At 45.0% G+C, this 57,671-nt stretch carries 59 protein-coding genes (2 of these 59 only partly in view); 48 read left to right on the top strand and 11 right to left on the bottom strand.

What is annotated here, in order from left to right; genetic code table 11:
* The 19 genes from spoIIIAD to spo0A all read left to right on the top strand — a co-directional run.
* A protein-coding gene (spoIIIAD, locus tag MKY50_RS12475; protein WP_003230228.1) for a stage III sporulation protein AD crosses the window boundary here: on the top strand, positions 1-214 show its 3' portion. 188 nt of this gene lie to the left of the window's left edge; the window shows 214 of its 402 coding nt (coding positions 189-402); its start codon lies off the left edge, out of view; its stop codon occupies positions 212-214.
* An 18-nt stretch (positions 215-232) separates the two neighbouring features.
* The gene (gene spoIIIAE / locus MKY50_RS12470) at positions 233-1,432 is read left to right on the top strand and encodes a stage III sporulation protein AE (protein ID WP_017696428.1); all 1,200 of its coding nucleotides are present in this window, start codon (positions 233-235) and stop codon (positions 1,430-1,432) included.
* A gap of 13 nt (positions 1,433-1,445) precedes the next feature.
* Positions 1,446-2,066 carry a stage III sporulation protein AF gene (gene spoIIIAF, locus MKY50_RS12465; protein ID WP_015251730.1) on the top strand — a complete coding sequence of 207 codons (621 nt, stop codon included), beginning with the start codon at positions 1,446-1,448 and terminating at the stop codon, positions 2,064-2,066.
* Positions 2,059-2,748, top strand: a complete 690-nt coding sequence (gene spoIIIAG / locus MKY50_RS12460; RefSeq protein ID WP_033885014.1) for a stage III sporulation protein AG — start codon at positions 2,059-2,061, stop codon at positions 2,746-2,748. The genes spoIIIAF and spoIIIAG overlap by 8 nt, the downstream gene beginning before the upstream one ends.
* Positions 2,749-3,405 (top strand): stage III sporulation ratchet engulfment protein SpoIIIAH, encoded by a 657-nt coding sequence (gene spoIIIAH, locus MKY50_RS12455; RefSeq protein ID WP_003230250.1) that lies wholly within the window; start codon positions 2,749-2,751, stop codon positions 3,403-3,405. It abuts the gene before it with no gap.
* A 156-nt stretch (positions 3,406-3,561) separates the two neighbouring features.
* Positions 3,562-4,041 carry an acetyl-CoA carboxylase biotin carboxyl carrier protein gene (gene accB, locus MKY50_RS12450; protein WP_003230252.1) on the top strand — a complete coding sequence of 160 codons (480 nt, stop codon included), beginning with the start codon at positions 3,562-3,564 and terminating at the stop codon, positions 4,039-4,041.
* A gap of 11 nt (positions 4,042-4,052) precedes the next feature.
* Entirely contained in the window at positions 4,053-5,405 is a 1,353-nt protein-coding gene (gene accC / locus MKY50_RS12445; RefSeq protein ID WP_003230253.1) for an acetyl-CoA carboxylase biotin carboxylase subunit, read from the top strand.
* A 20-nt stretch (positions 5,406-5,425) separates the two neighbouring features.
* On the top strand, positions 5,426-5,833 hold the full coding sequence (yqhY, locus tag MKY50_RS12440; protein WP_003230254.1) for a fatty acid biosynthesis protein YqhY: 408 nt from the start codon (positions 5,426-5,428) through the stop codon (positions 5,831-5,833).
* Positions 5,834-6,095: 262 nt separating this feature from the next.
* Complete coding sequence (nusB, locus tag MKY50_RS12435; RefSeq protein ID WP_003230256.1) at positions 6,096-6,491, top strand: transcription antitermination factor NusB; 396 nt, start codon at positions 6,096-6,098, stop codon at positions 6,489-6,491.
* An 11-nt stretch (positions 6,492-6,502) separates the two neighbouring features.
* On the top strand, positions 6,503-7,354 hold the full coding sequence (gene folD, locus MKY50_RS12430) for a bifunctional methylenetetrahydrofolate dehydrogenase/methenyltetrahydrofolate cyclohydrolase FolD (protein WP_003230259.1): 852 nt from the start codon (positions 6,503-6,505) through the stop codon (positions 7,352-7,354).
* 137 nt (positions 7,355-7,491) lie between these two features.
* Positions 7,492-8,838 (top strand): exodeoxyribonuclease VII large subunit, encoded by a 1,347-nt coding sequence (xseA, locus tag MKY50_RS12425; protein WP_341116761.1) that lies wholly within the window; start codon positions 7,492-7,494, stop codon positions 8,836-8,838.
* The gene (locus MKY50_RS12420) at positions 8,835-9,089 is read left to right on the top strand and encodes an exodeoxyribonuclease VII small subunit (RefSeq protein WP_003226409.1); all 255 of its coding nucleotides are present in this window, start codon (positions 8,835-8,837) and stop codon (positions 9,087-9,089) included. The genes xseA and MKY50_RS12420 overlap by 4 nt, the downstream gene beginning before the upstream one ends.
* Positions 9,079-9,969 (top strand): polyprenyl synthetase family protein, encoded by an 891-nt coding sequence (locus MKY50_RS12415; RefSeq protein ID WP_003230262.1) that lies wholly within the window; start codon positions 9,079-9,081, stop codon positions 9,967-9,969. The genes MKY50_RS12420 and MKY50_RS12415 overlap by 11 nt, the downstream gene beginning before the upstream one ends.
* Positions 9,970-10,143: 174 nt before the next feature.
* Positions 10,144-12,045, top strand: coding sequence for a 1-deoxy-D-xylulose-5-phosphate synthase (gene dxs, locus MKY50_RS12410; protein ID WP_003245985.1), 1,902 nt, complete (start codon positions 10,144-10,146; stop codon positions 12,043-12,045).
* A complete protein-coding gene (locus tag MKY50_RS12405) occupies positions 12,042-12,887 on the top strand; it encodes a TlyA family RNA methyltransferase (protein ID WP_014477301.1) in 846 nt (281 codons plus the stop codon). The genes dxs and MKY50_RS12405 overlap by 4 nt, the downstream gene beginning before the upstream one ends.
* A 97-nt stretch (positions 12,888-12,984) precedes the next feature.
* Positions 12,985-13,434, top strand: a complete 450-nt coding sequence (gene argR / locus MKY50_RS12400; protein ID WP_029317927.1) for an arginine repressor ArgR — start codon at positions 12,985-12,987, stop codon at positions 13,432-13,434.
* 36 nt (positions 13,435-13,470) lie between these two features.
* Complete coding sequence (gene recN, locus MKY50_RS12395; protein ID WP_003230267.1) at positions 13,471-15,201, top strand: DNA repair protein RecN; 1,731 nt, start codon at positions 13,471-13,473, stop codon at positions 15,199-15,201.
* 174 nt (positions 15,202-15,375) lie between these two features.
* On the top strand, positions 15,376-16,656 hold the full coding sequence (gene spoIVB / locus MKY50_RS12390) for a SpoIVB peptidase (protein ID WP_004398697.1): 1,281 nt from the start codon (positions 15,376-15,378) through the stop codon (positions 16,654-16,656).
* A gap of 275 nt (positions 16,657-16,931) precedes the next feature.
* Positions 16,932-17,735 (top strand): sporulation transcription factor Spo0A, encoded by an 804-nt coding sequence (gene spo0A / locus MKY50_RS12385; RefSeq protein WP_003226427.1) that lies wholly within the window; start codon positions 16,932-16,934, stop codon positions 17,733-17,735.
* Positions 17,736-18,199: 464 nt separating this feature from the next.
* Here spo0A and MKY50_RS12380 read toward each other — a convergent pair whose 3' ends face one another.
* Together MKY50_RS12380 and MKY50_RS12375 are read right to left on the bottom strand one after the other, a co-directional pair.
* Positions 18,200-19,318, bottom strand: coding sequence for an NADH-dependent flavin oxidoreductase (locus MKY50_RS12380; RefSeq protein WP_341116758.1), 1,119 nt, complete (start codon positions 19,316-19,318; stop codon positions 18,200-18,202).
* Between the two features lie 72 nt (positions 19,319-19,390).
* A complete protein-coding gene (locus MKY50_RS12375; protein ID WP_014480226.1) occupies positions 19,391-19,543 on the bottom strand; it encodes a hypothetical protein in 153 nt (50 codons plus the stop codon).
* Positions 19,544-19,850: 307 nt separating this feature from the next.
* On the opposite strand from MKY50_RS12375, the gene MKY50_RS12370 reads away from it, so the two are divergent.
* From MKY50_RS12370 to prpB, 9 genes are all read left to right on the top strand, one after another.
* Positions 19,851-20,147, top strand: coding sequence for a hypothetical protein (locus MKY50_RS12370; protein ID WP_029317929.1), 297 nt, complete (start codon positions 19,851-19,853; stop codon positions 20,145-20,147).
* A gap of 19 nt (positions 20,148-20,166) precedes the next feature.
* The gene (locus tag MKY50_RS12365; protein WP_116316552.1) at positions 20,167-20,787 is read left to right on the top strand and encodes an N-acetylmuramoyl-L-alanine amidase family protein; all 621 of its coding nucleotides are present in this window, start codon (positions 20,167-20,169) and stop codon (positions 20,785-20,787) included.
* Positions 20,788-20,865: 78 nt separating this feature from the next.
* Positions 20,866-21,597 (top strand): glycerophosphodiester phosphodiesterase, encoded by a 732-nt coding sequence (locus MKY50_RS12360; RefSeq protein ID WP_341116755.1) that lies wholly within the window; start codon positions 20,866-20,868, stop codon positions 21,595-21,597.
* A gap of 126 nt (positions 21,598-21,723) precedes the next feature.
* Positions 21,724-22,905, top strand: a complete 1,182-nt coding sequence (locus tag MKY50_RS12355) for an acetyl-CoA C-acetyltransferase (RefSeq protein WP_003230291.1) — start codon at positions 21,724-21,726, stop codon at positions 22,903-22,905.
* Between the two features lie 24 nt (positions 22,906-22,929).
* Positions 22,930-23,793 carry a 3-hydroxybutyryl-CoA dehydrogenase gene (locus MKY50_RS12350; protein ID WP_032730379.1) on the top strand — a complete coding sequence of 288 codons (864 nt, stop codon included), beginning with the start codon at positions 22,930-22,932 and terminating at the stop codon, positions 23,791-23,793.
* 27 nt (positions 23,794-23,820) lie between these two features.
* Positions 23,821-24,960 (top strand): acyl-CoA dehydrogenase, encoded by a 1,140-nt coding sequence (locus tag MKY50_RS12345; RefSeq protein WP_128738009.1) that lies wholly within the window; start codon positions 23,821-23,823, stop codon positions 24,958-24,960.
* A 33-nt stretch (positions 24,961-24,993) separates the two neighbouring features.
* On the top strand, positions 24,994-26,112 hold the full coding sequence (mmgD, locus tag MKY50_RS12340; RefSeq protein WP_341116754.1) for a citrate synthase: 1,119 nt from the start codon (positions 24,994-24,996) through the stop codon (positions 26,110-26,112).
* A 14-nt stretch (positions 26,113-26,126) separates the two neighbouring features.
* The gene (locus MKY50_RS12335; RefSeq protein ID WP_341116753.1) at positions 26,127-27,545 is read left to right on the top strand and encodes a bifunctional 2-methylcitrate dehydratase/aconitate hydratase; all 1,419 of its coding nucleotides are present in this window, start codon (positions 26,127-26,129) and stop codon (positions 27,543-27,545) included.
* A gap of 16 nt (positions 27,546-27,561) precedes the next feature.
* Complete coding sequence (gene prpB, locus MKY50_RS12330; protein WP_003230302.1) at positions 27,562-28,467, top strand: methylisocitrate lyase; 906 nt, start codon at positions 27,562-27,564, stop codon at positions 28,465-28,467.
* 41 nt (positions 28,468-28,508) lie between these two features.
* On the opposite strand, the gene MKY50_RS12325 is transcribed toward prpB, so the two are convergent.
* A complete protein-coding gene (locus tag MKY50_RS12325; RefSeq protein WP_003230304.1) occupies positions 28,509-28,745 on the bottom strand; it encodes a DUF2627 domain-containing protein in 237 nt (78 codons plus the stop codon).
* 152 nt (positions 28,746-28,897) lie between these two features.
* On the opposite strand from MKY50_RS12325, the gene MKY50_RS12320 reads away from it, so the two are divergent.
* The 8 genes from MKY50_RS12320 (at position 28,898) to bfmBB (ending at position 38,969) form a co-directional block, all read left to right on the top strand.
* Positions 28,898-30,976, top strand: coding sequence for a sigma-54 interaction domain-containing protein (locus MKY50_RS12320; protein ID WP_004398669.1), 2,079 nt, complete (start codon positions 28,898-28,900; stop codon positions 30,974-30,976).
* 124 nt (positions 30,977-31,100) lie between these two features.
* Positions 31,101-32,000, top strand: a complete 900-nt coding sequence (gene yqiS / locus MKY50_RS12315) for a phosphate butyryltransferase (protein WP_341116752.1) — start codon at positions 31,101-31,103, stop codon at positions 31,998-32,000.
* Between the two features lie 11 nt (positions 32,001-32,011).
* Positions 32,012-33,106 carry a branched-chain amino acid dehydrogenase gene (bcd, locus tag MKY50_RS12310; protein ID WP_003230309.1) on the top strand — a complete coding sequence of 365 codons (1,095 nt, stop codon included), beginning with the start codon at positions 32,012-32,014 and terminating at the stop codon, positions 33,104-33,106.
* An 18-nt stretch (positions 33,107-33,124) separates the two neighbouring features.
* Positions 33,125-34,216, top strand: a complete 1,092-nt coding sequence (buk, locus tag MKY50_RS12305; protein ID WP_341116751.1) for a butyrate kinase — start codon at positions 33,125-33,127, stop codon at positions 34,214-34,216.
* A gap of 20 nt (positions 34,217-34,236) precedes the next feature.
* A complete protein-coding gene (lpdA, locus tag MKY50_RS12300) occupies positions 34,237-35,661 on the top strand; it encodes a dihydrolipoyl dehydrogenase (RefSeq protein WP_015384052.1) in 1,425 nt (474 codons plus the stop codon).
* A 21-nt stretch (positions 35,662-35,682) separates the two neighbouring features.
* A complete protein-coding gene (gene bfmBAA, locus MKY50_RS12295) occupies positions 35,683-36,675 on the top strand; it encodes a 3-methyl-2-oxobutanoate dehydrogenase subunit alpha (RefSeq protein ID WP_004398565.1) in 993 nt (330 codons plus the stop codon).
* A gap of 13 nt (positions 36,676-36,688) precedes the next feature.
* Positions 36,689-37,672, top strand: coding sequence for a 3-methyl-2-oxobutanoate dehydrogenase subunit beta (gene bfmBAB / locus MKY50_RS12290; RefSeq protein ID WP_004398638.1), 984 nt, complete (start codon positions 36,689-36,691; stop codon positions 37,670-37,672).
* A 22-nt stretch (positions 37,673-37,694) separates the two neighbouring features.
* Complete coding sequence (gene bfmBB, locus MKY50_RS12285; protein ID WP_341116745.1) at positions 37,695-38,969, top strand: branched-chain alpha-keto dehydrogenase complex dihydrolipoyllysine-residue (2-methylpropanoyl)transferase; 1,275 nt, start codon at positions 37,695-37,697, stop codon at positions 38,967-38,969.
* A gap of 54 nt (positions 38,970-39,023) precedes the next feature.
* Here the strand turns inward: bfmBB and bmrR are convergent, their stop codons facing one another.
* The 3 genes from bmrR to MKY50_RS12270 form a co-directional block, all read right to left on the bottom strand.
* The gene (gene bmrR / locus MKY50_RS12280; protein ID WP_160221674.1) at positions 39,024-39,860 is read right to left on the bottom strand and encodes a multidrug efflux transcriptional regulator BmrR; all 837 of its coding nucleotides are present in this window, start codon (positions 39,858-39,860) and stop codon (positions 39,024-39,026) included.
* 72 nt (positions 39,861-39,932) lie between these two features.
* Entirely contained in the window at positions 39,933-41,102 is a 1,170-nt protein-coding gene (gene bmr, locus MKY50_RS12275) for a multidrug efflux MFS transporter Bmr (RefSeq protein WP_341116742.1), read from the bottom strand.
* A gap of 100 nt (positions 41,103-41,202) precedes the next feature.
* Complete coding sequence (locus tag MKY50_RS12270) at positions 41,203-42,096, bottom strand: diacylglycerol kinase family lipid kinase (RefSeq protein ID WP_212058855.1); 894 nt, start codon at positions 42,094-42,096, stop codon at positions 41,203-41,205.
* Positions 42,097-42,256: 160 nt separating this feature from the next.
* Between MKY50_RS12270 and brxB the strand changes: the two genes are divergently transcribed.
* From brxB to MKY50_RS12240, 6 genes are all read left to right on the top strand, one after another.
* On the top strand, positions 42,257-42,694 hold the full coding sequence (brxB, locus tag MKY50_RS12265; protein WP_003226477.1) for a bacilliredoxin BrxB: 438 nt from the start codon (positions 42,257-42,259) through the stop codon (positions 42,692-42,694).
* Between the two features lie 267 nt (positions 42,695-42,961).
* Positions 42,962-43,729 carry an arginine ABC transporter substrate-binding protein ArtP gene (gene artP / locus MKY50_RS12260; RefSeq protein ID WP_004398706.1) on the top strand — a complete coding sequence of 256 codons (768 nt, stop codon included), beginning with the start codon at positions 42,962-42,964 and terminating at the stop codon, positions 43,727-43,729.
* Positions 43,730-43,810: 81 nt separating this feature from the next.
* Positions 43,811-44,470: an arginine ABC transporter permease ArtQ gene (gene artQ, locus MKY50_RS12255; RefSeq protein ID WP_003230340.1), complete on the top strand. Its 660-nt coding sequence runs from the start codon at positions 43,811-43,813 to the stop codon at positions 44,468-44,470.
* Positions 44,463-45,185: an arginine ABC transporter ATP-binding protein ArtR gene (gene artR, locus MKY50_RS12250; protein ID WP_341116738.1), complete on the top strand. Its 723-nt coding sequence runs from the start codon at positions 44,463-44,465 to the stop codon at positions 45,183-45,185. Before artQ ends, artR begins: the two co-directional genes overlap by 8 nt.
* Positions 45,186-45,255: 70 nt before the next feature.
* Complete coding sequence (locus MKY50_RS12245) at positions 45,256-46,224, top strand: aromatic acid exporter family protein (RefSeq protein ID WP_122894913.1); 969 nt, start codon at positions 45,256-45,258, stop codon at positions 46,222-46,224.
* A gap of 51 nt (positions 46,225-46,275) precedes the next feature.
* Positions 46,276-46,806, top strand: coding sequence for a L,D-transpeptidase (locus MKY50_RS12240; RefSeq protein ID WP_017696449.1), 531 nt, complete (start codon positions 46,276-46,278; stop codon positions 46,804-46,806).
* A 19-nt stretch (positions 46,807-46,825) separates the two neighbouring features.
* Here the strand turns inward: MKY50_RS12240 and prli42 are convergent, their stop codons facing one another.
* On the bottom strand, positions 46,826-46,918 hold the full coding sequence (gene prli42, locus MKY50_RS12235) for a stressosome-associated protein Prli42 (protein ID WP_003226489.1): 93 nt from the start codon (positions 46,916-46,918) through the stop codon (positions 46,826-46,828).
* Positions 46,919-47,007: 89 nt separating this feature from the next.
* On the opposite strand from prli42, the gene mce reads away from it, so the two are divergent.
* From mce to MKY50_RS12220, 3 genes are read left to right on the top strand one after another with little or no spacing between them, the layout of a single operon-like run.
* On the top strand, positions 47,008-47,430 hold the full coding sequence (gene mce / locus MKY50_RS12230; protein WP_004399095.1) for a methylmalonyl-CoA epimerase: 423 nt from the start codon (positions 47,008-47,010) through the stop codon (positions 47,428-47,430).
* On the top strand, positions 47,423-48,946 hold the full coding sequence (locus MKY50_RS12225) for an acyl-CoA carboxylase subunit beta (protein WP_116316686.1): 1,524 nt from the start codon (positions 47,423-47,425) through the stop codon (positions 48,944-48,946). The genes mce and MKY50_RS12225 overlap by 8 nt, the downstream gene beginning before the upstream one ends.
* A gap of 17 nt (positions 48,947-48,963) precedes the next feature.
* Complete coding sequence (locus MKY50_RS12220; RefSeq protein ID WP_003230352.1) at positions 48,964-50,079, top strand: tripeptidase T; 1,116 nt, start codon at positions 48,964-48,966, stop codon at positions 50,077-50,079.
* A gap of 40 nt (positions 50,080-50,119) precedes the next feature.
* Here the strand turns inward: MKY50_RS12220 and MKY50_RS12215 are convergent, their stop codons facing one another.
* From MKY50_RS12215 to mifM, 3 genes are all read right to left on the bottom strand, one after another.
* Positions 50,120-50,848, bottom strand: a complete 729-nt coding sequence (locus MKY50_RS12215) for a YqjF family protein (protein ID WP_341116736.1) — start codon at positions 50,846-50,848, stop codon at positions 50,120-50,122.
* A gap of 183 nt (positions 50,849-51,031) precedes the next feature.
* On the bottom strand, positions 51,032-51,859 hold the full coding sequence (locus MKY50_RS12210) for a membrane protein insertase YidC (RefSeq protein WP_003230359.1): 828 nt from the start codon (positions 51,857-51,859) through the stop codon (positions 51,032-51,034).
* A 30-nt stretch (positions 51,860-51,889) separates the two neighbouring features.
* A complete protein-coding gene (gene mifM, locus MKY50_RS12205) occupies positions 51,890-52,177 on the bottom strand; it encodes a membrane protein insertion/folding monitor MifM (RefSeq protein WP_010886563.1) in 288 nt (95 codons plus the stop codon).
* 72 nt (positions 52,178-52,249) lie between these two features.
* On the opposite strand from mifM, the gene MKY50_RS12200 reads away from it, so the two are divergent.
* Both MKY50_RS12200 and gndA read left to right on the top strand, forming a co-directional pair.
* Positions 52,250-53,494, top strand: a complete 1,245-nt coding sequence (locus MKY50_RS12200; protein ID WP_015251756.1) for a DNA polymerase IV — start codon at positions 52,250-52,252, stop codon at positions 53,492-53,494.
* 109 nt (positions 53,495-53,603) lie between these two features.
* Complete coding sequence (gene gndA / locus MKY50_RS12195; protein ID WP_003230365.1) at positions 53,604-55,013, top strand: NADP-dependent phosphogluconate dehydrogenase; 1,410 nt, start codon at positions 53,604-53,606, stop codon at positions 55,011-55,013.
* A 124-nt stretch (positions 55,014-55,137) separates the two neighbouring features.
* Here the strand turns inward: gndA and zwf are convergent, their stop codons facing one another.
* Entirely contained in the window at positions 55,138-56,607 is a 1,470-nt protein-coding gene (gene zwf, locus MKY50_RS12190; protein ID WP_341116734.1) for a glucose-6-phosphate dehydrogenase, read from the bottom strand.
* 226 nt (positions 56,608-56,833) lie between these two features.
* Here zwf and rnz point away from each other — a divergent pair, with 226 nt between their 5' ends.
* Positions 56,834-57,671, top strand: the 5' portion of a protein-coding gene (gene rnz / locus MKY50_RS12185) for a ribonuclease Z (protein ID WP_134991284.1). It continues 86 nt past the right edge of the window; the window shows 838 of its 924 coding nt (coding positions 1-838); it begins with the start codon at positions 56,834-56,836; its stop codon lies beyond the right edge, outside the window.

Raw genomic sequence — 57,671 nt, 5'->3', positions numbered from 1 at the left:
AAATGTCAACATGGTCTATGTTGAAACCATTTTAAAGATTATCGGAATCGCCTATATTGCTGAATTCGGGGCGCAGCTCACAAAAGATGCCGGCCAAGGGGCCATCGCCTCGAAAATAGAATTGGCGGGAAAAATTTTAATTCTCGTTATGGCTGTGCCTATTTTAACCGTCATTATCGAAACGATTCTCGGACTTATACCTTCTATGTCATAACCGAAAGGAGGCGGTAGATTGAAGCGCTTTCAATGGGTTTTGCTTTTGGCCGTGCTGATCATAGCAGGCCGTGCAGAAATTGTACAAGCAGCTGGTAATGCAGAAAAAACGGAAGACCATGCTGAAACAGCTGAGCAATTAGCGGAAAGGACAGCAGCCTCGCTTGAAACAGATAAGATCGGGGAATTTTGGAATGACATTATGACAGAATACGGCGGACTGCTGCCGGAAAGCCAAAAAGGCAGCTTAATGGAGTTTATCAATGGCGATAAATCATTCTCACCGCAAGAATGGCTGAAAGCTCTCTTTTCTTATTTGTTTCATGAAGTGCTTGCCAACGGAAAGCTGCTGGGCACATTGATTTTGCTCACGATTTTTTGCGTCATTCTGCAGCTTCTGCAAAATGCTTTTCAGCAAAGCACCGTCAGTAAGGTCGCTTACTCAATTGTGTACATGGTGCTGATTATCCTTGCACTTAATAGCTTTCATGTGGCAATTAACTATGCAACTGAGGCGATTCAGACGATGACCAGCTTTATCCTGGCGCTCATTCCGCTCCTCTTGGCGCTTTTGGCTTCCTCAGGCGGAGCTGTATCTGCTGCCTTCTTTCATCCTGTTATCCTCTTTCTGATGAACACAAGCGGTCTCTTGATTCAGAATATCGTCATGCCGCTGATTTTCTTATCAGCAATTCTGAGCATTGTCAGCACGATGACTGAACAATACAAAGTAACTCAGCTGGCCAACCTGCTCAGAAATATCGCCATCGGAGCACTGGCTGTTTTTCTTACCATCTTTCTCGGCGTCATCTCTGTTCAGGGAGCCTCCGCTGCAGTGACAGACGGCATTACGCTCAGGACGGCTAAATTTATAACCGGAAATTTTATTCCTGTGCTTGGCCGAATGTTTACAGACGCAACAGATACAGTAATCAGCGCCTCTTTACTGCTGAAAAATACGGTAGGGATTCTCGGTGTCGCTATTTTGATCTGTATCGCGGCATTTCCGGCAATCAAAGTGCTTTCCCTCGCTTTTATTTATAAGCTGGCAGCCGCGATTCTTCAGCCGCTTGGAGGCGGGCCCGTCATCACCTGCCTCGACGTCATCAGCAAAAGCGTCATTTATATTTTTGCAGCTCTCGCTATTGTGTCTCTCATGTTTTTTTTAAGCCTTACTGTCATAATCACAGCCGGAAACCTCACGATGATGATGAAATGAAGGAGGCAGGCGAATGAGTTTTTTAACGGAATGGCTTACCACTATCGTGTTGTTTATCCTATTTGCAATTGTGATTGATATGCTGCTGCCGAGCTCCAGCATGCAAAAGTACGCAAAAATGGTAGTCAGCCTGCTCTTGATTGTCGTCATGCTTACGCCGATTTTTAAACTTTTCAAGACAGACCCCGAAATCATCTTTGAATACCTCACAAAAAACGGGCAGTCAGAGTCTGCCGACATAAAAAATCAAATCAATTCAAAAAAAATAGAAATACAAGCTTCCCAGCGCGCATATATTCTAGAAGAAATGGCTGTCCAACTAAAAAAGAAAGCGGAGGAGAGATTCAGTCATGATGAATATAAAGTAGGCCGCATCAAACTCACGGCAGGAGAAAAGGTAGATTCAGAAGAGGATATTAAAACAATCAGCGTGTATATGGCCCCGTCTTCTGAAAAAACGGTCCAAACGGTCGCGCCGGTCCACATTGATACAGATCATGCATACGTAACGAAAGAAGCAGCCGAACAAAAAGAAGCCAAACAGATAAAAACGCAGCTCGCGGACATTTGGGAAATCGGAAGTGAGAAAATTACGGTTCATATGGAAGGCGGGGAGAGTGTCGGCAATGAATAAAAACGGATTATGGAATGTATTGAAAAAGCAGTTTCTTCCGGGACAAATGAAGGACGGCGAAAAGCCGAAGCTGACCAAATATCATTACTTTCTATTCGTTTTTGTTCTCGGAGTTTCCTTTATGCTTGTCAGCCAGCTGTTTTCTTCACCTGAGAAAACAGAAAACGCCAAAACGATAACGGCCGTATCATCGCAACATTCCGCGGGCAGCAAAGAGAAAACAGCTGAAGTGTTTAAAGCCTCAAAATCTGATAAACCTAAAGACTCGATCGATGACTATGAAAAAGAATACGAAAATCAGCTGAAAGAAATTCTTGAAACAATCATTGGTGTGGACGATGTCTCGGTTGTCGTGAATGTAGATGCAACGTCGCTGAAAGTATACGAAAAAAACAAATCAAACAAAAATACAACCACTGAAGAAACTGATAAAGAAGGCGGAACAAGAAGCGTTACAGACCAAACATCGGAGGAAGAAATCGTCATGATCAAAAACGGCGATAAAGAAACACCTGTCGTCGTCCAAACGAAAAAACCTGATATACGCGGTGTACTCGTTGTTGCTCAAGGAGTGGACAACGTTCAAATAAAACAAACCATTATCGAAGCGGTGACACGGGTCCTGGATGTTCCAAGCCACCGGGTTGCGGTTGCCCCTAAAAAAATAAAGGAGGATTCATAAATGCTTAAAAAACAAACCGTTTGGCTATTAACAATGCTCAGTCTTGTCGTGGTGTTAAGCGTCTACTATATCATGTCGCCGGAAAGCAAAAACGCCGTGCAGATGCAAAGTGAAAAAAGCGCGTCTGACAGCGGAGAGGTCGCAACTGAAAAAGCGCCTGCCAAGCAAGACACGAAAGAAAAAAGCGGTACAGAAACTGAAAAAGGAAAAGAAGATGGAACAAAGGGAACGAAAGATTCATCAGCAGACAAGGAAACATCCGCTGAAGCCAGTGAAAAAGGAACTGTTGTTACGGAAACAGCCGATGATGATCTGTTTACAACGTACCGTCTTGATTTAGAAGATGCCAGAAGCAAAGAAAGAGAAGAGCTGAATGCCATTGTATCAAGCGATGATGCAACAGCCAAGGAGAAAAGCGAAGCATACGATAAAATGACGGCTCTCAGTGAAGTGGAAGGAACAGAAAAACAGCTGGAAACGCTGATTAAAACACAAGGTTACGAGGATGCGCTTGTTAATGCTGAAGGAGATAAAATCAATATTACAGTCAAATCAGACAAACACTCCAAATCGAAGGCGACAGCCATTATAGACCTTGTCGCAAAAGAAATCAAAACAATGAAAGATGTCGCTGTCACGTTTGAACCATCCAAGTAAGAAAGAGGAAAAAGAAGCCCGCTAAACAAGCGGGCTTTTTGCGTTGCTGTCATATTAGAGTTGAATTCAAAAGTCCGCTCCTGTAAGATGAACATAGTATGTACTTTTAGTAGTAACCTATAAAAAAAGAAATTTCATACATAGGAGTGCGATTGAATGTTAAATATCAAAGAAATCCACGAGCTGATTAAAGCAATTGACGAGTCTACAATTGACGAATTCGTATATGAAAATGAAGGTGTATCCTTAAAACTGAAAAAACACGAAGCAGGCACGGTTCAAGTCATGCAGCAGGCACCTGCAGCACCTGTACAAGCACAGGCTCCGCAGGCAGTTCAGCCGCAAGCGCAGCAAGCAGCGGCACCTGCCCAAGAAGCACCAAAGCAAGATGAGAATCTGCATAAAATCACTTCACCAATGGTAGGAACATTTTATGCTTCTTCATCACCGGAAGCTGGCCCGTATGTAACAGCCGGTTCAAAAGTAAATGAAAACACAGTTGTCTGCATTGTAGAAGCGATGAAGCTTTTCAACGAAATCGAAGCAGAAGTGAAAGGCGAAATCGTTGAAGTATTAGTAGAAAACGGCCAGCTGGTCGAATACGGACAACCTCTATTTCTTGTAAAAGCGGAGTAAGGAGACTGAACATGATTAAAAAGCTATTGATCGCCAACAGAGGAGAAATTGCTGTCAGAATCATCAGAGCCTGCAGAGAGCTCGGAATTGAGACTGTCGCTGTTTATTCAGAAGCTGATAAAGATGCCCTTCATGTTCAAATGGCCGATGAAGCTTTTTGTATCGGACCGAAAGCATCAAAAGACAGCTATTTAAATGTTACAAATATTGTGAGTGTTGCAAAGCTGACTGGCACGGACGCCATTCATCCGGGATACGGATTTTTAGCTGAAAATGCTGATTTCGCTGAATTATGTGAAGAAGTTAATGTCACGTTTGTCGGCCCGAGCGCTGACGCCATTTCAAAAATGGGAACAAAAGACGTTGCGCGGGAAACGATGAAACAGGCCGGCGTGCCAATCGTACCGGGTTCACAGGGAATTATAGAAAATGTGGAAGAAGCGGTTTCGCTTGCTAATGAAATTGGGTATCCTGTAATTATAAAAGCCACCGCAGGCGGAGGCGGAAAAGGAATTAGGGTTGCCCGCACTGAAGAGGAATTGATTAATGGCATTAAGATTACACAGCAGGAAGCGGCAACTGCATTTGGAAATCCAGGTGTATACATCGAAAAATACATAGAAGATTTTCGCCACGTTGAGATCCAAGTGCTTGCTGATAACTACGGAAATACGATCCATTTGGGCGAACGCGACTGCTCGATCCAAAGACGCCTGCAAAAGCTTTTGGAAGAATCACCATCTCCTGCCCTTGATTCAGAAATCAGGGAGCAAATGGGAGATGCAGCGGTAAAGGCTGCAAAAGCGGTTGGCTATACAGGTGCTGGAACAGTTGAATTTATCTATGACTACAATGAACAGCGCTATTACTTCATGGAAATGAACACCAGAATTCAGGTGGAGCACCCAGTCACAGAAATGGTGACGGGAACTGACCTGATCAAGGAACAAATCAAAGTGGCATCAGGAATGGAACTGAGCCTCAAGCAAGAAGATGTTGAATTTGAAGGCTGGGCCATCGAATGCCGAATCAACGCAGAAAACCCAAGTAAAAATTTCATGCCGTCACCTGGTGAAATTAAAATGTACCTGCCTCCTGGCGGTCTTGGTGTCCGTGTCGATTCAGCTGCGTACCCTGGCTATTCCATCCCACCGTACTATGACAGCATGATTGCAAAGGTAATCACATACGGAAAAACGAGGGATGAAGCGATTGCCCGCATGAAGCGCGCATTGAGCGAATTCGTCATCGAAGGCATTGAGACAACAATCCCTTTCCATTTAAAACTGCTTGAACACGAAACATTTGTGAGCGGAGAGTTTAATACGAAATTTTTAGAAACATATGATGTAATGGGCTCATAATTTTTACGGAGGTGAATTGAATGAAAGACAACAGCTTGCTTAAAATGGATCACGAAGATACGCATTTGGGTAAGGTTGAGATTGCACCGGAGGTCATTGAGGTCATTGCCGGCATTGCAGCATCAGAAGTTGATGGGGTTGCCGAAATGCGCGGAAACTTTGCGACAGGCGTCGTCGAGCGCTTTGGCAAAGTGAATCATGGCAAAGGTGTCAAAGTCGACCTGGCGGATGACGGAATTACGATCGATGTATACTGTGTCGTTACATTTGGCGTTTCGATTCCGAAAGTTGCAGCATCCGTTCAGGAAAACATTCGTCAAACCTTATTAAATATGACGTCTCTTTCGATTAACGAGATCAATATTCACATCGTCGGCATTCAATTTGACACAAAAGCCCAAGAAGTCCAAATCGACGAAGAAATGTAAATGGCTTAACACGAAACCAAGGGGAGGGCGGCCCTTTGGTTTTTTTACACGTTACCCTTTATTTCAAAGCATGAAGAAAGCCGGCTTACATAGCCGAGTTTCTTCATGAACGTGAAATCCGAATAATCATATTAAGGTGTGTGAAAATATTCGGTAATAGGGTAAAAAACCTTGATTTCAATATGCGGATACGAAAAAAATATGTTATGATCTCTTTGTGGCTTAACGACAAGCGGATAAAGAGGATCAAAGGAGAAAGAAAATGAAAAGAAGAACAGCAAGAGAAAAAGCTTTGCAGGCACTATTTCAAATTGATGTCAGCGATATTGCAGTGAATGAAGCCATAGAACACGCACTGGATGAAGAAAAAACAGATCCTTTCTTTGAACAGCTTGTACACGGGGTATTGGAACACCAAGACCAGCTGGATGAAATGATCTCCAAGCATCTGGTGAATTGGAAGCTCGATCGGATTGCCAATGTTGACCGTGCGATTTTGCGCCTGGCAGCATATGAAATGGCATATGCCGAAGACATTCCGGTGAATGTCTCCATGAACGAAGCGATTGAGCTGGCAAAACGGTTTGGTGATGACAAAGCGACAAAGTTTGTAAACGGGGTTCTTTCTAACATTAAATCTGATATTGAACAATCATAGGAGGAAAGAAAATGACTGCAACAATCATCGACGGAAAAGAAACGGCTAGAGAAAAACGCGAACAATTGGCAAAAGAGGTAGAAGAGCTTAAAAAGCAAGGCGTCACTCCCGGACTGGCGGTTATTTTGATTGGAGATGATCCTGCTTCTCACTCTTACGTGCGAGGAAAGAAAAAAGCGGCAGAAACAATGGGAATGAATTTCAAGCTCGATCAATTTGACAGCAGCCTCACAGAAGCTGAACTGCTTTCCATTATTGATCAATATAACCAAGACCCTGAGTTTCATGGCATTCTCGTTCAGCTTCCGCTCCCAGACCATATTTCTGAAAAAGCGGTGATCGAACGTATCTCCCCTGATAAAGATGTAGACGGTTTTCATCCGTTAAACGTAGGGAAAATGCTGCTTGGCGAAGATACGTTTCTTCCTTGCACGCCTCATGGAATTGTTGAGCTTTTGAAGAAAACCAATATTGACCTTTCCGGTAAAGAGGTTGTTGTAGTCGGCCGAAGCAACATTGTCGGCAAACCTGTCGGCCAGCTTTTATTAAATGAAAACGCGACGGTTACTTACTGTCATTCAAGAACAGAAAATATTACTGAACATACGAAAAAAGCGGACATCCTGGTGGTGGCAGTCGGCAGAGCCAACTTCATCAGTGCAGACCAGATCAAAGAGGGCGCTGTTGTCATTGACGTCGGCGTTAACCGTCTGGAAAACGGAAAGCTTTGCGGAGACGTTGAATTTGAAGGGGCAAAGGAAAAAGCGTCCTTCATCACGCCGGTTCCGGGCGGAGTAGGCCCGATGACCATCACGATGCTTGCGCATAATACTGTTAAATCTGCGAAACGTACGTTATCATAGATAATTGGAGATATTCACAGGCGAAATGTTTACCCGCCTTGAATATGAGCACGATACCCGCTTCTTCAGGCTCCTAAAGCCAGGGCGGGTTTTCTTTAGTTATGGTGCAGGAATGCTTAGGAGAGGAGTTTTTAGACATGGGTGAAGCAGCGTATGTGACCGTCTCAGCGCTGACAAAGTATATAAAACGAAAATTCGATGTAGATCCTCACCTTGAAAATATTTGGATTAAAGGCGAATTGTCGAATGTAAAGATACACACACGAGGGCATATTTATTTCACTTTAAAAGACGAAAACGCAAGAATGCAGTCGGTGATGTTCGCGAGACAAAGCGAGCGTCTGCCTTTTAAACCTGAAAACGGAATGAAAGTGCTGGTCAGAGGCGGAATTTCCGTATATGAACCGAGCGGAAACTATCAATTATATGCCAAAGAAATGCAGCCTGACGGGGTTGGAGCGCTTTATTTAGCGTACGAAGAATTAAAAAAGAAGCTTGCCGGAGAAGGTTTATTTGACGACCGCTACAAAAAACAAATCCCCGCATTTCCAGCCACAATCGGGGTTGTGACATCTCCAACGGGTGCCGCTGTCAGAGACGTTATTACAACTCTAAAAAGAAGATATCCCCTTGTAAAAGTCATTGTTCTTCCAGCGCTCGTACAAGGTGAAAATGCGAGCAGATCCATCGTTACGCGCATTGAAGAGGCAAATGAAAAAGAGATTTGCGACGTATTAATTGTCGGGAGAGGCGGCGGTTCGATAGAAGAACTGTGGGCATTCAATGAAGAAATTGTAGCACGCGCCATCTTTACTTCCAATATTCCGATTATATCGGCAGTCGGACATGAGACGGATTTTACGATCAGTGATTTTGTCGCCGATATCAGAGCCGCGACGCCGACAGGAGCAGCTGAGATTGCTGTGCCTCATACCACTGATTTAATCGAACGCACAAAAACAGCGGAAGTCAGAATGACAAGAGCAATGCAGCAGCACCTCGGCCAGAAAAAAGAACGGATTCAAACGCTGCAATCGTCCTATGCCTTTCGTTTTCCAAAGCGTTTGTATGCGCAAAAAGAGCAGCAGTTTGACCTCGCGTACCAGCAGTTTCAAGCACAGCTGACCGCTCTTTTAGATCGGAAAAGCAGACAGCTGGAGCGTGAAACGTACAGATTAGAGGCACTGCATCCTCATGAACAGCTGAAACAAGCGAGAACACGATACCAGGAACAAACAAATCAGCTGAGAAAAAATATGAATATCCAAATGAAGCAGCTGCATTCCCAATTTCAAACCGTTCTTGGCAAGCTGAATGCACTAAGTCCTCTTCAAGTGATGGAAAGAGGATACAGCTTGGCTTATAAAGAAGATAAACTCATTAAAAGTGTCAGTCAAATAGAAGAGCAGGACCGGCTTGAAGTCAAGCTGAAGGATGGCGTGCTGACCTGTGAAGTATTAGAAAAGAGAGGGGAAGAAAAATGACAGACGTGAAAAAAAATGAAAACATGACATTTGAAGAAGCGATGAAAGGGCTTGAGAGCATTGTATCAAAGCTTGAAGAGGGAGATGTGCCTCTAGAGCAAGCCATTAACTATTTCCAAGAAGGCATGGCTCTGTCAAAAATGTGCCATGAAAAGCTGCAAAAAGTCGAAAAGCAAATGGACTTCATTTTAAAAGAAGACGGCGAACTGGCACCTTTCAGTGTTCAGGAGGAAGACGAAGGTGACAAATAAATTAACGAGCTTTCTGGCGGACCGGAAAAAAACAATTGAAAATCAGCTTTCTGTCTATACAGAAAAGCTTGATATGCCGGACTCATTAAAGAAATCTATGCTATATTCTTTACAGGCCGGCGGAAAGCGGCTGCGGCCTCTGATTGTACTGGCTGTTTTAAATGCATATGGAAAAAGCGAAAAAGACGGCATTCCGGTGGGCTGTGCTGTCGAAATGATTCACACGTATTCGTTAATTCATGATGATCTTCCATGCATGGATGATGACGATTTGCGCCGCGGGAAGCCGACAAACCATAAAGTGTTTGGTGAAGCGACGGCAGTATTAGCGGGTGACGGGCTGCTCACAGAAAGCTTTAAGCTGATTACCTCCCACGTGTCAGACGAGGTGTCAGCAGAAAAGCGCCTGCGGCTTGTGAATGAACTGATTTCAGCGGCAGGCACCGAAGGCATGGTCGGTGGGCAAGTAGCTGATATGGAAGCGGAAAACCGACAAGTCACGCTTGAAGAGCTCGAATCCATTCATGAACGGAAAACTGCCAAGCTCCTTGGCTTTTGTGTAATCGCCGGTGCTATTTTGGCTGATGCGCCTGAGGAAGACATTGAAACACTGCGTACCTTCAGCAGCCACATTGGAATCGGATTTCAAATCAGAGACGATATTTTAGATTTAGAAGGCAGTGAAGAGAAAATCGGCAAACGTGTCGGCTCGGATACCACAAATGACAAATCGACATACCCGTCGCTTCTTTCATTGGAAGGGGCCAAACATAAATTGGATGTTCATATAAAAGAGGCGAAGCGATTGATCGGCGGACTCTCTCTTCAAAAAGACCTTTTATATGAGCTATGTGATTTAATTGCGGCAAGAGATCACTAAAACGATCCTAATTTGAAGCGGCTGCACGAGATATGGTAAAATGTAAGCAGTTTATATGAAAAATGAAAAGGAAAAGCGCGTTTGTCTTTTTTTATGTCTGAGATTATTGTCAGCTCGGCATGCAAAAGACATGTATCATTGCAGAAATTCATGCTGAAAGTGAGTTGATCCGCTTTGGATCTTTTATCAATACAGGACCCGTCGTTTTTAAAAAACATGTCCATTGATGAATTAGAGAAATTAAGTGATGAAATCCGTCAGTTTTTAATTACAAGTTTATCCGCTTCCGGCGGCCACATCGGCCCAAACTTAGGTGTCGTAGAGCTTACTGTCGCCCTGCATAAGGAATTTAACAGCCCGAAAGACAAATTTTTATGGGATGTAGGCCATCAGTCGTATGTCCATAAGCTGCTGACAGGACGCGGAAAAGAATTTGCGACGCTTCGCCAGTACAAAGGGCTTTGCGGATTTCCAAAGCGGAGTGAAAGCGAGCACGATGTTTGGGAAACCGGGCACAGCTCGACTTCTCTGTCAGGCGCGATGGGAATGGCAGCTGCCCGTGATATTAAAGGAACGGATGAATATATTATTCCGATCATTGGTGACGGCGCGCTGACCGGCGGTATGGCGCTCGAAGCCCTTAACCACATCGGCGACGAGAAAAAAGACATGATTGTCATCCTTAATGATAATGAAATGAGTATTGCGCCAAATGTTGGTGCCATTCACTCTATGCTCGGACGGCTCCGTACTGCGGGGAAATACCAGTGGGTCAAAGATGAGCTTGAATACTTATTTAAAAAGATTCCGGCAGTTGGGGGCAAGCTTGCCGCCACGGCGGAACGAGTCAAAGACAGCCTGAAATACATGCTCGTCTCCGGAATGTTTTTCGAGGAGCTCGGTTTTACGTATTTGGGCCCAGTGGACGGACATTCTTATCATGAGCTGATTGAGAATCTTCAATACGCCAAAAAAACAAAAGGCCCTGTTCTTCTGCATGTCATCACGAAAAAAGGGAAGGGGTACAAACCGGCTGAGACCGATACGATTGGGACATGGCATGGTACCGGACCATATAAAATTAATACCGGTGACTTTGTAAAGCCGAAAGCCGCAGCTCCTTCGTGGAGCGGTCTTGTCAGCGGAACTGTGCAGCGAATGGCGCGCGAGGACGGACGCATTGTAGCCATTACGCCGGCTATGCCTGTCGGTTCAAAGCTTGAAGGTTTCGCAAAGGAATTCCCTGACCGGATGTTCGACGTAGGAATCGCAGAACAGCATGCCGCAACGATGGCGGCAGCTATGGCAATGCAGGGTATGAAGCCGTTTTTGGCGATTTACTCAACCTTCCTGCAAAGGGCATATGACCAAGTTGTCCATGACATCTGCCGCCAAAACGCCAATGTGTTTATTGGAATTGACCGTGCAGGACTCGTTGGCGCTGATGGAGAGACACATCAAGGCGTGTTTGATATTGCGTTTATGCGCCACATTCCAAACATGGTCTTAATGATGCCGAAAGACGAAAATGAAGGCCAGCACATGGTTCATACAGCACTTAGCTATGACGAAGGCCCGATAGCGATGCGTTTTCCGCGCGGAAACGGACTCGGCGTAAAAATGGATGAACAGTTGAAAACGATTCCGATCGGTACGTGGGAGGTGCTGCGTCCAGGGAACGATGCTGTCATCTTAACATTCGGCACAACAATCGAAATGGCGATTGAAGCAGCCGAAGAGCTGCAGAAAGAAGGCCTTTCCGTGCGCGTTGTGAATGCGCGTTTTATTAAGCCGATTGATGAAAAGATGATGAAGAGTATCCTAAAAGAAGGCTTGCCAATTTTAACAATTGAAGAAGCGGTCTTAGAAGGCGGTTTCGGAAGCTCGATTTTAGAATTCGCTCATGATCAAGGTGAATATCATACTCCGATTGACAGAATGGGTATACCTGATCGGTTTATTGAACACGGAAGTGTAACAGCGCTTCTTGAGGAAATTGGACTGACAAAACAGCAGGTGGCAAATCGTATTAGATTACTGATGCCGCCAAAGACACACAAAGGAATTGGATCATGACGTCAAAGAAAGAACGATTAGATGTATTATTAGTGGAAAGAGGGCTGGCGGAAACGCGTGAAAAAGCCAAAAGAGCCATTATGGCGGGGATCGTCTATTCAAACGAAAACCGCTTGGACAAGCCTGGAGAAAAAATTGACCGCGACCTTCCGTTAACTGTCAAAGGAAACCCGCTGAGGTATGTGAGCAGGGGCGGCTTAAAGCTCGAAAAAGCGTTGAAGGAATTTCCCGTCTCTGTCAAAGATAAAATTATGATTGATATTGGCTCCTCCACCGGCGGTTTTACGGACTGCGCTTTGCAAAATGGAGCTAAACAGTCATACGCTGTGGATGTAGGCTATAATCAGCTTGCATGGAAGCTTAGACAGGATGAACGGGTCGTCGTGATGGAACGGACGAACTTTCGTTATGCAACACCGGCAGACTTTACAAAGGGCATGCCGGAGTTTGCCACAATTGATGTGTCCTTTATTTCACTGCGGCTCATCCTGCCTGTCCTAAGGACTTTGCTCGTACCGGGCAGCGACTGCATGGCTTTAGTTAAGCCTCAGTTTGAAGCGGGACGGGAATCCGTCGGCAAAAAAGGGATTGTTAGAGATCCTAAAGTGCATGCTGATGTGCTCAAGCGAATGATCAGTTTTTCTGCCGCTGAAGGCTATATCTGTAAAGGCTTGTCATTTTCTCCAATCACGGGAGGAGACGGAAATATTGAGTTTCTCCTTCATTTGCATTGGCCGGGAGAGGGACATGAAGGCCAGGAGCTGCCGGAAGAAGAGATCATGCGCGTTGTAGAAGAAGCACATAAGACGTTAAAAGAAAAAAAAGCAGATGTACCGGAATAATAGGGCGCTATTATTCCTTTTTTCTGCATTCATGTACAATGTGCAGAGAATCATATAACATAAAAGAACAGATAAGCTTGGAAATAGAGGTGCTTACATGAACAAAGGCCAGAGGCATATTAAAATCAGAGAGATCATTACAAGCAATGAAATCGAAACGCAGGATGAATTGGTCGACATGCTAAAGCAGGATGGATACAAAGTAACGCAGGCCACGGTATCACGGGATATTAAAGAACTTCACCTTGTAAAAGTGCCTACAAATAATGGTTCTTACAAATACAGTCTTCCGGCGGACCAGCGTTTCAATCCGCTGTCAAAGCTAAAGCGGGCATTGATGGACGCATTTGTGAAAATAGACTCAGCAAGCCATATGATTGTGCTGAAAACGATGCCGGGCAATGCCCAGGCAATCGGGGCGCTGATGGACAATTTGGACTGGGATGAAATGATGGGGACCATTTGCGGGGATGATACGATTTTAATTATTTGCCGGACTCCTGAAGATACAGAAGGCGTAAAAAACAAGCTCCTTGAACTGCTGTAACAGAAAATCTAACAAAGATAAGAGGTGTAATGCTGTTTGTTAGCTGAACTATCGATTAAAAACTTTGCCATTATTGAGGAACTGACGGTTTCTTTTGAACGCGGGCTTACGGTTTTAACAGGAGAAACCGGAGCCGGCAAATCCATCATCATAGATGCCATTTCTCTTTTAGTCGGAGGCCGCGGATCATCTGAATTTGTTAGATATGGGGAAGCAAAAGCCGAACTTGAAGGGCTGTTTCTGTTGGAGAGCGGCCATCCTGTTTTAGGCGTATGCGCTGAGCAGGGAATCGACGTTTCAGACGAAATGATCGTCATGAGAAGGGATATCAGCACGAGCGGGAAAAGCGTTTGCCGTGTCAATGGCAAGCTTGTCACGATTGCTTCGCTAAGAGAGATCGGCAGGCTTTTATTAGATATTCACGGGCAGCACGATAACCAGCTGTTAATGGAAGACGAAAATCATCTCCAGCTTTTGGACAAGTTTGCCGGGGCCGAAGTGGAAAGCGCGCTCAAAACGTATCAGGAAGGGTACCAGCGGTATGTGAAGCTGCTCAAAAAGCTTAAGCAGCTTTCTGAAAGCGAACAGGAAATGGCCCATCGTCTTGATCTTATTCAATTTCAGCTCGAAGAAATCGAATCGGCAAAGCTTGAGCTTAACGAAGATGAACAGCTCCAAGAAGAGCGCCAGCAAATTTCAAACTTTGAGAAGATATATGAGTCGCTGCAAAATGCATATAACGCGCTTCGCAGTGAGCAGGGCGGATTGGACTGGGTTGGAATGGCATCAGCGCAGCTTGAAGATATATCTGATATAAACGAACCGCTGAAAAAAATGTCTGAAAGTGTTTCGAACTCCTACTATTTGCTTGAGGATGCCACATTTCAGATGAGAAATATGCTGGATGAGCTTGAATTTGATCCGGAACGCCTGAACTATATTGAGACGCGACTTAATGAAATCAAACAGCTGAAACGAAAATACGGTGCCACTGTTGAAGACATTTTGGAATATGCTTCTAAAATTGAAGAAGAGATTGACCAAATTGAAAACAGGGACAGCCACCTTCAAAGCTTGAAAAAGGAGCTTGACTCCGTCGGCAAAGATGTCGCAGTGGAAGCGGCAAATGTGTCACAAATCCGAAAAACATGGGCGAAAAAGCTGGCTGATGAGATTCATCGGGAATTAAAAAGCCTGTACATGGAAAAATCAACTTTTGATACGGAATTTAAGGTCAGAACAGCGTCACGCAATGAAGAGGCGCCGCTTGTAAACGGCCAGCCCGTTCAGCTGACTGAACAAGGGATTGACCTGGTGAAGTTTTTAATTTCAACCAATACAGGCGAGCCGCTGAAATCCCTTTCGAAAGTCGCTTCAGGTGGAGAGCTGTCACGGGTGATGCTTGCCATAAAAAGCATTTTTTCCTCACAACAGGATGTGACATCGATCATTTTTGACGAGGTTGATACCGGTGTAAGCGGCAGGGTCGCACAGGCAATTGCTGAGAAGATCCATAAGGTGTCAATAGGATCACAAGTGCTGTGCATTACACACCTGCCTCAGGTGGCTGCCATGGCCGATACGCATCTTTATATTGCGAAGGAGTTAAAAGACGGCAGAACGACGACACGTGTCAAGCCGCTCTCTAAGCAGGAAAAGGTAGCGGAAATCGGGCGCATGATTGCAGGTGTCGAAGTAACCGACTTAACGAAACGCCATGCGAAAGAACTTTTAAAACAAGCGGATCAAGTCAAAACAACTGGGTAAGCTGCGCGAGAAGCGCAGCTTATTTTTTTCGTGCACATCCATTCGTTCATCAGTATATCCAATGTTTTTCTTCATATGACAGTTATAAATAAGCCGTCAGAAGGCAAAATTAAATGATGTAGCAGCAAGTCATAAAGAAGGTGTGGGATAGGAGCGAGGAGAGTGAAGTAGTGAATGCCCGATAACATCAGAAAAGCAGTAGGTTTAATTCTCCTTGTTTCGTTATTAAGTGTAGGTTTATGCAAACCGCTAAAAGAATATTTACTGATTCCAACGCAAATGAGAGTATTTGAAACCCAAACACAAGCGATTGAAACGAGTTTATCGGTAAACGCTCAGACATCAGAATCCTCAGAAGCGTTTACAGTAAAGAAAGATCCGCATGAAATCAAGGTGACGGGCAAAAAATCAGGTGAGTCAGAATTGGTATATGATCTTGCCGGATTTCCAATTAAAAAAACAAAAGTGCATGTTCTTCCTGATTTAAAAGTTATACCTGGCGGACAATCAATCGGTGTAAAACTTCATTCCGTCGGTGTTCTTGTCGTCGGATTTCATCAAATCAATACAAGTGAAGGCAAAAAATCTCCGGGAGAAACGGCAGGAATTGAAGCGGGCGACATCATTATTGAGATGAATGGACAGAAAATTGAAAAAATGAATGATGTAGCCCCATTTATTCAAAAGGCTGGGAAAACTGGTGAATCTTTAGACTTACTGATCAAACGTGATAAACAGAAAATCAAAACGAAGCTGATCCCAGAAAAGGATGAAGGAGAAGGCAAATACAGAATCGGGTTATATATCAGAGATTCTGCTGCTGGCATCGGCACTATGACCTTTTATGAACCGAAAACAAAAAAATACGGAGCACTTGGCCACGTGATTTCCGATATGGACACAAAGAAACCAATTGTAGTGGAGAATGGAGAAATCGTTAAATCCACTGTAACATCAATTGAAAAAGGGACAGGCGGTAATCCGGGAGAAAAACTGGCGCGATTTTCCTCAGAACGCAAAACGATCGGGGATATTAACAGAAACAGCCCGTTTGGGATTTTCGGCACACTGCATCAGCCGATTCAAAACAACATATCAGATCAAGCATTGCCGGTTGCGTTTTCTACCGAAGTCAAAAAAGGGCCGGCTGAAATTTTAACGGTTATTGATGATGACAAAGTAGAAAAATTCGATATTGAAATCGTCAGCACAACGCCGCAAAAATTCCCTGCGACAAAAGGAATGGTGTTGAAAATTACCGATCCAAGACTGTTGAAAGAAACAGGAGGCATCGTACAGGGGATGAGCGGAAGCCCGATCATTCAAAATGGAAAAGTGATCGGTGCTGTCACCCATGTATTTGTAAATGACCCGACAAGCGGCTACGGTGTTCATATTGAATGGATGCTGTCAGAAGCAGGAATCGATATTTATGGAAAAGAAAAAGCAAGCTGACTGCCGGAGTTTCCGGCAGTTTTTTTATTTTGATCCCTCTTCACTTCTCAGAATACATACGGTAAAATATACAAAAGAAGATTTTTCGACAAATTCACGTTTCCTTGTTTGTCAAATTTCATTTTTAGTCGAAAAACAGAGAAAAACATAGAATAACAAAGATATGCCACTAATATTGGTGATTATGATTTTTTTAGAGGGTATATAGCGGTTTTGTCGAATGTAAACATGTAGCAAGGGTGAATCCTGTTAACTACATTTGGGGAGGAAGAAACGTGGAGAAAATTAAAGTTTGTGTTGCTGATGATAATCGAGAGCTGGTAAGCCTGTTAAGTGAATATATAGAAGGACAGGAAGACATGGAAGTGATCGGCGTTGCTTATAACGGACAGGAATGCCTGTCGCTGTTTAAAGAAAAAGATCCCGATGTGCTCGTATTAGATATTATTATGCCGCATCTAGACGGACTTGCGGTTTTAGAGAGGCTGAGGGAATCAGATCTGAAAAAACAGCCGAATGTCATTATGCTGACAGCCTTTGGGCAGGAAGATGTCACGAAAAAGGCCGTCGATTTAGGCGCGTCCTACTTTATTCTCAAACCGTTTGATATGGAAAACCTTGTCGGCCATATCCGCCAGGTCAGCGGAAATGCCAGCAGTGTGACGCATCGTGCGCCATCATCGCAAAGCAGTATTATACGCAGCAGCCAGCCTGAACCAAAGAAGAAAAATCTCGACGCGAGCATCACAAGCATTATCCATGAAATCGGCGTCCCAGCCCATATTAAAGGCTATCTCTATCTGCGCGAAGCAATCTCAATGGTATACAATGACATCGAATTGCTCGGCAGCATTACAAAAGTCCTCTATCCAGACATCGCCAAAAAATTTAACACAACCGCAAGCCGTGTAGAAAGAGCGATCCGCCATGCAATTGAAGTGGCATGGAGCAGAGGAAACATTGATTCCATTTCCTCGTTGTTTGGTTATACTGTCAGCATGACAAAAGCTAAACCTACCAACAGTGAATTCATTGCAATGGTTGCGGATAAGCTGAGGTTAGAGCATAAGGCTTCTTAAACATGAGCTTATTAAGTGGTCATTAAATCAAACGTCTTTTATTTATTAGTTTGCGCTGATAAATAGGAGGCGTTTTGTTTTGGGGACATTTGTAGTATGGGAGAAGAATATTAAGTATCCGCATATAGTAAAGGATAGGTTTGAAAAGTAAGGAAAGCAAATGGCGGTATTACCTGCACTCTTGGTCCATTCATACATCTTATAGGATCACGAAGCATGATCGACCCTAGATGTGTCCGTTATAAAATGAAACCTTTCTCCTGCAAAATCGTAAGTAAGGCGTATTCATGTAAAAAGGAGACGTACGAATGAAAAAGAAAAAAGCAAGAAAGCGTGAGGGGTTTTTCCTGGATTTTCTTTTCGAAGTTGGTGGGGAGCTCTTTCTTTTGCTGTTTAGATGTGTACATAAACTATTTATATAAAGGGAAAAAAGACTGCCGAATCGTTTCGGCAGTCTTTGCACATTAATCTTTATAAGGCACCCAGCCTGGCGTGTTCACAATTGCTTGCCATAGCGGTTCAGGCAAATGATATTTTTCTTTATCTGTGCCTTTGATCACTGTTTCGATTTGCTTTTCACGGCCTTCTTTTACTTTTACCGTCCAGTTAGGGTCAACTAGAATTTCGCGTCCCATAGCGACTAGCGGAATACCGTTTTCGATGACGGCAAGCGCGTCATCAGCGGAATGGATGGAACCGACGGCGATCAGCGGCACTTTGTTTCCGACACGTTCATTCAATAAGTCCATGCGTGTGCGAGTCGGATCTGCACCGCGGCGCGCTTTTGAGTTCACGTCCATCAGTGAGATATGAAGATAATCCAATTCTTTATCCCCTAAAGCATCAACAAGCGTATAAGTTTCAGTCATTGTCAATCCCGGTGTCTCAGGTTCTTCCGGAGACAGGCGGTATCCGACTAAGAACGCACCCTTCGCATGTTCTGAAGCGGCTTTTTTCACTTCATCGACAATAGCGAGCGGGAAGGCTAATCGTTTTTCATCGCTTCCTCCCCAGCGATCCGTGCGCTGGTTGGTTTTCGGAGAATAAAACTGCTGAATTAAGTAGCCGTTTGCACCGTGAATTTCGACACCGTCAAAGCCGGCTTCAATGGCGCGTCTTGTCGCTTCTCCAAACGCCTTCACAATGTTTTCCACTTCTTCTTCTGTTAATGCGCGAGCAATTTGTTTGCCGTTATCAAACACGTCACTTGGCCCCACAACATCCTGTTGAGGAACGAGCTCAGACGGGCACTCAATACCGCCGTGATGAATTTGTACAACAGCTTTAGCGCCTTGTGCCTGAATGGCTTGTGCTAACTTTTTTAAACCTGGAATGTTGGAATCGTCATGGATGGCCGGCTGCCCGGGGAATGCTTTTCCGTCCGGTGTAACATTTGCGCAGGCTGTAATCACCATTCCCATCTCTTTTGAACGGGGGATGATGTAGTCGAGCTCCGCTTCAGATATTGTACCGTCTTCATTAGAAGCGTAATGAGTCATCGGTGCTACTGCGATCCGGTTGTTGATTGTAACGCCGCTTTTAAACGTAAATGGTTCAAAAAGTGGCTTATACTTAGGATTCATTTGATCATCTTCTTTCGTTTGGATTCGCACATATTCTAGCCTATATGTAAAAATTAATGCAATTGATCTGCTTTACCGACTGAATATCTTGAGTGCAGAGTGATGTTTTCGCCGCTCTTTTTCGGGGCCTTTGTAGCCGCCACTGATTTGGTGGCCGATGGAGCATGTGATGACAGCTGCCGCCAGCAGCAGAACGAATTTTTTCATGGCTTTAACTTCTTTCAATAAAGTAAATATCCTTTAAAAGGTTACGCTTGGCTGACCCACCCGTCAAACGATTTGCTCACCCTATTCTCAAATTTTTTAAAATGAATAAAAAGTTGCTTCTTTCCGCTAATTTTTTCTAATTGGCGCCTCAATTAGAGCCATCCTCATAGACAAATCTGCTCGTTATCTTTCTAACAACAGGAAATGATCGGGTCGTATAGCCCTTTTGAAAATCATGGAACTTGCTCGCCTGCATTCGCGTTGTCTTTACAAATTCGCCATTCTGGTCAAAGATAAAAGCCAAACATCAGGAAGAGGTGGTCATGTGAAACAAACGGTTCTTTTGCTGTTTACTGCGCTCTTTCTTTCGGGGTGCAGTGTTGCAAGTGCGGATGACTCAGTGCCAAGGTTTACCGAAGAGGGAAAATACATTGGCTCGGCTGATCCTCATACGATTGCGGTTTCTCTTAATGGAGAAGAAACCATGATACAAGTTCCGAAGGATAAACGTGATGAATGTGAATTACTGCCAGATCAGACACATGTCCTGGTGAAATATACAAAGAAGGATAATGGAACTTTACAGCTGGAAGATATTCAGCTGCGAAAGAACTCGTCATAAAAAGACCGGAGGGAGTAAGTTGAGAATGTTATGGAGGAGCTTGGCGCTGTGCGGATTGGCTTTGACGCTCGCGCCTTGTGCACAGGCAGCAGAGCCGATAGAAGGGAAAACAGTGTATATTGATGCCGGACACGGCGGTGAAGATAGTGGAGCGGTCGGAAACGGGCTCTTTGAAAAGGATATTAATTTGTCTGTCTCAGAGCATGTGACAGACAAACTAAAAGAGGAGGGAGCCAATCCTGTTGCATCCCGGTCTGACGATCATTTTCTGACCTTGGAGGAAAGAGTGGCTAAGGCAAGTGCCAATCAGGCTGACCTTTTTGTCAGCATCCATGTGAATTCAGGGGTTGCTTCAGCTTCAGGAACAGAAACGTATTTTCAATCTGATTATGAAGGGGAGAACAGCCGGCGTCTGGCATCCGATATTCAGTCACAGCTCGTTTCATCCTTACAAACGAGAGACAGAGGCGTGAAAGAATCAGACTTTTACGTCATTACATATTCACAAATGCCAAGTGTGTTGGCGGAGCTTGGGTTTATCACGAACAGCTCTGATGCGGACAAGCTGGGAAGTGAAGAATACCAGCAAAAGGCCGCAGATGCGATTGTCAACGGCATTGATTCTTATTATGATCAGTAGATTGATACAGCCTTAATCCTAGAGTGGAGCCGACAAAATAAGTATAATGGAGAAAACTTTAGGGTTTGAGGTGAAACGATGACAAAGATTTTTGCCCACCGGGGGGCCTCAGGTCAATTTCCCGAAAATACAATGCTTGCATTTGAAAAAGGAATTGAAGCCGGAGCGGATGGGATAGAGCTTGATGTACAGCTGACGAAAGACGGACGCATTGTTGTAATTCATGATGAAAGACTTAACCGTACGACATCACTTAAAGGATTCGTGAAGGATACAGCCTATGATGAGGTAAAGACTGCGAATGCGGCCGCTGGTCACGATCAAGCGTACAGCGATATAAAAGTGCCGCTGCTAGAAGATGTGCTCTCGTGGGCGGTAAAAAAGGATTTTCTCATCAACATTGAATTAAAAAACAGCGTGATCCGCTATGAGGGAATGGAAGAAAAAGTGCTGGAGGCAGTGAAGCGATTTAATGTAGAGGACAGAGTCATCCTATCCACCTTTAATCATGACAGCTTGGCGCTATGCGCCCGGCTTGCGCCGCATATCGAACGGGCAGTATTAACTTCAGATGTGCTTTATCAGGCAGATCGATATATCGCGTCTATTCCGGCTTCCGGCTATCACCCGAAGCTAAACAGCCCAGGGGTCACAGATGAAGTGCTGAAGAAAATGAGGAACGGTTTGATTAAGGTAAGGCCGTATACAGTCAATCGTCCGGAAGATATGAAGTGTCTCATTGAAGCGGGAGCAGACGGCATGTTTACCGACTTTCCAGAAAAGGCTTCGGCATTGCTGAAAAATGAATAGTTGTTAGAAGGAGGCTGTTTGACGCAGCCTTCTTTTTTCATTCATTCATGCCCGTTTCAAAGCATACATTCATAGAAGACAACTAGAAATTGTAAGCGCTGTCTATCTTCTGAATGAGGTGAAACCATGAGGAAAACAGTCATTGTAAGTGCTGCAAGAACTCCATTTGGCAAATTCGGCGGAGTTTTGAAAGAGGTGAAAGCTGCTGAGCTTGGGGGCATTGTGATGAAGGAGGCGCTGCAACAGGCTGGAGTCTCTGGAGATGATGTAGAAGGAAACGTCATGGGCATGGTTGTCCAGGCCGGCTCAGGGCAGATACCTTCCCGTCAAGCTGCCCGTCTGGCGGGAATGCCTTGGAGTGTGCCGTCAGAAACACTGAATAAAGTCTGTGCTTCCGGCCTTCGCGCTGTCACTTTATGTGATCAAATGATTCGGGCGCAGGATGCGGACATACTTGTTGCGGGGGGGATGGAAAGCATGAGCAATATTCCGTATGCCGTTCCCGCCGGGCGCTGGGGAGCACGGATGGGGGACGGCGAGCTTAGGGACTTAATGGTGTATGACGGATTAACGTGCGCATTTGACGAGGTGCACATGGCTGTTCACGGAAATACAGCTGCCAAGGAATATGCAATCTCACGAAGAGAGCAGGACGAATGGGCGTTGAGAAGTCATGCAAGGGCAGCTAAGGCCGCCGATGAAGGGAAGTTTCAGGATGAAATTGTTCCCGTCAACTGGATCGGTCGAAAAGGAAAACCAAACGTTGTTGATAAAGATGAAGCGATTCGCCGTGACACAAGTCTGGATCAGCTCGCGAAACTTGCTCCGATTTATGCAAGTGACGGTTCTATCACAGCCGGCAATGCTCCTGGAGTCAATGACGGAGCCGGCGCGTTCGTGCTGATGTCTGAGGAAAAAGCTGCTGAGCTTGGCAAACGGCCTCTGGCTACAATTCTTGGTTTTTCAACTACGGGAATGCCAGCGCACGAGCTGGCGGCAGCGCCGGGGTTTGCCATTAACAAGCTCCTGAAAAAGAACGGTTTAACTGTCCAAGATATTGACTTGTTTGAAGTAAATGAAGCTTTTGCTTCAGTTGTTTTGACATGTGAAAAAATCGTAGGTTTCGATCTTGAAAAAGTAAATGTGAATGGCGGTGCGATCGCGCTCGGCCACCCGATCGGCGCGAGCGGTGCGAGAATTCTCATGACGCTTGTTTATGAATTAAAGCGACGGGGAGGGGGTCTGGGCGTTGCCGCTATTTGCAGCGGGGCAGCACAGGGAGACGCCGTCTTAGTGCAGGTTCATTAAAACATGATGAAAAAGGGGATTTGAATGGAAATCAAACAAATCATGGTAGCTGGCGCAGGTCAGATGGGGAGCGGAATTGCTCAAACAGCCGCCGACGCGGGCTTTTATGTGCGGATGTATGATGTGAATCCAGAGGCCGCGGAGGCAGGATTGAAACGGCTGAAGAAACAGCTGGCCCGTGATGCTGAGAAAGGAAAAAGGACCGAGACGGAAGTGAAGAGCGTAATCAACCGCATTTCGATTTCTCAAACGCTTGAGGAGGCAGAGCATGCGGACATTGTGATTGAGGCTATCGCAGAAAACATGGCGGCAAAAACTGAGATGTTTAAAACACTTGATCGCATTTGCCCGCCTCATACGATTTTGGCCAGCAATACATCTTCCTTGCCTATTACAGAAATCGCTGCTGTAACAAACCGGCCTCAACGGGTTATTGGCATGCATTTTATGAATCCCGTCCCTGTAATGAAGCTGGTAGAAGTGATTCGAGGCTTGGCTACATCAGAAGAAACGGCCTTAGATGTTATGGCATTAGCGGAAAAGATGGGGAAAACAGCGGTAGAAGTCAATGATTTTCCTGGGTTTGTTTCCAACCGTGTGCTTCTTCCAATGATTAATGAAGCCATCTATTGCGTGTATGAGGGAGTGGCGAAGCCGGAGGCAATAGATGAAGTGATGAAGCTGGGCATGAATCATCCGATGGGTCCGCTTGCATTAGCGGATTTTATCGGACTGGATACGTGTTTATCAATTATGGAAGTCCTTCACTCAGGCCTTGGCGATTCCAAATACCGTCCATGCCCGCTGCTCCGCAAGTATGTCAAAGCAGGCTGGCTTGGCAAAAAGAGCGGACGCGGTTTTTATGACTATGAGGAGAGGACTTCCTGAAGTCTATTCCATCCGGGGGTGGCCGAGTTGCATGTAACCCAAGAGCAAGTCATGATGCGAAAAATGGTGCGTGATTTTGCACGAAAAGAAATTGCTCCCGCTGCGGAAATCATGGAGAAAACGGACGAATTTCCCTTTCAGCTGATCAAAAAAATGGGTGAACACGGACTGATGGGAATACCGGTGCCGGAACAATACGGCGGTGCCGGGGCGGACGTTGTTTCTTATATTTTGGCGATTCATGAGATTTCTAGAATCAGTGCGGCTGTCGGCGTGATTCTCTCCGTTCATACCTCGGTCGGCACAAATCCGATTCTGTATTTCGGCAACGAAGAACAAAAGATGAAATATATACCAAAGCTCGCGTCAGGAGACCATTTGGGCGCATTTGCACTAACGGAGCCTCACTCGGGGTCGGATGCTGGGAGCCTCCGCACAACAGCAATCAAAAAGAACGGCAAATATCTATTAAACGGATCGAAAATATTCATAACGAATGGCGGAGCAGCTGATATCTATATCACATTTGCTTTAACAGCTCCAGATCAAGGCAGGCACGGGATTTCGGCTTTTATTGTTGAAAAAAACACACCCGGTTTTACCGTTGGAAAAAAAGAAAGAAAGCTGGGGCTTTATGGCTCCAATACTACGGAACTGATTTTTGATAATGCAGAAGTGCCTGAAGTCAATTTGCTTGGCAAAGAGGGGGATGGCTTTCACATTGCGATGGCGAATTTAAATGTCGGCCGGATCGGCATTGCGGCACAGGCCCTCGGAATTGCAGAGGCGGCTCTTGAGCATGCCGTTAATTATGCGAAGCAGCGAGTGCAATTTGGAAGGCCGATTGCAGCCAATCAAGGCATATCATTTAAGCTGGCTGACATGGCGACTAGGGCAGAGGCGGCAAGGCATCTTGTCTACCACGCTGCAGACCTTCATAACCGCGGCCTAAACTGTGGAAAAGAAGCGTCTATGGCTAAACAATTTGCTTCCGATGCAGCCGTAAAGGCGGCGTTAGACGCCGTTCAAATTTATGGGGGATATGGCTATATGAAGGATTATCCAGTTGAGCGCCTGCTTCGCGATGCAAAGGTGACGCAAATTTATGAAGGGACGAACGAGATTCAAAGACTGATTATTTCCAAGTATTTGCTTGGCGGAACCTGATAGACAAAAAACGCAAAAACGGAGGTTGAGGATATGGAGGAGAAACAGCATTATTCTCCAGGGTTGGACGGTGTGATTGCGGCAGAAACTCATATTTCTTATCTTGACACGCAGTCCAGCCAGATTTTGATAAGAGGCTATGATTTAATAGAACTTTCTGAAACAAAAAGCTATCTGGAGCTTGTCCATTTATTGCTGGAGGGCAGGATGCCAGAAGAAAGTGAAATGGAGACGCTGGAACGTAAAATAATCAGTGCCTCAAGCCTGCCTGCTGATCATCTCCGTCTGCTTGAGCTGCTCCCTGAGGACACTCATCCAATGGATGGTCTGCGTACCGGCCTGTCGGCACTTGCTGGCTATGATCGGCAAATTGATGATCGGTCTCCTTCCGCAAACAAAGAACGCGCCTATCAGCTTCTTGGGAAAATGCCTGCCCTCACTGCTGCCAGCTACAGGATCATTAATAAGAAAGAACCGATTCTTCCGCTTCAAACCCTATCCTACAGTGCGAATTTTCTCTACATGATGACAGGGAAATTGCCGTCTTCATTGGAAGAACAGATTTTTGACCGGTCGCTCGTCCTGTACAGTGAGCATGAGATGCCGAATTCAACCTTTGCGGCCAGGGTCATTGCATCTACACATTCAGATCTTTATGGGGCTTTGACTGGGGCTGTCGCTTCCCTGAAAGGGAATCTTCACGGAGGAGCAAACGAAGCTGTGATGTATTTGCTTTTGGAGGCAAAAACGACATCTGATTTTGAGCAGCTTTTGCAAACAAAACTGAAAAGAAAAGAAAAAATCATGGGCTTCGGCCACCGGGTGTATATGAAAAAAATGGACCCGAGAGCACTCATGATGAAAGAGGCGCTGCAGCAATTATGCGATAAAGCCGGTGACCATCGTTTATATGAGATGTGCGAAGCGGGTGAGCGGCTGATGGAGAAGGAAAAAGGGCTTTACCCGAATTTGGATTACTATGCTGCCCCAGTGTATTGGATGCTCGGCATACCGATTCCTTTATATACGCCGATCTTTTTCAGCGCAAGAACGTCCGGTTTATGCGCCCATGTGATCGAACAGCATGCCAATAATCGGCTCTTCCGTCCCCGTGTCAGTTACATGGGCCCGCGATATCAAACAAAATCATGAAAGGAGCTGGTAGAATGCCGAAAACGGATCGTGTTATCGAAGAAATCACAGACTATGTGCTTGAAAAAGAGATTACAAGTGCCGAAGCGTATACAACAGCGGGGCATGTATTGCTGGATACCCTGGGCTGCGGGATCTTGGCGCTACGGTATCCGGAATGCACAAAGCTGCTTGGCCCGATTGTTCCAGGAACGACTGTGCCGAATGGAAGCAAAGTGCCGGGAACGTCATATGTTCTCGATCCTGTGAGGACAGCGTTTAATATCGGCTGCATGATTCGCTGGCTCGATTACAACGATACGTGGCTGGCGGCGGAGTGGGGGCATCCGTCCGATAACTTGGGAGGAATCCTTGCCGCAGCTGATTATGTATCAAGAGTGAGGCTGTCTGAAGGAAAAGAGCCGTTAACGGTACGCGACGTACTGGAGATGATGATCAAAGCACACGAGATTCAAGGTGTGCTGGCGTTAGAAAACAGCTTAAATCGAGTTGGCCTTGACCATGTGCTGTTTGTCAAAGTTGCGACAACTGCTGTTGCAGCAAAGCTTTTGGGCGGCGGAAGAGAAGAAATCAAAAATGCACTTTCGAATGCATGGATTGACAATGCAGCATTGAGGACTTACCGCCATTCACCGAATACAGGCTCGCGTAAATCATGGGCGGCAGGAGATGCAACGAGCAGAGGTGTTCATTTGGCGCTGGTGTCGTTAAAAGGGGAAATGGGTTATCCGACAGCCCTGAGTGCACCGGGGTGGGGGTTCCAAGACGTTTTATTCAATAAGAAAGAGATTAAGCTTGCCCGTCCGCTCGACGCTTATGTCATGGAAAATGTGTTATTTAAAGTGTCTTATCCTGCGGAATTTCACGCCCAGACAGCGGCGGAGTGCGCTGTCATTCTTCACCCGCAGGTAAAGAACCGGATTGACGAGATTGACCGTGTTGTCATCAGAACGCATGAATCCGCTATCCGAATCATTGATAAAAAAGGCCCGCTCCACAATCCGGCAGACCGCGATCACTGTCTCCAATACATTACAGCAATTGGTTTGCTTTTTGGTGATATCACGGCACAGCATTATGAAGCTGAAACAGCGAGTGATCCGAGAATAGATAAACTTCGTGATAAAATGGAAGTGACTGAAAATAAAACATATACCGAGGATTATTTGAAACCTGATAAACGTTCCATCTCAAATGCAGTTCAGGTTCATTTTAAAGACGGAACGAGCACGGAAATGGTGGAATGTGAGTTTCCCCTCGGCCATCGTTTTCGAAGAGAGGAAGCAGTGCCGAAACTGCTGGAAAAGTTTTCTGACAATCTCAAAACCCATTTTCCTGATAAACAGCACAAACACATTTATGAGCGCTGTACCAGCTATGAGACATTACAAACGATGCGCGTAAATGAATTCGTAGACATGTTCTGCATGTAAAAGGGGGATTTGTTTCATGTCGTGGATCGTCAATAAGCAATCGTCACAAGAGGAGCTTGCCGGGCGTTTCCGCAAGCTGATGTCAGCACCGGACATTCTTCAAATTCCCGGCGCCCATGACGGGATGGCCGCTTTGCTTGCGAAAGAAGCCGGTTTTTCTGCTATTTATTTGTCCGGTGCTGCCTATACAGCCAGCAGGGGGCTGCCTGATTTAGGGATCATCACATCGGCAGAGATAGCTGAACGGGCCAAAGATCTTGTACGTGCAGCTGATCTGCCTCTGCTTGTGGATATCGATACGGGATTTGGCGGTGTCTTAAATGCCGCCCGAACAGCCCGGGAGATGCTTGAAGCAAGGGTAGCAGCCGTTCAAATAGAAGACCAGCAGCTCCCAAAAAAATGCGGACATTTAAATGGCAAACAGCTAGTTCCGATAAAGGAAATGGCGCAAAAAATAAAAGCCATTAAACAAGCGGCACCCTCCCTTATTGTTGTTGCCCGTACTGATGCCAGGGCGCAGGAAGGGCTTGCTGCCGCAATAAAACGTTCAGAGGCTTACATTGAGGCGGGAGCGGACGCAATTTTCCCGGAAGCGCTACAGGCGGAGAATGAATTCCGCCAGTTTGCTGAGCGTATCCCCGTTCCGCTCCTTGCGAATATGACTGAATTTGGGAAAACGCCATATTATCGTGCCGATGAATTCGAAGATATGGGGTTTCACATGGTGATATATCCTGTCACCTCGCTTCGAGCGGCGGCAAAAGCTTGTGAGCGGATGTTTGGTTTGATGAAGGAGCACGGCTCACAAAAAGAAGGACTTCATGATATGCAGACACGAAAAGAACTGTACGATACGATTTCTTATTATGACTATGAAGCGTTAGATAAAACGATTGCCAAGACCGTTTTGCCTGACGAATAATGCAACAAAAAAAGCCGGAGCATTCTCCGGCTTTTTTTCAGCTATCGTTTTCTGAATCGCGGGCTGACTTGATTGCGTTTTCTGTCTCTGTATAAAATGAACCCGGCCAGCACATAGAGGCCGATCGCAAAAAAGATGAATCCTGACAACCCTTGGAGCCAAAGAGCTGAAAATGGCTTGATTGTATGACCGAAAAGTGTATCTCTCATCAGTTTAATGCCTAAAGCAGAAATAGCCCCGGGGATGACTAATATTAAAAGCGCAAGAAGTCGGCTCATCTTCAGAAAACCCCTTTATCTTTTCATTTCCTTTATTGTCCAGCGGAAAAAATATTTTGTCAAGAGAAGAAAACGTGGTAACATAGGGTTGTGCAAATTATTGCAACGGAATAAATAGGTATGCAAATTTTTTCATACAAAGGGGTATCGGGATGCAAAAGGTACTGATAGTAGGTGCCGGCAAAAGGGGAACGGCGTTATTACATATTCTGATTAAAACAGCCATCATAGATATCATTGCCGTAGTTGACAAAGACCCCGAGGCGCCGGGATTGAAAGAAGCAGAACAGTATGGGATTGCCGTTTCATCTGATTGGAAACCTTACATACAACAAAAACCGGATATCGTCATTCATACTACCGGCGATCAAGCCGTGTTTGACGAGCTCCTTCAAAGAAAGCATGAAGATACCATTGTCATGCCGGGAAAAATGGCATACATCGTTTTTCAGCTGATGGAAGAAAAGCAGCACCTGATTCAAATGCTAAAAGAGCAAACCTATAAATATGACAGAATTTTTAATTCCACCCATGATGGAATGATTTTTATTGATATCAATGAAGAAATCATTCTCTTTAACCATATGGCCGAAAAAATGGTCGGGAAAAAACGTGAGGAAGTCATTGGGCGCCCAATAAAAGAAGTGATTCCGAGCACTAAGATGCCGCGGATTTTAAAAACAAGAGTGCCTGAATACAACCAGAAGCAGCTGTTAGGCGATCATTTGCAAATTGTGACCACAAGGCTGCCGATTATTGATGAAGGCGGACGTCTGCTCGGGGCTCTTTGTGTGTTTAAAGATATCACTGATGCGGTCGAGCTGGCAGAGGAAGTGACCAACTTAAAGCAGGTCCGTACGATGCTGGAGGCAATTATTCAATCCTCCGATGAGGCGATTTCTGTCGTTGATGAAAACGGCATCGGCCTGCTAATCAATAAAGCGTATACGAAAATGACGGGGCTTTCTGAAAAAGAAGTCATCGGCAAGCCTGCAAACACTGATATTTCCGAAGGCGAAAGCATGCATTTAAAGGTGCTTGAAACAAGACGTCCTGTCCGCGGTGTCAGAATGAAGGTCGGCCCGAATGAAAAAGAGGTCATCGTTAATGTAGCACCGGTGATTGTGGACGGGATTTTGAAAGGCAGCGTCGGCGTGATTCACGATGTTTCCGAAATTAAAATGCTGACAGCGGAGCTTAATCGCGCCAGACAAATTATTCGCACGCTTGAAGCGAAATACACGTTTGACGACATTATCGGCAAAAGCGAGCAAATGCTGGTTGCGCTTGAGCAGGCGAAGCTCGGTGCGAAAACACCGGCAACCATCTTGCTGCGCGGGGAATCAGGAACAGGAAAAGAACTGTTCGCCCATGCCATCCATAACGAAAGTGACCGGAAATACAATAAATTTATTCGCGTGAATTGTGCAGCCCTTTCTGAAAACCTGCTCGAATCAGAATTGTTCGGCTATGAGGATGGCGCGTTTTCAGGAGCGAAGCGCGGCGGTAAAAAGGGTTTATTTGAGGAAGCAAATAACGGCAGTATTTTCTTAGATGAAATCGGTGAGCTGACACAAAATATGCAGGCCAAATTGCTACGCGTCCTTCAAGAAAAGGAAATCGTCAGAGTGGGCGGCACGAAAGCGATCCCTGTCAATGTCAGAGTGATCGCGGCGACAAATGTAAATATTGAAAAGGCGATGGCGGACGGAACATTCCGGGAAGACCTGTATTACCGGATCAACCGCTATCCGATCTCCATCCCGCCTTTGCGGCAGCGGTTGGAGGACATTGAAGCATTGAGCGTCAGACTTATCCAAAAGATCAACCGGGATTACGGCAGGAATGTAAAAGGGCTCTCACAGCAAGCCTTGCGCGCCTTATCTGCCTACCATTGGCCTGGGAATGTCCGGGAGCTTGAAAATGTCCTTGGACGAGCCATGATTTTTCTGAATCCGCATATGGAATGGATTGAAAAAGATCACTTGCCTGTATTCGAACTTGAGCAAAAAGAAAATGACACAGACCAGGGAACAGGTTTTGACTTTCCGGATATTGAAGGCGAAAAGCTGTCTGTCGCAGTAGAAAAATTTGAAGCGCATTTGATCCAGCAAACGCTTGAAAAGCATCATTTTAACCGGACAAAAACAGCAAAAGCTCTCGGTGTCAGCATTCGGAACTTATATTACAAAATGGATAAATATGGCCTTGCAAATGAAGGCATGCAATAATTTGCAGAATAAACGCAAACATCTGCACGAATATTTCGATATATCTGGTATGACAGCACCCTTAAGAGCTGGCATGGAACTTGCATAATAAAAGGCGGAGTCGAAACAAGAAAGGTGGTAACAGATGAAGCTGAAAGATTTAATCGGCAAAGCGTCGATACACAAAAATAAGACCATTGCGGTTGCTCATGCTGAGGATGAGGAAGTGATCCGGGCTGTAAAGCTGGCAGCCGAGCACCTATCCGCCCGTTTCTTGTTAACGGGCGACAGCAAAAAACTGAACGATCTGACATCATCCATGCAAGGGCATCAAGTGGAAATCGTCCATGCTGATACTCCTGAGGAATCGGCGAAATTAGCGGTTCGTGCTGTACACCATAAAACAGCGGACGTTTTAATGAAAGGCAATGTGCCGACTTCTGTTTTGCTTAAAGCGGTATTGAACAGACAGGAGGGGCTTCGGTCAGCAAGTGTCCTTTCTCACGTGGCTGTCTTCGATATACCGGATTTTGACCGGCTGATGTTTGTAACAGATTCGGCAATGAATATTGCTCCTTCGCTGGAAGAGCTCCGGCAGATTTTGCAAAATGCCGTTCATGTGGCCCATGCAGTGGGGAACAATATGCCAAAAGCAGCTGCCCTTGCAGCGGTCGAAACGGTGAACCCTAAAATGGAAGCGACCGTGAATGCAGCTGCTCTAGCTCAAATGTACAAAAGGGGCCAGATCAAAGGCTGCATTGTTGATGGACCGCTTGCTTTGGATAACGCAGTTTCACAAATTGCCGCGGCCCAGAAAAAAATTTCGGGAGACGTAGCGGGCAACGCAGATATCCTTCTCGTCCCAACAATTGAGGCCGGCAATATTTTATATAAATCACTGATTTATTTTGCCAAAGCCAGCGTGGCGGCTGTCATTACAGGAGCCAAAGCACCGATTGCCTTAACAAGCAGAGCGGACTCTGCTGAAAATAAACTGTATTCCATTGCGCTGGCAATATGCGCATCTGAAGAATACACACATTAGGAGGAACGAACATGGAACTTTTTAAATATATGGAGAAATACGATTACGAACAATTGGTATTCTGCCAGGATGAACAATCTGGATTAAAAGCGATTATCGCGATTCATGATACAACGCTTGGTCCGGCGCTTGGCGGAACGAGAATGTGGACATATGAAAATGAAGAAGCGGCAATTGAAGATGCGCTCAGATTGGCTAGAGGCATGACCTATAAGAACGCGGCGGCAGGCTTAAACCTTGGCGGCGGAAAAACAGTCATTATCGGCGATCCGCGCAAAGACAAAAATGAAGAAATGTTCCGCGCGTTTGGCCGCTATATTCAAGGGCTGAATGGCAGATACATCACGGCTGAAGATGTGGGTACAACGGTCGAGGATATGGATATCATTCATGATGAGACAGACTATGTCACAGGGATTTCTCCTGCTTTCGGCTCTTCTGGAAATCCGTCCCCAGTCACAGCGTACGGGGTGTACAGAGGAATGAAGGCAGCAGCTAAAGCTGCTTTCGGAACCGACTCTCTTGAAGGAAAAACCATTGCTGTACAGGGTGTTGGGAACGTAGCCTATAACCTTTGCCGCCACCTGCATGAAGAAGGAGCAAACTTAATCGTTACGGATATCAACAAACAATCTGTACAGCGTGCAGTTGAAGATTTTGGCGCCCGGGCGGTAGATCCTGATGATATTTATTCACAAGACTGCGATATTTATGCGCCGTGTGCCCTTGGTGCGACTATTAACGACGACACCATTAAACAGCTGAAGGCGAAAGTGATCGCAGGTGCGGCTAACAACCAATTAAAAGAGACACGCCATGGTGATCAAATTCACGAAATGGGCATCGTTTATGCACCGGATTACGTGATTAACGCGGGCGGTGTCATCAACGTGGCAGATGAGCTTTACGGCTATAATGCAGAACGTGCATTGAAAAAAGTTGAAGGCATTTACGGCAATATCGAGCGTGTACTTGAGATTTCTCAGCGTGACGGCATTCCTGCATATTTAGCGGCTGACCGCTTGGCAGAGGAACGGATTGAACGCATGCGCCGCTCAAGAAGCCAGTTTTTGCAAAACGGCCACAGTGTATTAAGCAGACGTTAAGAAATTGATCTGGAGGTTATGAAAGTGCTACATGACGAAAAACGCATTCTCACAATTAATCCAGGCTCAACTTCAACGAAAATCGGTGTTTTTCATAATGAAAGAAGCATTTTTGAAAAAACATTGAGACACAACATAGAAGAGCTGCAGCGATTTGACCGAATTATTGATCAGTATGAATTTCGTAAAAACCATATTCTCGAAACGCTTCATGAACAGGGAATCAATATCTCGAAGTTTGATGCAGTCTGCGCAAGAGGCGGCCTTCTCCGGCCAATTGAAGGCGGGACCTACGTAGTGAATGATGACATGATTGAGGACTTGAAAAGCGGTTACGCCGGTCAGCATGCTTCTAATCTCGGCGGCATTATCGCGCGGGAAATCGCTGACGGCCTGAATATCCCTTCGTATATCGTCGACCCTGTTGTCGTAGACGAAATGTCAGTGCTTGCGAAAGTTTCAGGCATGCCTGAAATTGAACGGAAAAGCATTTTCCATGCGTTAAACCAAAAAGCTGTCGCTCGTAAAGCGGCAGCCTCCCTTGGCAAACGATATGAGAACATGAAAATGATTATTACCCATATGGGCGGAGGTATTACAATTGGCGTCCATGACCGCGGGCGAGTGGTGGATGTCAATAACGGCCTGCACGGCGAGGGACCATTCAGTCCTGAACGAGCAGGAACAGTGCCTGCGGGAGATCTTGTTGATCTATGTTTTTCAGGGGAATATACAAAAGAAGAAATCATGAAAAAGCTTGTTGGCATCGGCGGACTTTTAGGCTATCTCGGTACAAATGATGCAGTAAAAGTGGAACAGATGATTCAAGGGGGCGATGAAAAAGCCCGCTTCATTTATGATGCCATGGCATATCAGGTAGCAAAGGAAATCGGGGCAGCCAGCGCGGCGTTAAAAGGCGAAGTTGAAGCGATTGTGCTGACGGGAGGCCTTGCGTACGGAAAAAGCTTTGTTTCTGCTATCAGATCATACATAGATTGGATTTCAGACGTTTTAGTTTATCCGGGTGAAAATGAACTGCAGTCTCTTGCCCAAGGGGCGCTAAGAGTATTGCAGGGCGAAGAGCAATCCAAACAATATCGTATTGAATAGACAGACAGGAGTGAGTCACCATGGCAACTGAGTATGACGTAGTCATTCTGGGCGGCGGTACCGGCGGTTATGTTGCGGCCATCAGAGCCGCTCAGCTCGGCTTAAAAACAGCCGTTGTGGAAAAGGAAAAACTCGGGGGAACATGTCTGCATAAAGGCTGTATCCCGAGTAAAGCGCTGCTTAGAAGCGCAGAGGTATACCGGACAGCTCGTGAAGCCGATCAATTCGGAGTGGAAACGGCTGGCGTGTCCCTCAACTTTGAAAAAGTGCAGCAGCGTAAGCAAGCCGTTGTTGATAAGCTTGCAGCGGGTGTAAATCATTTAATGAAAAAAGGAAAAATTGACGTGTACACCGGATATGGACGTATCCTTGGACCGTCAATCTTCTCTCCGCTGCCGGGAACAATTTCTGTTGAGCGGGGAAATGGCGAAGAAAATGACATGCTGATCCCGAAACAAGTGATCATTGCAACAGGATCAAGACCGAGAATGCTTCCGGGTCTTGAAGCGGACGGTAAGTCTGTACTGACTTCAGATGAGGCGCTCCAAATGGAGGAGCTGCCACAGTCAATCATCATTGTCGGCGGAGGGGTTATCGGTATCGAATGGGCGTCTATGCTTCATGATTTTGGCGTTAAGGTAACGGTTATTGAATACGCGGATCGCATATTGCCGACTGAAGATCTAGAGATTTCAAAAGAAATGGAAAGTCTTCTTAAGAAAAAAGGCATCCAGTTCATAACAGGGGCAAAAGTGCTGCCTGACACAATGACAAAAACATCAGACGATATCAGCATACAAGCGGAAAAAGACGGAGAAACCGTTACCTATTCTGCTGAGAAAATGCTTGTTTCCATCGGCAGACAGGCAAATATCGAAGGCATCGGCCTAGAGAACACCGATATTGTTACTGAAAATGGCATGATTTCAGTCAATGAAAGCTGCCAAACGAAGGAATCTCATATTTATGCAATCGGAGACGTAATCGGTGGCCTGCAGTTAGCTCACGTTGCTTCACATGAGGGAATTATTGCTGTTGAGCATTTTGCAGGTCTCAATCCGCATCCGCTTGATCCGACGCTTGTGCCGAAGTGCATTTACTCAAGCCCTGAAGCTGCCAGTGTCGGCTTAACCGAAGACGAAGCAAAGGCGAACGGGCATAATGTCAAAATCGGCAAGTTCCCATTTATGGCGATTGGAAAAGCGCTTGTATACGGTGAAAGCGACGGTTTTGTCAAAATCGTGGCTGACCGAGATACAGATGATATTCTCGGCGTTCATATGATCGGCCCGCATGTCACCGACATGATTTCTGAAGCGGGTCTTGCCAAAGTGCTGGACGCAACACCGTGGGAGGTCGGGCAAACGATTCACCCGCATCCAACGCTTTCTGAAGCAATTGGAGAAGCAGCGCTTGCCGCAGATGGCAAAGCCATTCATTTTTAAAAGCATAAAGGAGGGGCTTGAATGAGTACAAACCGACATCAAGCACTAGGGCTGACTGATCAGGAAGCCGTTGATATGTATAGAACCATGCTGTTAGCAAGAAAAATCGATGAAAGAATGTGGCTGTTAAACCGTTCTGGCAAAATTCCATTTGTAATCTCTTGTCAAGGACAGGAAGCAGCACAGGTAGGAGCGGCTTTCGCACTTGACCGTGAAATGGATTATGTATTGCCGTACTACAGAGACATGGGTGTCGTGCTCGCGTTTGGCATGACAGCAAAGGACTTAATGATGTCCGGGTTTGCAAAAGCAGCAGATCCGAACTCAGGAGGCCGCCAGATGCCGGGACATTTCGGACAAAAGAAAAACCGCATTGTGACGGGATCATCTCCGGTTACAACGCAAGTGCCGCACGCAGTCGGTATTGCGCTTGCGGGACGTATGGAGAAAAAGGATATCGCAGCCTTTGTTACATTCGGGGAAGGGTCTTCAAACCAAGGCGATTTCCATGAAGGGGCAAACTTTGCCGCTGTCCATAAGCTGCCGGTTATTTTCATGTGTGAAAACAACAAATACGCAATCTCAGTGCCTTACGATAAGCAAGTCGCATGTGAGAACATTTCCGACCGTGCCATAGGCTATGGGATGCCTGGCGTAACTGTGAATGGAAATGATCCGCTGGAAGTTTATCAAGCGGTTAAAGAAGCACGCGAAAGGGCACGCAGAGGAGAAGGCCCGACATTAATTGAAACGATTTCTTACCGCCTTACACCACATTCCAGTGATGACGATGACAGCAGCTACAGAGGCCGTGAAGAAGTAGAGGAAGCGAAAAAAAGTGATCCCCTGCTTACTTATCAAGCTTACTTAAAGGAAACAGGCCTGCTGTCCGATGAGATAGAACAAACCATGCTGGATGAAATTATGGCAATCGTAAATGAAGCGACGGATGAAGCGGAGAACGCCCCATATGCAGCTCCTGAGTCAGCGCTTGATTATGTGTATGCGAAGTAGGGAGGAAGAACAAATGTCAGTAATGTCATATATTGATGCAATCAATTTGGCGATGAAAGAAGAAATGGAACGAGATTCTCGCGTTTTCGTCCTTGGGGAAGATGTAGGAAGAAAAGGCGGTGTGTTTAAAGCGACAGCGGGACTCTATGAACAATTTGGGGAAGAGCGCGTTATGGATACGCCGCTTGCTGAATCTGCGATCGCAGGAGTCGGTATCGGAGCGGCAATGTACGGAATGAGACCGATTGCTGAAATGCAGTTTGCTGATTTCATTATGCCGGCAGTCAACCAAATTATTTCCGAAGCAGCTAAAATCCGCTACCGCAGCAACAATGACTGGAGCTGTCCGATTGTCGTCAGAGCGCCATACGGCGGAGGCGTGCACGGAGCCTTGTATCATTCTCAATCAGTCGAAGCAATTTTCGCCAACCAGCCCGGACTGAAAATTGTCATGCCATCAACACCATATGACGCCAAGGGTCTATTAAAAGCCGCAGTTCGTGACGAAGACCCGGTGCTGTTTTTTGAGCACAAGCGGGCATACCGTCTGATAAAGGGAGAGGTTCCGGCTGATGATTATGTCCTGCCAATCGGCAAGGCTGACGTAAAACGGGAAGGCGACGACATCACAGTGATCACATACGGTCTGTGTGTCCACTTCGCCTTACAAGCTGCAGAACGTCTCGAAAAAGATGGCATTTCAGCGCATGTGGTGGATTTAAGAACAGTTTACCCGCTTGATAAAGAAGCCATCATCGAAGCTGCGTCCAAAACTGGAAAGGTTCTTTTGGTCACAGAAGATACAAAAGAAGGCAGCATCATGAGCGAAGTAGCCGCAATTATATCCGAGCATTGTCTGTTCGACTTAGACGCGCCGATCAAACGGCTTGCAGGTCCTGATATTCCGGCTATGCCTTATGCGCCGACAATGGAAAAATACTTTATGGTCAACCCTGATAAAGTGGAAGCGGCGATGAGAGAATTAGCGGAGTTTTAAAGACGTAAGGGAGGATACAATCATGGCAATTGAACAAATGACGATGCCGCAGCTTGGAGAAAGCGTAACAGAGGGGACGATCAGCAAATGGCTTGTCGCCCCCGGTGATAAAGTGAACAAATACGATCCGATCGCGGAAGTCATGACAGATAAGGTAAATGCAGAGGTTCCGTCTTCTTTTACTGGTACGATAACAGAGCTTGTGGGAGAAGAAGGCCAAACCCTGCAAGTCGGAGAAGTGATTTGCAAAATTGAAACAGAAGGCGCGAATCCGGCTGAACAAAAACAAGAACAGCCAGCTGCTTCAAAAGTTGCTGAGACTCCTGCTGCAAAAAGTGCCGAAGCAGCTGATCAGCCCAATAAAAAGCGCTACTCGCCAGCTGTTCTCCGTTTGGCCGGAGAGCACAGCATTGATCTTGAACAAGTAACAGGAACAGGTGCCGGCGGCCGCATTACGCGAAAAGATATTCAGCGCTTAATTGAAACAGGCGGCGTGCAAGAACAGAATCCTGAGGAGCCGAAAACAGCAGCTCCTGCACCGAAGTCTGCATCAAAACCTGAGCCAAAAGAAGAGACGTCATATCCTGCGTCTGCAGCCGGTGATAAAGAAATCCCTGTCACAGGTGTAAGAAAAGCAATTGCTTCCAATATGAAGCGAAGCAAAACCGAAATTCCGCATGCTTGGACGATGATGGAAGTCGACGTCACAAATATGGTTGCATATCGCAACAGTATAAAAGATTCCTTTAAGAAGACAGAAGGCTTTAATTTAACGTTCTTCGCCTTTTTTGTAAAAGCGGTCGCTCAGGCGTTAAAAGAATTCCCGCAAATGAATAGCATGTGGGCGGGGGACAAAATTATTCAGAAAAAGGATATCAATATTTCAATTGCAGTTGCCACAGAGGATTCTTTATTTGTTCCGGTGATTAAAAACGCTGATGAAAAAACAATTAAAGGCATTGCGAAAGACATTACCGGCCTAGCTAAAAAAGTAAGAGACGGAAAACTCACTGCAGATGACATGCAGGGAGGCACGTTTACCGTCAACAACACAGGTTCGTTCGGGTCTGTTCAGTCGATGGGCATTATCAACTACCCTCAGGCTGCGATTCTTCAAGTAGAATCCATCGTCAAACGCCCGGTTGTCATGGACAATGGCATGATTGCTGTCAGAGACATGGTTAATCTGTGTCTGTCCTTAGATCACAGAGTGCTTGACGGTCTCGTGTGCGGACGATTCCTCGGACGAGTGAAACAAATTTTAGAATCGATTGACGAGAAGACATCTGTTTACTAAATAAGAAAAAAGAGCATTTTTTGAAGTTTTGTTTCAAAAAATGCTCTTTTTCTATTATTCAGCGATTCGTATTTTCATTTCGACACGATATTCTTCTTGTTTTTTCGGGGAGTAATGAATCGGTATGATTAACTCGTATACATCACTGACTACTGTTAATTGGCGGTCCGCGATATATTTGATAAGCTTCTGTAAGTTGAGAAAATAATGTTCAGGCGAAAAATTATACGCGATACACGCATACCTCCCTTTAGGGATCGTTGTGATTTTCATATCCGGCGTAATTGATGAAATCTGTTTATTCGTCAATACAGGCGTGAAAATATGACGGTAAGTCATTTCATCAATGCTGGTGTAGGGCTGAAAAGAGAAAGTAGCGCCGTAGCTATTGTTCGTAAATCCATCTGCTGACTCGATAAATTTTTTTAATTTGCTGTAGGAGGCGTTGAGCACGTTTTCAGGCCCGATTCCTTCTGCCTCTGTCTGAATGATCCGTATTTCTTCTTCATCTAAAACAAACACCTCACCGAGCGCGGGATATTCCATCTGCCGTTTCATCCGCTTTTTCACCAATGAAATGGTTTGCTCCAGTGCTGATAAAAAGTCTAATTTCTCCCTGATTTGCCTCTCCTGCTCGGTATAAAAAGCAAACAGTTCTTCCATCTCTAAGTCCTGTGCTTTTTTCATCTCTTCTAAAGGTGTGCCGATATATTTCAATGATTTGATCAAATCCAGATGAATGAGCTGAGAATCTGTATAATAGCGGTAGCTGGTATCCGGGTCGACGTAGGCGGGTTTAAATAAATCAATTTTATCGTAATAACGGAGCGCTTTTATCGACACGTTTGCCAGTTTTGATACTTCCCCAATTGAGTAATACGATTCCTTCATGCCATCACTCCTTCTATCATCAGTATAAAGAAGAAGCGCATTCTTTGCAGTACACAAAGAATGCGCTTCTTATCACGTGCTGGCTTTAAGATGTGCAGGCGATTTCCAAGCAATGGTCAGTGCAATCCCTATGGCTAAGGTGACCGTTGCAAAGTAGAAAGGATAGTTTACATCAATATCGAACAGCATTCCGCCGATAATAGGCCCGAATACATTGCCGATACTTGTAAACATTGAATTCATACCGCCGGCAAACCCCTGTTCATTTCCCGCAATCTTTGACAGGTAAGTCGTTACCGCAGGCCGCATGAGATCAAATCCGACAAACACGGTGACTGTCACCAACAGAATCGCAACATATGAATGTACCGTTATCAGCAAGAATACCAGACTCGTAGAGAGAATTAAGCTGTACCGAATTAAATGGATTTCGCCAAACCATCTTGTGAAGCGGTCGAATAAGACGACTTGCGTAATGGCGCCAACAATCGCTCCTCCTGTAATCATAATGGCAATGTCGCTGGCCGTAAATCCGAATTTATGATCTACGAATAATGCAAATAAAGATTCAAATGATGCTAAACCAAAAGACGAAATTAAGATAATGAGAAAAGCTATGAAATACATGGGGGCAAAAATTCGTTTAAAGCCTGTCTTCTGTCCTTTTATTTCCTGATTTTCAGGGTTTCGTTCCGGCTCGCGCAGCGTGAGGATTGATAAAATGGCTGCTAACAGTGCAAAAGTTGCCGCAAAGAAAAAAGGCAGCCGGGAATGGACTTCTGCTAAAAATCCCCCGATGCCGGGGCCGATAATAAATCCTGTTGAAATAGCGGCTGACATATAACCGAGCGCTTTCGGCCGTGTTTTAATGGTCGTGATATCTGCGATAAAAGCCGTGACCCCAGGCATAATGAAGGCTGCGCTGATACCGCCCAGCATACGGGAGATAAATAACATCTCAACTGTTTTTCCAATGCCGAATAAAAACTCCGACACACTAAAGAACAACAGGCCGATCACGATCATGATCTTGCGCCCGAAGCGATCAACCCATCGTCCGGCTATTGGTGAGACAATGAGCTGTGTAATAGCGAAGCAGGCAACCATATAGCCGACCGCAGTCCCTGATAAATGCAATTCATTCATAATGGTCGGCGTTACTGGAATCACAAGCCCGATCCCCAAAAAAGCAATAAATAAATTGGTTAATAATATAGTTAAGGTAATATTTTTCTTCTCCATATGACTTCCCCTTTTTCAAGTGTGTATCCCTTATACTGTAAGACCTCCTCCTAGGGGAGAGTCAACGGATTTGCAAAATCTTTCTAAAGCCTTATGACAGTTATTCATTTGCGGGAACAAGCATGTCGATATGCTGCGGCAGGACCTGAATGACTGCGGGTGTATGTGTATAAACTTCTCCATCCATATCCGCCTTTTTGGCAGTGTCTGTTTCAATCTCGATACGGGAGGCCTGGACATAGGACAGCTCTCCGGTAAAACGATCAATTGAGCCCTGTTCCATGCTCATCAGCTCCCGCAGCGCGGTGAGGTTGGTGTTGCGGCATATGAGAACATCAAGTAAGCCGTCTTCAATACTGGCATCGGGCAGAGGAATTCGATTCGTTCCAATGTATTGGCCATTCATCACAAGCAGCATAACGGCTTCTTCTTTAATTTCTTCTCCATCAATTTTTAATGTCATCGGAAACGATGCAGCGGATGAGACGGTTCGCAAGGCACTTGTAAAATAGCTGATTTTTCCCAATAATGCTTTTTCCGTTTCGTTGATTTGATTCGACGTTTCTGCAATTAAGCCGATCCCCCAGAAATTCAAAAAATAACGGTCATTCATCTGACATACGTCTACGCTGGTTTTTTTTCCTGCCATAAGTGCTTCCGCGGCCTTTGCAAGATTTTGAGGGATGCCAAGCACTCTTGAAAAGTCATTGCACGTGCCGCCGGGCAAAATTCCGACAGCGGGTTTTCTTGCTAGAGCGCTGATAGCATTTATGCATTGATGGATCGTGCCGTCGCCGCCGAGAATGAAGACGGTGTCGACAGAATCATCAATGGATTGGCAAAAATGATACGCATCATCCTTTTTCTTTGTCTGCTTAATAATCACCTCATCTAAATGGTGAGATAAAACCGGCACCACAGCACCAAGTGCTTTTTCTATATTTTTGTTACCGGCATTTCCGTTATGAATCAGTAACGCTTTCCTGTGGCTCATATACAACTGCTCCTTTATTTTACTTCTAGTTATATAATCCCCTTTTTCTGTAAGCAGTAAACGAAGAGCAAAAAAAGTGCACGGCGAAGCAAAGTCATTTGCCGATATGGACGTTTCCTTGCTATCATAAGAACAGATGATGAAAAAGGAGAGGTCTTCATTGAACATGGACTTTAATTTATTTATGAATGATATTGTCCGCCAAGCGAGACAAGAAATAACAGCTGCCGGATACACCGAGCTTAAAACAGCCGAAGAGGTGGATGAGGCACTTACGAAAAAAGGAACGACGCTCGTCATGGTAAACTCTGTTTGCGGATGCGCCGGAGGAATTGCAAGACCGGCAGCCTACCATTCCGTTCACTATGATAAAAGACCTGATCAGCTCGTCACCGTTTTTGCCGGACAGGATAAAGAAGCGACAGCGCGTGCGCGTGACTATTTTGAAGGTTATCCGCCATCTTCTCCGTCCTTTGCGATTTTGAAAGACGGAAAGATCATGAAAATGGTAGAGCGCCATGAAATTGAAGGCCATGAGCCGATGGCCGTAGTGGCAAAGCTGCAGGAAGCCTTTGAAGAATATTGTGAAGAAGTATAAGACGAACAACCCGGATGCTAAAAGCAGCCCGGGTTTTTTTGTGCATAAATTTCCAAGGATATATGAATAAATATTAAGGGATTATTCAATCGGATTGTACAGCGATTTAATTTTTATCTAGTAATATCAGAAGAGATCACTGGAAAGATAAGCTTAAAGATAATTTTTAAAAATAGTATTGCATAAAAATGAGAAACTGTTTAAAATACAAATTAACGAATAAATATTCAAATACACCAAAAGTAATGAATACGGGGGAAATGGATCATGAAAAAATGGCTCTTATTACTTGTAGCTGCTTGCATCACCTTTGCATTAACTGCGTGCGGCTCAAGCAATTCAGGTTCAGAAAGCGGAAAGAAAAAATTAATTATGGGTACTTCGGCGGATTACAAACCGTTTGAATATAAAGAAGGAGATAATATTGTCGGCTTTGATGTAGAGCTGGCAAAAGCTCTGGCAAAGAAGGCAGGCTATGAAATTGAAGTGCAGGATATGGACTTCAACAGCTTAATTACAGCGCTTAAATCAAAACAGGTGGATCTCGTTCTGTCAGGAATGACACCAACGCCTGAGCGTAAAAAACAAGTTGATTTTTCCGATGTGTATTACACAGCGAACCATATGATTGTCAGCAAAAAAGACAGCGGCATTCAATCTTTGAAAGACCTGAAAGGAAAAACAGTTGGCGTTCAGCTTGGCTCTATTCAGGAAGAGAAGGGGAAAGAGCTTTCTCCGGAATATGGTTTTAAAACAGAAGACCGCAACAGAATTTCTGATTTGGTGCAGGAAATCAAATCTGACCGTTTCGATGCCGCGATTATTGAAGACATTGTTGCAGAAGGGTATTTCAAATCAAATGATGACCTGCAAGGCTTTGTGATTCCTGATGCGAAAGCGGAAGAAGCCGGTTCAGCAATTGCTTTCAGAAAGGACAGTGAACTGACAGACAAATTCAATAAAGCGCTCAAGGAAATGGAAGATAACGGAGAGCTTGAGAAATTGAAGAAAAAATGGTTCACTGGCGAGAAGTAAAAAAAAAGCGGCTCAACTTTTTCGTTGAGCCTTTTTATTGAATAGGAAACTTTTTTCCTGTAAGAAAAGGAGACAAAGGCTATGAATTTGGATTTTTCAGCAACGATCCCCCAAATTCCTTTTATATTAGAAGGCTTGGCAATTACATTAAAAATTGTTGTTGTATCTGCTATTATCGGACTTATACTCGGTATTGTGCTAAGCTTATGCAAGATCAGCACATTCCGCCCGTTTATCTGGATCGCTGATTTTTATACATCAGTGTTCCGAGGCACGCCTTTAGTGCTGCAGCTTATGATTGTCTATTTTGGCCTTCCTCAGCTGCTCGGATTTCAAATTGACCAGTTTTGGGCTGCGGTTGTCGCATTGTCTTTGAATTCCGCCGCTTATGTATCGGAAATTATCAGAGCCGGAATCAATGCCATTGATAAAGGGCAAAAAGAAGCTGCTGTTGCACTCGGTGTCCCGTATGGAAAAATGATGAAAGATCTGCTGCTGCCGCAGGCCTTCAAAAATATATCACCTGCAATTGTGAATGAATTAATTACGTTAACAAAAGAATCGGCGATCGTTACCGTCATCGGGCTTGGTGATGTCATGAGACGCGCATATCAAGCTGGCGCCGCCACTTACAATTACCTTGAGCCGCTCATTATCGCGGGATTGATTTATTATGTGCTTGTCCTGATTTTAACGTTTATCGGCAAGGCTGTAGAAAGGAAGCTGAAATCCAATGATTAAGGTTGAAAAGCTGTCAAAATCATTTGGGAAACACGAAGTATTAAAAAACATTTCAACAACAATCGCTGAGGGTGAGGTTGTTGCCGTGATCGGTCCTTCAGGCTCAGGCAAATCAACGTTCTTACGCTGTTTAAACCTGTTGGAAAAGCCTAACGGCGGAACCATTACAATAAAAGACACAGAGATTACGAAGCCGAAAAACAACACATTAAAGGTCCGGGAAAACATCGGGATGGTTTTTCAGCATTTTCATCTCTTTCCGCACAAAACGGTTCTCGAAAACATCATGTACGCGCCTGTCAATGTAAAAAAAGAATCAAAACAGGCTGCACAGGAGAAAGCTGAGGACCTGCTCCGCAAAGTCGGTTTGTTTGAAAAGCGAAATGACTATCCAAACCGTTTGTCTGGCGGACAAAAACAGCGTGTCGCGATTGCCAGGGCTCTTGCGATGAATCCGGACATCATGCTGTTTGACGAGCCGACCTCCGCCCTTGATCCAGAGATGGTCAAAGAAGTGCTACAGGTGATGAAAGAGCTGGTCGAAACCGGCATGACCATGGTGATTGTCACACATGAAATGGGCTTCGCAAAAGAAGTGGCAGACCGTGTGCTGTTTATGGACCAAGGAATGATTGTCGAAGACGGCAATCCGAAGGAATTTTTTATGTCGCCAAAATCCAAAAGAGCGCAGGACTTTTTAAAGAAAATATTATAGAATATAAAAAAGAAGAAGGCTGGCCGCCTCTTCTTTTTTATTGAAGAAACAAATAGAAATGGAGTCCGACATGTTTAAAATTGGTTACCGCACAACAAAGACCGCGCTTGGAACAGCTTTGGCTATTTATATAAGCCAGTTATTGCATTTGCAAAACTTCGCATCAGCAGGAATCATCACCATTTTGTGCATACAAATCACACAAAAACGGTCGCTTCAGGCCTCGTGGGCCCGCTTTGCGGCATGCTGTCTGGCAATTGCTTTTTCTTATCTCTTTTTCGAGCTTATTGGCTACCACCCGTTTGTGATCGGAGCGCTTCTTTTGATATTCATTCCGATAACGGTTCTGTTAAAAATTAACGAGGGTATCGTCACCAGTTCTGTTATTATCCTTCATTTATACATGTCCGGCGGCATTACGCCTACTTTCATCTGGAATGAAGTTCAGCTGATTACGGTCGGCATCGGCGTCGCTCTATTGATGAACTTGTATATGCCGAGTCTTGATCGGAAGCTGATTGTTTACCGTAAAAAGATAGAGGATAACTTTGCTGTCATTTTTGCAGAAATCGAACGGTATTTGTTAACTGGTGAGCAAGATTGGTCAGGAAAAGAAATTCCGGAAACGCACCAGCTCATTACGGAGGCTAAAAACCTGGCATATCGAGATGTGCAAAACCACATTTTGCGTTACGAAAATCTGCATTATCATTATTTTAAAATGAGAGAAAAGCAATTTGAAATTATCGAACGCCTTCTCCCTAAAGTGACATCGATCTCCATCACGGTAGATCAGGGAAAAATGATCGCTGAATTTATTCATGATTTGCGGGAGGCGATACACCCTGGGAATACAGCGTACAAATTTCTGAAAAGACTTGCTGACATGAGAAAAGAATTTGAGGAGATGCCGCTTCCGGCGACTAGAGAGGAATTTGAAGCGAGGGCCGCTCTCTTCCATCTTCTCGGCGAAATGGAACAATATTTAGTGATTAAAAGTTATTTTAAAGGAATAAAAGCGCAAAAATCACTCGGATGATTCGCATGAGCTCTTCCTTCATTGGTCAACCTAATGAAAAAGGAGGAGTTTATGCGTTTTTTCTTATGTTCGATTTTCATGATGATTTCACCGATTTGGCCGCTCGGCGAAAATCCGCTGCCGGGTGATCCGTATGTTATTGTCAACAAGCGAACAAATGAACTTGCTGTTATCCTCGACAACAAAGTAGAAGGCGTGTATAGTGTGGCGACTGGAAAAACAGATGATTTGACGCCTGAAGGAGAGTTTTCGGTAACGGTAAAAGCGGAAAATCCTTACTACAGAAAGAAAAATATTGAAGGGGGATCTCCTGATAACCCGCTTGGGGCAAGATGGATCGGATTTGACGCGAAAGGAACGGACGGGCGGATTTATGGAATTCATGGGACAAACCGAGAGGAATCAGTAGGAAAATTTGTGTCTAACGGCTGTATACGTATGCATAACGATGAGGTCGTTCATTTGTTTCAAACGATACCAATAGGAACGAGAGTACTGATCACGGACGACAACCGCTCTTTTGAGGAGATTGCCATCGAGCATAAAGCTCTGATAAAAAAGCAGGATATTCCCATTGAATAAGGCGCCTGCTTTTTTATCGTTATAGAAACATGACGATTCCTGAGAGTACAGTTGAAAGAATAAAAACTCCCAAAATCACGATCAAAACGCTTTTCATCAGTTTTTGAGACATGATTTTCACTCCTTAAACAATCTGTCTATATTTTAGCGTGTTTTGAATGGGCGGACAAGCGATATCTATTAGCGAAAGCAGGGATGAAAATGAACAGGCTTGACCATATCGGGATAGCCGTTTTTTCGATAAAAGATGCAAGAAGCTTTTATGAAAATGTATTGGGGCTTGCATTTCTTCATCAAGAAACGGTTGAAGAGCAAAAGGTGAATGTTGCTTTTTTTCAAGCTGGTAGCGTCAAACTTGAGCTGATAGAGCCGTTGACAGCTGACAGCCCCGTCCATTTATTTTTGGAGAAGAAAGGGCAGGGACTGCATCATATTGCGTTTTTGTGCAACTGCCTATCTGAACAGCTTCAAGCATTGTCTGATCAGCATGTTCAATTGATTGACAGGTTTCCAAGACAGGGAGCGAACGGGAAAAAGATCGCGTTTATTTCCCCTCGGGAAACAAACGGTGTTCTTGTAGAGCTTTGTGAACCGAAAGGAGACCAACACAATGAGCATGAATGAGCACATGGATCATTTATACACGAAACGCAAGCAGGCAGAAGAAGGCGGAGGACGGGAAAAGCTGGCTCAGCAGCGGCAAAAGGGCAAGCTCACTGCTCGGGAAAGGATCATATTTCTTCTAGATCAGGACAGCTTTATCGAATTACACCCCTTCATGGAAAGTCAAGTGTTAACAAGAGAACAGCGCATGTTAGGGGATGGGGTCGTGACAGGGTACGGCACAATTGACGGTCGCTCAGTTTATGTATTTGCGCAAGACTTCACAGTGTACGGAGGGGCGCTTGGCGAAACCCATGCCAGGAAAATCTGCGCTTTGATGGATCTGGCAGCAAAAAATAAGGCGCCGATTATCGGGCTGAATGACTCAGGTGGTGCGAGAATTCAAGAGGGTGTGTTATCATTAGATGGATACGGTCACATATTTTACCGAAACGTCTTATATTCCGGAGTCATTCCGCAAATATCGGTTATTTTAGGGCCGTGCGCTGGAGGCGCTGTATATTCTCCGGCACTCACAGATTTTATATTTATGGCTGAACAGACCGGCCGGATGTTTATTACCGGCCCGAAGGTGATTGAAAAAGTGACAGGGGAACAGGTTGATGCGGAGAGCTTAGGCGGAGCGGGGATACATAATGCCGTCAGCGGAAACGCCCACTTTTCCGGGCATACGGAGAAGGAGGTTCTGACAGGGGTGAGAAAACTGCTGTCTTATTTGCCGCTGAATGGCCGGACAACAGAGCCGAAGCCAGAGAAAGAGGCGTCCAGACCGTTATTAAACCGTCTTGTCCCTGCTGATACGACAAAGCCTTATGATGTTCGGAAGGTGATTAGGGAGCTGGCTGACCCGCAATCTTTTTTTGAGATTCAGCCATTTTTTGCGAAGAACATCGTCATTGGGTTTGCAAGGCTGGGTGAAAAAGCAATCGGCATCGTGGCGAGCCAGCCGAAGCATCTGGCGGGAAGCCTGACGATTGACGCTGCTGATAAAGCAGCAAGGTTCATCCGTTTTTGTGACGCATTTGATATCCCGCTATTGACTGTCGAAGATGTCCCGGGGTTTCTGCCGGGTATTCAGCAAGAGCACAATGGAATCATCAGGCATGGAGCAAAATTATTGTTTGCTTATGCTGAAGCGACTGTCCCAAAAGTCACACTCATCATTAGAAAAGCGTACGGCGGCGCCTATGTGGCCATGAACAGCAAAGCGATCGGAGCGGACCTTGTGTTTGCATGGCCGAATGCTGAAATCGCAGTGATGGGTCCAGAAGGTGCGGCATCGATTTTGTATGAAAAGGAAATCAAAGCTTCAACTGACCCGCAAAAGACGAAACGCGAAAAAACAGCTGAATACAAAAAGCAAAACGCCGGCCCATACAAAGCGGCCGCTTGTGGAATGGTCGATGACATCATTTTGCCGGAAGAATCAAGGGGAAAACTGATTCAAGCTTTTCATATGCTTGCACATAAGACAGAAGAGAGACCGAAAAAAAAGCACGGTAACATACCGCTTTAATATGGAGGGACTTACAAATGGTGAATGAAAAACGCCTGCTGGAAGAATTTTTAGAGCTTGTCCAAATTGACTCAGAAACAAAGCACGAAGCTGAAATCTGCAAAGTGCTGAAACGAAAATTTTCTGATTTAGGTGTGGACGTTAAAGAAGACGATACAATGGATATCACGGGCCACGGAGCCGGTAACCTGATTTGCACGCTAAAAGGGACAAAACAAACAGATACGATCTATTTTACATCTCATATGGACACAGTTGTACCCGGAAACGGCGTAAAACCAGTTGTAGAGAACGGTTACGTCAAAACTGACGGCACGACGATTTTAGGCGCTGATGATAAAGCGGGATTGGCTGCAATGTTTGAGGCGATTAAGGTGCTGAAAGAAGAAAACATTGAACACGGCACGATTGAATTCATCATCACAGTAGGGGAAGAATCGGGTCTGATCGGAGCGAAGGCTCTTGACCGTTCTATGATCACTGCATCCTACGGCTATGCCCTTGATTCAGACGGAAAAGTTGGAAATATCATTGTGGCCGCGCCGACACAGGCGAAGGTAAGAGCGGCAATTTTCGGGAAAACCGCTCACGCCGGGGTTGAACCTGAAAAAGGCATTTCAGCGATTACAATTGCTAGCAAAGCCATTTCAAAAATGCCATTGGGCCGTATCGATGAAGAAACAACAGCTAATATCGGCCGGTTTGAAGGCGGCACACAAACAAACATTGTGTGCGACGAAGTTCATATTCTTGCTGAAGCGCGCTCTTTAGTTCCTGAGAAAATGGAAGCTCAGGTTCAAAAAATGAAAGCTGCTTTTGAAGAGGCAGCTGCTGATATGGGCGGACGCGCAGAAGTCGAAATTGAGGTTATGTATCCGGGCTTTAAATATCAAGACGGCGACCAAGTTGTTGAAATCGCGAAAAAAGCGGCTGCTAAAATCGGACGTCCAAGCGAGCTGCAAACGAGCGGCGGCGGAAGCGACGCGAACGTAATCGCTGGTCATGGCATCCCGACGGTCAATCTTGCTGTCGGTTATGAGCAAATCCATACAAAAAATGAAAAAATGCCGATCGAAGAGCTCGTTAAAACGGCAGAAATGGTTGTTGCCATTATTGAAGAGGCGGCAAAATAAAAAAAGAAAACCCGAGTGCGATTTCCCGCATCGGGTTTTTTTAGCTCCATTTCCTAAGCGGCCAAAATAACACATCCTGTTTTTTAGCATAATGAAGCAAGGGGTCTGACTCCGGCAATGTAATACCGTGAGCATCAGTCACCGTATTGACTGAAATTTCTGCTTCGGCGTTTTGCAGCAGCCACGGATGATGATGGATGTCTTCGTAATAGAGCTTATTGCGATAAGTGGTGTAGAGCCTGTATCGTTCTGTCAGCCAGTAATCGAGCGAATCCTTTTCTGCTGTAAAAGGCGCTGAAATGGGCCGGTATGCGGCGTGGAATGCTGCTTCTTTGTCATTTTTCCGCTTGCTGACATAGTCAATGGCATCACCGTTTTTTTCGGACTTCATATCCGCGTAAAAATAAGGCAGATGAAAGAATGTGCGAGCGCCAAGGGCGGCCAGCCGATGATCGGCATCTAAGCTAAAAAAATAAATGCCGGGCTTGCCTTTATACGTGACATAGGTGCGGAGGTTAAGCTCAGGAAATGCACGCGCACCGGGAATGGCAGGAAGATAACGCGCCCTCAGGTTCGTGAGCATAAAGGGAAGCATGCTGATCCAAGCTTGCCCGTTATATGTATCTAATTCTAAAACGGACGGTACCAAAGCGCGAAGGATAGAAACATCAACAGGCCAGTGGGCAAATAAGACATCATTCCAGGTTTGTCTCATAATCCAGATTCCTTCAGGTACAGAAACATTTTTTTGCTGAAAGCGTTCCGTCAACGTACATGCTCCTTTCATATGGAGGTGAGTAAAGGTATTCCCGATCTCCTTCTTTTTAAACGGTACGGCTGTTTTTTTAGGATAGCCATTTCTGCTTCAGCCATGATAAACAAGACTGTTTGGTGCGGTATGCTTTGCAAGTAACAAAAAAACAACCCCGGCTTTTCGCGCGGGGTTGCTTTTTTATTTCACCGACTCAGTAAGAGCGGCTGTTTTTTTACTTTTATGATGCGTCATCTGAAGGACGATGTTTTGCACTGTCAAAAACAGTCCGCTTGTAAACCAGTACAGCGGAAGGGCTGCCGGAACATTAAGCGAGAAAATCGTCATCATCACAGGGAAGATGAACACCATCAATTTTGCGGATTGCTGCGCCGCAGGGTTTTGCGGGACAGCGGAATATTTCGCGCTCAGTTTTTGAGCGATATAGGCTTGGACAAAATACATAATCCCTGCACTAAGGGACATGAGAATATCAGATTGCCCTAAACTGAACCATAGAAACGAGTGTGACGCAATTTCAGGTGTTGAGCGAATCGCGTAATAAAGCCCAATCATAATCGGAGACTGAATCAGCATTGGAAGACAGCCCATCGCAAGCGGGTTGATATTATGCTCCTGATACAGCTTCATCATTTCCATTTGCAGCTCTTTTTGCTTTTCCGGGTCCTTCGTCTTTTTCAACTTAACCTGGATACTGTCAACCTGAGGTTTAATAACGGCCATTTTCTCTTGGAAGATGCGCTGTTTTTTGAACTGATTGACAAACAAAGGCAATACAACTATACGCACAATAATGGTTACGAGGATAATAGAGAGTCCGTATTCTCCGTGAAACAGCCCGGCAACACCCTTAAGCAGAGCGGAAAACGGTTCGATTAAATAATCGTGGAAAAAACCTACGTTGCTGAGGCCTCCCACCTGATTAGTCGCTGCAAATGCAGCATTGCCCGAGCATAATACGATCAAAAAGATACCCATAGCCAAAAGTTTTTGATATGTTTTTAACAATTTTGTTCTCCTCCTTTTTATAAATGCGGTTTATAAAAGAAGAGAACCGGCGTCTTCCTCATCGTTCACAGGCGAATTCATGCGGAAGACTTTACGTATCCAAGTTGTAATGCGATGATATATAATAATAAGAAAGTCTGTTCGGTTAATGTGAAAGACCGTCTGATGTTCATCTGTTCGTTTTGATTTCCATTGCTCGCCCGCACGGCACTCCCGTAAGAGAAATGCAATCCCGATTGCCGTTAGAGCAGGAAGAATAATTGTGAAAAAATCGACTAAGAATAAAACGTCATTTATCGATTCCACAAACATTGTCATCACATCCATTCAATAGCTTCATTTTACTATATGTACAAGCTGTTGTCTAATGACCGAAAAGGAGATTTGTTTATGCCGGGAAAGAGCCGAATTATTTTCCATATTGATATGAATAGCTTTTATGCGTCGGTTGAAATGGCATATGATCCGGCTCTCCGGGGAAAGCCGGTCGCAGTTGCCGGAAACGTAAAAGAGCGAAAGGGCATTGTGGTAACATGCAGCTATGAAGCAAGAGCGCGCGGCGTCAAAACAACGATGCCGGTTTGGCAAGCGAAGCGCCATTGTCCTGAGCTCATCGTTCTTCCGCCGAACTTTGACCGCTATAGAAACTCTTCACGAGCGATGTTTACCATTCTTCGTGAATATACTGACCTGGTGGAGCCTGTCTCCATCGACGAAGGCTATATGGACATGACCGATACACCATACAGCAGCCGCGCTCTAGAGACGGCAAAAGAAATCCAAAGCAGGCTGCAAAAAGAGCTGCTGCTCCCGTCAAGCATAGGGATTGCGCCGAATAAATTTCTCGCTAAGATGGCGTCTGATATGAAAAAACCGCTTGGAATTACGATCTTAAGAAAGAGGCAAGTGCCTGATATCCTGTGGCCGCTTCCTGTTGGAGAGATGCACGGAGTCGGCAAAAAGACAGCGGAAAAACTGAAGGGACTCGGCATCCATACAATCGGAGAGCTAGCTGCAGCTGATGAACACTCGCTGAAGCGCCTGCTTGGCATCAACGGTCCGCGCCTTAAAAATAAAGCAAATGGCATTCACCATGCGCCGGTTGACCCGGAGCGCATTTACGAATTTAAAAGCGTCGGCAACTCATCGACACTTTCCCATGATTCCAGTGATGAAGAAGAGCTGTTAGGCGTCTTTAGAAAGCTTGCCGCTTCTGTGAGTGACCGTTTACAGCGCAAGGAAGTCATGGCTTCGAAGCTTTTTATTATGATTAGATATGCGGATTGGAAAACCATCACAAGAAGCACTACGCTGAGAAACCCGATTGATCAAAAAAATGACATTTTGAAAGAAGCGGAGCACCTCTTTTTTAAACATTGGAATAAAAATCCTGTCAGGCTGCTTGGCATTACCGGAACGGATTTAGTAGAAAAAGAGCAGGCCTATAAACAGCTCGATTTGTTCAGCTTTAATGAGGATGCGAAGGATGAGCCCATTCAGCAGATGATGGAAAAGTTGAATAAAAAGTACGGTACCAAACTGATCAGAAAAGGGGCAACGTTAAAAAAAGAGGAGAGCAAAACAAAGGGAACAAGCTTTAATAAAGATTTTTTTCAAGATGAAAAGAAAAGCTGAATCGCTTGAAAAAAAGGGTGAATGTATGGTAATTTCTTTATTATAAATATCATTTTATTTTAATTTAAATTTTAAAATGATTAAACGTTTGCAGAAGGGACGTTAGAATATGTCAAAACAACAAATCGGCGTTATCGGACTTGCGGTCATGGGTAAAAATCTGGCTTTAAATATCGAAAGCCGGGGATTTTCTGTTTCTGTTTACAACAGATCAAGCAGTAAAACTGAGGAGTTTTTACAGGAGGCAAAAGGAAAAAATGTTGTTGGCACTTACAGCATTGAAGAATTTGTCCAATCCTTGGAAACACCGCGCAAAATCTTATTAATGGTTAAAGCGGGAACTGCAACAGATGCGACAATTCAATCTCTTCTTCCTCATCTAGAGAAGGATGATATTTTAATTGACGGCGGTAATACATACTATAAGGATACACAGCGCCGTAACAAAGAACTCGCTGAAAGCGGCATTCATTTTATCGGAACAGGCGTTTCCGGCGGAGAAGAAGGGGCGCTTAAAGGACCTTCTATCATGCCTGGCGGACAAAAAGAAGCACATGAGCTTGTAAAACCGATTCTTGAAGCCATTTCTGCAAAAGTTGACGGAGAACCTTGTACGACATATATCGGTCCGGACGGCGCCGGCCATTACGTAAAAATGGTGCACAACGGAATTGAATACGGAGATATGCAGCTGATCTCTGAATCATATTTCATTCTGAAACAGGTGCTGGGCCTTTCTGCTGATGAGCTTCATGAAGTTTTCGCTGAATGGAATAAAGGTGAGCTTGATAGCTACCTGATTGAGATTACGGCTGACATCTTCACAAAAAAAGACGAAGAGACAGGCAAACCGCTTGTTGATGTGATTCTTGATAAAGCAGGCCAAAAAGGAACAGGAAAATGGACAAGCCAAAGCGCACTTGACTTAGGCGTTCCGCTTCCGATTATTACTGAATCTGTATTCGCACGCTTTATCTCAGCTATGAAGGAAGAGCGTGTAAAAGCGAGCGGACTTCTTTCAGGACCAGAAGTGAAGCCTGTTACAGAAAATAAAGAAGAGCTGATTGAAGCGGTCAGAAAAGCGTTGTTCATGAGTAAAATCTGTTCATACGCGCAAGGATTTGCCCAAATGAAAGCTGCTTCTGAAGAATACAACTGGGATCTGAAATATGGTGAAATCGCTATGATCTTCCGCGGTGGTTGCATCATTCGCGCGGCATTCCTTCAGAAGATCAAAGAAGCTTACGATCGCGAGCCTGAGCTTGACAACCTGCTTCTTGACAGCTATTTCAAGAATATTGTAGAAAGCTATCAAGGAGCGCTTCGCCAAGTGATTTCACTTGCAGTTGCCCAAGGTGTGCCGGTGCCATCATTCTCAAGCGCATTAGCCTACTATGACAGCTACCGCACAGCCGTACTGCCTGCAAACTTAATCCAAGCACAGCGCGACTACTTTGGCGCTCATACTTATGAGCGTACTGACAAAGAAGGCATCTTCCATACTGAATGGATGAAGTAATCAATAGAAACCCCCAAAGCTATAGAGCTTCGGGGGTTTTGTTATTAATGAGAGTGCTATACCTCTGTGACAGCTGCAAAAAAGCCGAAAATGCTTGTAAACATTTTCGGCTTTTTTCTTCTTATTATATATTCCACCAGTGTAAGCCGTCTTTCGCCAAAAGATCATCAGATACTTTCGGTCCCATTGAGCCTGATTCGTAGTTAGGAGATAAGGTTTTGTTTGCTGCCCATGTTTCAGAAATAGAGTCGACAAAGCTCCAAGAAAGGGCAACTTCATCCCAGTGTGCAAAGTTTGTTGCATCGCCAAGGAGACAGTCGTGAATTAGTTTTTCATATGCTTCAGGGGTGTTCAACTCGTCATTGCAATTGCTGCAATAATCGAGTTTGATTGGCTGTGCGTGTGCTGCTCCGCCAAGCTTTTTAGCATTTAAGTAAAGCGTAATGCCTTCGTCAGGCTGAATATGAATGACAAGTAAGTTCGGATTCATGTTGTTTTCATTACCGTAGTACAGGTTCATCGGAATGTCCTTAAATTGAACGACAATTTTTGTGGACTTTTCTTTCATTCGTTTTCCGGTTCTGATGTAGAATGGAACACCAGCCCATCTGAAGTTGTCGATCAGGAGCTTGCCGGCAACAAAGGTTTCTGTATTGGAGTCAGGAGCGACATTATCTTCATCTGTATAAGCAGGAACCGATACACCGTCAATTTCACCAGCTTGATATTGTCCGCGCACAAAGTATTCATCCACTTCGTCTTTTGCAATAGGACGCAGTGCTCTCAGCACCTTCACTTTTTCGCTGCGGATTTCTTCTGTGTTCAATTTGATAGGCGGCTCCATTGCAAGAAGGGCAACCATCTGCATAATATGGTTTTGCACCATGTCGCGAAGGGCGCCTGATTTTTCGTAATATCTTGCGCGGTCTTCAACGCCTAGTGATTCGCTAGATGTGATTTGAATGTTTGAAATGTAGCGGTTTGTCCAAAGCGGTTCGAAAATCGCATTGGCAAATCGAATCACTTCAATATTCTGAACCATTTGTTTGCCTAGATAATGGTCGATTCTGTAAATTTGATCTTCCGTAAATGCTTCGCGGATTTCTTTATTCAATGCCTGTGCGCTTGGCAGATCATGGCCGAACGGTTTTTCGATGACAAGGCGGGACCAGCCGGTTGTAGCTGTTACACCCTCTGATTTTAATGTTTTTGCAATCGTTCCAAAGAATTCAGGAGCCATTGCCAAGTAGAACATTCTGTTGTTAGGAATTTGATATGTATCTTCCAGCTGGTTAAGCAATACGTTTAGCTCTTGATAAGAACCAGGGTTTGTCACGTCAAACGGGTGATAGTAAAAATGAGACGTGAAATCATCTATATGCTTATCTGCAGATGAGGAAATGGATGTTTTAACAGTTTGGCGAAGATCCTCATTAGACCAAGGTCTTCTTCCAACTCCTACCACTGCAAACTCTTCTCCGATTTGTCCGTTTTGATATAAACGGTGAATAGACGGATACAATTTTCGTTTTGCTAAATCTCCAGTTGCACCGAATATGACAATTACTGCTTTTGGTTGTTGGTTTGTTTTCACTAAAAGTACCTCACTTTATTCGAAGCTTTATTTTAGTACACCCCGTATATTTCCTTCATTTTAAATCTAAAATTCAACGAAAGCAAACATTTAAGCCCTTTTTTAAGCAGAATGCTGAAAAAATGTTTCTAGCACGAAAGGATTGTTCTTTTCAGAGGCAAGATTCACATTTTGAGCTTGATCCTGTATTCTTGTAGGTATCTGGTTCTAGTAGGAGGAAGGAAACGTGGAATTACTTTTTTTAGGGACGGGAGCCGGCATTCCCGCCAAGGCGAGAAATGTAACGTCGGTGGCATTAAAATTGCTTGAAGAAAGGCGTTCGGTATGGCTTTTTGACTGCGGGGAAGCCACACAGCATCAAATTTTACATACAACGATTAAACCTCGTAAAATAGAGAAAATCTTTATTACACACATGCACGGCGATCATGTATACGGACTTCCGGGGCTTCTGGGGAGCCGTTCCTTTCAAGGCGGAGAGGACGAGCTGACAGTGTACGGACCTAAAGGGATCAAGGCGTTTATTGAAACTAGCCTTGCCGTCACGAAGACCCATTTGACATATCCGCTTGCGATCCAGGAAATTGAAGAAGGAATCGTGTTTGAGGACGATAAGTTTATTGTCACAGCGGCATCTGTTATTCATGGAGTGGAAGCCTTCGGGTACCGTGTGCAGGAGAAAGACGTACCGGGTTCCTTGAAGGCTGATGTATTAAAAGAAATGAACATCCCGCCCGGACCTGTATATCAGAAAATCAAAAAAGGCGAAACGGTAACGCTTGAAGACGGACGAATTATCAATGGGAATGATTTTCTGGAGCCTCCCAAAAAGGGAAGATCTGTTGTGTTCTCCGGTGATACGAGAGTAAGTGACAAACTAAAAGAGCTTGCGAGGGATTGTGATGTGCTTGTTCATGAAGCAACCTTTGCTAAGGAAGACCGTAAACTTGCTTATGATTATTATCACAGTACAACGGAACAAGCGGCTGTAACAGCGAAAGAAGCAAGAGCGAAGCAGCTCATTTTAACCCATATCAGCGCAAGATATCAGGGAGATGCTTCTT

This window comes from Bacillus sp. FSL R7-0685 (assembly GCF_038002425.1).
GTDB lineage: Bacteria > Bacillota > Bacilli > Bacillales > Bacillaceae > Bacillus > Bacillus subtilis.
The sequence above is the reverse complement of the archived record's forward strand: the minus strand, read 5'-3'. Positions and strand labels throughout refer to the sequence as shown.

Excerpts from the sequence above, each read along its gene's own strand:
- spoIIIAF (WP_015251730.1), top strand. The coding sequence starts at position 1,446 with ATGAGTTTTTTAACGGAATGGCTTACCACTATCGTGTTGTTTATCCTA.
- spoIIIAG (WP_033885014.1), top strand. The coding sequence starts at position 2,059 with ATGAATAAAAACGGATTATGGAATGTATTGAAAAAGCAGTTTCTTCCG.
- spoIIIAH (WP_003230250.1), top strand. The coding sequence starts at position 2,749 with ATGCTTAAAAAACAAACCGTTTGGCTATTAACAATGCTCAGTCTTGTC.
- accB (WP_003230252.1), top strand. The coding sequence starts at position 3,562 with ATGTTAAATATCAAAGAAATCCACGAGCTGATTAAAGCAATTGACGAG.
- accC (WP_003230253.1), top strand. The coding sequence starts at position 4,053 with ATGATTAAAAAGCTATTGATCGCCAACAGAGGAGAAATTGCTGTCAGA.
- yqhY (WP_003230254.1), top strand. The coding sequence starts at position 5,426 with ATGAAAGACAACAGCTTGCTTAAAATGGATCACGAAGATACGCATTTG.
- nusB (WP_003230256.1), top strand. The coding sequence starts at position 6,096 with ATGAAAAGAAGAACAGCAAGAGAAAAAGCTTTGCAGGCACTATTTCAA.
- folD (WP_003230259.1), top strand. The coding sequence starts at position 6,503 with ATGACTGCAACAATCATCGACGGAAAAGAAACGGCTAGAGAAAAACGC.
- xseA (WP_341116761.1), top strand. The coding sequence starts at position 7,492 with ATGGGTGAAGCAGCGTATGTGACCGTCTCAGCGCTGACAAAGTATATA.
- MKY50_RS12420 (WP_003226409.1), top strand. The coding sequence starts at position 8,835 with ATGACAGACGTGAAAAAAAATGAAAACATGACATTTGAAGAAGCGATG.
- MKY50_RS12405 (WP_014477301.1), top strand. The coding sequence starts at position 12,042 with ATGACGTCAAAGAAAGAACGATTAGATGTATTATTAGTGGAAAGAGGG.
- argR (WP_029317927.1), top strand. The coding sequence starts at position 12,985 with ATGAACAAAGGCCAGAGGCATATTAAAATCAGAGAGATCATTACAAGC.
- spoIVB (WP_004398697.1), top strand. The coding sequence starts at position 15,376 with ATGCCCGATAACATCAGAAAAGCAGTAGGTTTAATTCTCCTTGTTTCG.
- MKY50_RS12380 (WP_341116758.1), bottom strand. The coding sequence starts at position 19,318 with ATGAATCCTAAGTATAAGCCACTTTTTGAACCATTTACGTTTAAAAGC.
- MKY50_RS12360 (WP_341116755.1), top strand. The coding sequence starts at position 20,866 with ATGACAAAGATTTTTGCCCACCGGGGGGCCTCAGGTCAATTTCCCGAA.
- MKY50_RS12355 (WP_003230291.1), top strand. The coding sequence starts at position 21,724 with ATGAGGAAAACAGTCATTGTAAGTGCTGCAAGAACTCCATTTGGCAAA.
- MKY50_RS12350 (WP_032730379.1), top strand. The coding sequence starts at position 22,930 with ATGGAAATCAAACAAATCATGGTAGCTGGCGCAGGTCAGATGGGGAGC.
- mmgD (WP_341116754.1), top strand. The coding sequence starts at position 24,994 with ATGGAGGAGAAACAGCATTATTCTCCAGGGTTGGACGGTGTGATTGCG.
- MKY50_RS12335 (WP_341116753.1), top strand. The coding sequence starts at position 26,127 with ATGCCGAAAACGGATCGTGTTATCGAAGAAATCACAGACTATGTGCTT.
- prpB (WP_003230302.1), top strand. The coding sequence starts at position 27,562 with ATGTCGTGGATCGTCAATAAGCAATCGTCACAAGAGGAGCTTGCCGGG.
- MKY50_RS12325 (WP_003230304.1), bottom strand. The coding sequence starts at position 28,745 with ATGAGCCGACTTCTTGCGCTTTTAATATTAGTCATCCCCGGGGCTATT.
- MKY50_RS12320 (WP_004398669.1), top strand. The coding sequence starts at position 28,898 with ATGCAAAAGGTACTGATAGTAGGTGCCGGCAAAAGGGGAACGGCGTTA.
- yqiS (WP_341116752.1), top strand. The coding sequence starts at position 31,101 with ATGAAGCTGAAAGATTTAATCGGCAAAGCGTCGATACACAAAAATAAG.
- bcd (WP_003230309.1), top strand. The coding sequence starts at position 32,012 with ATGGAACTTTTTAAATATATGGAGAAATACGATTACGAACAATTGGTA.
- buk (WP_341116751.1), top strand. The coding sequence starts at position 33,125 with ATGAAAGTGCTACATGACGAAAAACGCATTCTCACAATTAATCCAGGC.
- lpdA (WP_015384052.1), top strand. The coding sequence starts at position 34,237 with ATGGCAACTGAGTATGACGTAGTCATTCTGGGCGGCGGTACCGGCGGT.
- bfmBAA (WP_004398565.1), top strand. The coding sequence starts at position 35,683 with ATGAGTACAAACCGACATCAAGCACTAGGGCTGACTGATCAGGAAGCC.
- bfmBAB (WP_004398638.1), top strand. The coding sequence starts at position 36,689 with ATGTCAGTAATGTCATATATTGATGCAATCAATTTGGCGATGAAAGAA.
- bfmBB (WP_341116745.1), top strand. The coding sequence starts at position 37,695 with ATGGCAATTGAACAAATGACGATGCCGCAGCTTGGAGAAAGCGTAACA.
- bmrR (WP_160221674.1), bottom strand. The coding sequence starts at position 39,860 with ATGAAGGAATCGTATTACTCAATTGGGGAAGTATCAAAACTGGCAAAC.
- bmr (WP_341116742.1), bottom strand. The coding sequence starts at position 41,102 with ATGGAGAAGAAAAATATTACCTTAACTATATTATTAACCAATTTATTT.
- MKY50_RS12270 (WP_212058855.1), bottom strand. The coding sequence starts at position 42,096 with ATGAGCCACAGGAAAGCGTTACTGATTCATAACGGAAATGCCGGTAAC.
- artP (WP_004398706.1), top strand. The coding sequence starts at position 42,962 with ATGAAAAAATGGCTCTTATTACTTGTAGCTGCTTGCATCACCTTTGCA.
- artQ (WP_003230340.1), top strand. The coding sequence starts at position 43,811 with ATGAATTTGGATTTTTCAGCAACGATCCCCCAAATTCCTTTTATATTA.
- artR (WP_341116738.1), top strand. The coding sequence starts at position 44,463 with ATGATTAAGGTTGAAAAGCTGTCAAAATCATTTGGGAAACACGAAGTA.
- MKY50_RS12245 (WP_122894913.1), top strand. The coding sequence starts at position 45,256 with ATGTTTAAAATTGGTTACCGCACAACAAAGACCGCGCTTGGAACAGCT.
- MKY50_RS12240 (WP_017696449.1), top strand. The coding sequence starts at position 46,276 with ATGCGTTTTTTCTTATGTTCGATTTTCATGATGATTTCACCGATTTGG.
- prli42 (WP_003226489.1), bottom strand. The coding sequence starts at position 46,918 with ATGTCTCAAAAACTGATGAAAAGCGTTTTGATCGTGATTTTGGGAGTT.
- mce (WP_004399095.1), top strand. The coding sequence starts at position 47,008 with ATGAACAGGCTTGACCATATCGGGATAGCCGTTTTTTCGATAAAAGAT.
- MKY50_RS12225 (WP_116316686.1), top strand. The coding sequence starts at position 47,423 with ATGAATGAGCACATGGATCATTTATACACGAAACGCAAGCAGGCAGAA.
- MKY50_RS12220 (WP_003230352.1), top strand. The coding sequence starts at position 48,964 with ATGGTGAATGAAAAACGCCTGCTGGAAGAATTTTTAGAGCTTGTCCAA.
- mifM (WP_010886563.1), bottom strand. The coding sequence starts at position 52,177 with ATGACAATGTTTGTGGAATCGATAAATGACGTTTTATTCTTAGTCGAT.
- MKY50_RS12200 (WP_015251756.1), top strand. The coding sequence starts at position 52,250 with ATGCCGGGAAAGAGCCGAATTATTTTCCATATTGATATGAATAGCTTT.
- gndA (WP_003230365.1), top strand. The coding sequence starts at position 53,604 with ATGTCAAAACAACAAATCGGCGTTATCGGACTTGCGGTCATGGGTAAA.